Consider the following 55,405-nt stretch of genomic DNA (forward strand, 5'->3'; position numbering starts at 1 on the left):
GCGCAGGATCTCGCCGGGGCGCGCGCCGCCGTGCACGCCGTCCTCGACCACGGGGCGGCCGCCGACGAGGACCGCGCGGATCCCGTCCGGATACTGCTGGGGTGCTGCGAACGTAGCCCGGTCGGCGATCCGGGCGGGGTCGAACACGGCGATATCGGCGACCGCTCCGGGGCGCAGGACGCCGCGGCCGGCGAGCCCGGCCCGCTCGGCGGGGGCCGAGGTGCACTTGCGCACCGCCTCGGCCAGGTCGAGACCGCCGGGCCGCCGGACGTACTCGGCGAACAGCCGCGGGTAGCAGCCGTAGGAGCGGGGGTGCGGGACGCCGCGCCCGGTGGGGCCGTGCGGGTCGAGCGCCTGCCCGTCCGAGCCGATCACGGCCGCGGGGTGGGTGAGCGCGTCCAGCAGGTCGCGTTCGCTGCGGCCGCCGGCCACGATCTGCACGCCGTTGCCGTGCGCGGCCAGCAGGTCGAGCGCGACCCGCGACGGGTCGGTCCCGGCGGTGGTGGCGAGGTCGGCGACGGTCCGCCCGGTGACGTCCTCGGACCCGTCCGGCACGCGGCTGACCGTGATCACGTCCCAGGAGTTCGGCATGTCGCGCCACCCGGCCGTGACGCGGGCGCGGACGTCGCGCAGCGCGAGCCGGGCCCGCATCGGCTCCTCGCCGCCCTCCTGGGCCCAGGCGGGGAGCAGCTGCGCGAGCGGGGCGTTCCCGGCCAGGTAGGGGTAGACGTCGAAGGCGACGTCCGCCCCGGCGGCGCGGGCGTCGTCGATCAGCTCCAGCGCCCGCGCGACCGAGCCGTGGTTGCGCTTCCCGACCGCGGCCAGGTGGGAGATCTGGGTCCGGCAGCCGGTGGCCGTGGCGACGCGCAGGGCCTGGCGGACGGAGTCGAGCAGCCCGTCGGCGTAGTCGCGGACATGCCAGGCGAACAAGCGCCCGTGGGCGGCCGCGGTGCGGCCGAGCGCCTCCAGTTCGTCCTCGCGGGCGTAGCAGACCGGCGCGTACACCAGGCCGGTGGAGACGCCGGCGGCGCCCGCCGCGAGGGCGTCGCCGAGCAGGCCGCGCATCCGGTCGAGTTCGGCCGCGCCGGCGGGACGGTCGCCGAACCCGACCGCGGCCGCCCGCAGCGGGATGTGCGCGACGAGCGCGGCCACGTTCACCGAGGGCCGGGCGGCCTCCAGCGCGGCGAGGTACCCGGGCAGGTCGGACCAGTCCCAGCGGACGGCGGGGTCGGCGTCCAGGTATCCGGCGGCGGCGCGTAGCGCCGCACGGTCGGCGGCGACGGGGGTCACGCCGAGGCCGCAGTTGCCGACCACGACGGTGGTGACGCCCTGCCGGACGGCGCTGTGCGCCTGCGGCCCCGAGAGCAGCGTCAGGTCGGAGTGGGTGTGCACGTCGACGAACCCGGGGGTCACCACCTGCCCGGTCGCGTCGATGGTCCGCGCGGCGGGGCGGCCCGCCAGGTCGCCGATCGCCGCGACGTGCCGGCCCGTGACGGCGACGTCGGCGCGGCGCGGGGCGGCTCCGGTGCCGTCGAGGACGGTCCCGCCGGCGATGAGCAGGTCGATCACGGCGTGGCTGCCGTCCCGCGCAGCCGGAACGTGGCCTGCACTTCGACCGGGCTGCCGGTGGGCAGCGCGGCGACGCCGAGCGCGGCCCGGGCGTGCCGGCCCGCTGCGGCGCCGAGCACGTCGAGGAACAGTTCCGTGGCGGCGTCGGCCACGAGGTGCTGGTCGGTGAAGCCCGGTGCGGACGCCACCCACACCGTGACCGCCTCGACGTGCTCGACCGCGCCGAGGCCGCCCTCGTCGCCCAGTTCGTCCTGGACGGCGGTGAGGACGTTGCGGGCGCACTGCCAGGCGCACGACCGGGCCGCCTCGATCGGGACGTCCTCGCCCACCCGGCCCGCGGCGAGCAGCTTCCCGTCCCGGACGGCGACCTGCCCGGAGACGATCAGCGTCGGCCCGGCGCGCCGGGCGGCGGCGACCGGGGGACGCTCCCCGAGGGGCCCCGGTCCGTCGGGGGCGGCGGCGAGGCGGGCTGCGGCGTCGTGCATGGTGTCTCCTTGCTCGGGTGCGGGGCCGGGGCGGTGCGCCGGCGGGGTCATGCGGGGGCCAGGACGTCGGTGACTTCGGCGAAGTGGCAGGCGGTCGGGTGACCGATCCCGTCGCGCCGCACCAGGGGCGGCGCCTGCGTCGCGCAGACGTCCTGCGCCTTCCAGCAGCGGGTGCGGAACCGGCAGCCGGACGGCGGGTCGATCGGGCTCGGCACGTCCCCGGTCAGCACGATCCGCTCGCGCCGCCCGGCCGCGCCGGGGCCGGGCCGGGGGACGGCCGACAGCAGCGCCTGCGTGTAGGGGTGCGCGGGGTTCCGGAAGATCTCCTCGCGGGTGCCGGTCTCCACGACCGTCCCGAGGTACATCACGGCGATCTCGTGGGACACGTGCCGCACCACCGACAGGTCGTGCGAGATGAACAGGTACGCCACGCCCAGCTCGCGCTGCAGCTCGCGCAGCGTGTTGACGATCTGCGCCTGGATCGACACGTCCAGAGCGCTGACCGGCTCGTCCAGGACGAGCACCCGCGGGCCGAGCGCGAGCGCCCGGGCGATGCCGATGCGCTGCCGCTGCCCGCCGGAGAACTCGTGCGCGTACCGGCGGGCGTGCGCGGGCGCGAGCCGCACCATGTCGAGCAGTTCGGCGACCCGCGCCGGCCCGCCGTCGCCGTAGCGGCCCTGGACGCGCAGCGGTTCGGCGATGATGTCGTGCACGGTCATCCGCGGCGACAGGGACGCGTACGGGTCCTGGAACACCAGTTGCAGGTCGCGGCGGAGCGCGCGCAGCTCGGCGCCGCGGGCGTGGGTCACGTCCCGGCCGGCCACGACGATCTTTCCGGCGGTGGGCTCCAGCAGCCGGACCGCCATCCGGCCCGTCGTGGTCTTGCCGCAGCCGGACTCGCCGACCAGGCCGAGGGTGCGGCCCGCGTGCAACGTGAAGTCCACGCCGTCCACCGCGTGGACGCTGCCGGTCCGGCGGCGCAGCGGCCCCGACCGCACCGGGTAGTGCTTGGCCAGATCGGTGACGCGGAGGACCTCCTCGGGTTCGGTCATGCGGTCTTCTCCTCGGCCAGCTCGTGGTGGAAGTGGCAGGCGCTGGCGCGTCCCGGCCCGGTCGGGGCGAGCTCGGGCCGCTCCGTCCGGCACCGGTCCCGAGCCAGCGCGCAGCGCGGGGCGAACGGGCAGCCCGGGGCGGCCTCGCCCGGCGCGGGCGGTGTCCCGGGGATCGGTGTCAGCTCGTCGGCGTCGCCGTCCAGCCGGGGGAGGCTCTCCAGCAGCCCCCGGGTGTACGGGTGGCGGGGCGCGCCGAAGATCTCGGCGACCGGGCCGTGCTCGACCACCCGGCCCGCGTACATCACCACGACCCGGTCGGCCAGCTCGGCGACCACCCCCAGGTCATGGGTGATCAGCACGGTCGCCGCGCCGGTCTCCCGCCGGGTCAGCCGCAGCAGGTCGAGCACCTGGGCCTGGACGGTGACGTCCAGCGCGGTGGTCGGCTCGTCGGCGATGAGCAGGTCGGGGTCGTTGGCGATGGCCATCGCGATCATCGCGCGCTGCCGCATCCCGCCGGAGAACTCGTGCGGGTACTGCCGGAGCCGGCGCTCGGCGCCCGGCACCCCGACGAGGGTCAGCAGCTCGGCGGCGCGCTTGCGGGCGGCGGCCCGCGACATGCCGGGCCGGTGCAGCCGCAGCGCCTCGCGCAGCTGCGCGCCGATCGACATGACGGGGTTGAGCGCGGTCATCGGGTCCTGGAAGATCATCGCGATCCGGCCGCCGCGCAGCCGCCGCAGCTCGCGCGGGGGGAGCGTGCGCAGGTCGGTGCCGTCGAACACGACCCGTCCCGACACGACCCGGCCGGGCGGCTTGATCAGCCCGAGCGCCGACAGCGCGGTGACGCTCTTGCCCGAGCCCGACTCGCCGACGACGCCGAGCGTTTCGCCGGGCATGACGGCGTACCCGGCGCCGTCCACGGCGCGGACCGCGCCGTCGTCGGTGGCGAAGTCGACGACGAGGTCCTCGATCTCCAGCAGCGGCCCGTTCCCGGGCCGTTCCCGCGGCGGCGGAGCCGCCTTCCGGTGCGGCGCCTTCACCTGCCGCCTCCCTGTCCCGCCGGGGTGACGGCGTCGCGCAGCCCGTCCCCGACGAAGTTGACGGCGAGCACCGTCACCGCGATCGCGACGCCGGGCGGGATCCACAGCCAGGGCATCGTCTGGATCAGGGTCAGGTTCTGCGCCTCGTTCAGCATGTTCCCCCAGCTCGCCTGGGGCGGGCGGACACCCAGGCCGAGGAAGGAGGCGGTGGTCTCCAGCATGATCGCCTGGGCGACGGCCAGCGTGCCGGTCACGGTGACCGGCGGCAGCGCCGCGGGGACGATGTGCTTGCGGATCAGCCACCAGGCGTTCGCCCCGGCCGCCTCGGCGGCGTGGATGTACTCGCGGTCGCGCAGCGACAGCGTCACGCCGCGCACCACCCGGCCGGCGACCGGCCACTGGGTCAGGCCGATCGCGGCGATCAGCACGGTCATGCTCGGGCCGACGATGCCGGCGAGCACCAGGATCACCACGACGGTCGGGAACGACATCACGATGTCGGCCGCCCGCATGATCACGTGGTCGGCCCAGCCGCCGAACAGGCCGGAGACGGCGCCGAGCAGGGTCCCGACCGTGATCGCGGCGAGGGCGGCGGTCAGCCCGACCAGCAGCGACACCCGGCCCGCGTACAGCGTGCGGGCGAAGACGTCCCGGCCGGAGGAGTCGGTGCCGAACCAGTGCGCGCCGGACGGGCCCTGGCGGATCGCGTAGAGGTCCACGGTGTTCGGCGGATGCCCCGCGATCAGCGGTGCCAGCAGCGTCACCAGCACCACCGCGCCGAGGACCGCCGCGCCGGCGACGGCCAGCCGGTTGCGGCGGAACCGGCGCAGCGCGCGGGCCCGCGGCGACGCGGACGGGGCCTTTTTGATCGCCGGCGAGGTCGTGATCGTGGTCATCGCAGGCTCACTCTCGGATCGACGGCGGCGTACAGGACGTCCGCGACCAGGTTGCAGACCAGCACCAGCACCGCCACGTACAGCGCGAACCCGACGATCACCGGGTAGTCGTGCTGACCGATCGAGCTGACCGCGAGCTGCCCCATGCCGGGCCAGGCGAAGACCTGCTCGATCACCACCGCGCCGGCCAGCATCTGCGGGATCTGGTACATCACCACTGTGATCAGCGGGATCAGCGAGTTGCGCAGCGCGTGCCGCAGCACCACCCGGGCCGGGGACGCGCCCTTCGCCTCGGCCGTGCGCACGTACTCGGCGCCGAGCTCGTCCACCAGGCCGCCGCGCACGTACCGGGTGAACGGCCCGGCCGTGACGAACGCCAGGATCAGCCCCGGCAGTACCAGGTGCCGGAGCTGGTCGACGAGGCCGCCGCCGCCCGGCGTCGTCATCCCCGCGGACGGCAGCACGCCGAGCTGCAGCGAGAAGACGTAGATCCCGACGATGCCCAGGAAGAACGGCGGCACCGACACCGCGGCCAGGCCGAGCACGGTCGCCCCGTAGTCGACCGCGGTGTTGCGCCGCACCGCGGCGGCCACGCCGAGCGCGACCGACACCACCAGGGCGACCGCCAGCGCGGCGCCCATGAGCTGCAACGTCGGGCCGACCCGCTCGCCGAGCACCGCTCCGACGGGCCGGTGCCCGACGTAGGAGTACCCGAGGTCGCCGTGCAGCGCGCCCGACAGCCAGTGGCCGTACTGCACGAATATCGGCCGGTCCAGGCCCAGCTCGTGCCGCTTGGCCTCGATGAACGCCGCCCCGCCGCCGCGCATCTGCTCGGGGTCGACCATCATGCGCACCGGGTCGCCGGGGGCGAGCCGCACCAGCACGAAGATCCCGACACTGATCAGCAGGAACACCAGCACGTTCGCCAGCACCCGCCGGATGACGTAGGCCGCCATGCCTCACCTCCTCTCGTTCCCGTACCGCGCGGCCGGGGACGCGCGGTGCGTCCCCGGCCCGCGGTTCAGCCCAGCTTCCAGTTCGCGAAGTCCCAGAAGCCGATCTCGTTGGTCGGGATGCCGGCCGGTTCGAAGCCCGACAGCCGGGTCCGGTAGGCCCAGATCGTGTCCGGGTTGTACAGCCACAGATAGGGGGCCTTGGCGTTCTCCACCTTGGCCGCCTGCTGGAACAGGCTCCTGCGTTCGGCCGGGTCGGAGACCGTGGCGGCCTTCGCCAGCAGCTCGTCCAGTTCCGGGGCGCAGAAGTGGCCGACGTTGCCGCCGGTCGGGTAGCCCTGGTCGCAGGCGTCGATGGCCGCGACGGTGGACGGTTCGGTGGCGTAGTTGCCGCCGCCGAACAGCGCCAGGTCGAAGCTCTTCTTCTCGTAGGAGGACAGCAGCTCGTCCACCTGGACCTGCTTCAGCTCGACGTTCACGCCGACGGCCTTGAGCTGGCTCTGGATCACGGTCGCGGCGGTGTCGCGGTCCCGCTGGCCGGGCACCCACGACAGCGTGACCGGCTTGGCCGCGTCCCAGCCCGCCGCGGTGAGCAGGCTCTTGGCCTTGGCGGGGTCGTAGGCGTAGCCCGCGCCCGCGGGGGCCAGGTCGCCGTAGAAGCTGGAGTCCACGACCGTCCCGGCCCCGCCGAGCACCTTGTCCACCAAGCCCTTGCGGTCGACCGCGTGCAGCAGGGCCTGCCGGACCCGCACGTCCTTGAACCGGCCCTGGCTCTGGTTGATCGCGATCCGGTTGAAGCCGGGGCTCTTGGCCGTGACGACCTTGACGCCCTTCAGCTTCCGGACGGCCGCCAGGTCGGTCGGCGAGACCTGGGCCAGGTCCATCTCGCCGGTGCCGAGCTGCGCGGTGGCCACGTCGGAGGTGACCGGCTTGAGGAACACCTTCTTGACCGAGACGGGCTGCCGGTAGGCGGGGTTGGCGGCCAACTCGACGTACTGGTCGGTCTTGTACTGGACGAAGGTGAACGCGCCCGACGCGACGGTCGGTTTGGTGAAGAACGCGTTGTCGCCGAGGCCCTTCGCCGGCAGCTTGCCGAGCACGTGCTCGGGCAGGATCGGGAAGTTCCCGATGAGCCCGGGCAGCCCCGCGGCGGGACCGGACGTGGTGATCTTCACGGTGGTGTCGTCCGGCGCGGTGACGCCCTTGAGCGAGTCGGCCTTGCCGTCGGCGAGGTCCTTGGCGCCGACGACGGCGGCGAACTTGCCCGACTGCGCGCTGCCGGTCGCCGGGTTGGCCAGGGCGTTGTAAGTGAACACCACGTCCTTGGCGGTGAGGGGCTGCCCGTCGCTCCACTTCAGGCCGGGCTTCAGGGTGAACGTGACGCTCTTGGCGTCGCCGGCCACCTGCGGCGGCGCGGCGGCCATCCGCGGGCGCAGCGCGTACGCGGCGTCCGAGCCGTACAGCGAGTCGAAGATGAACGACATGACGAGCAGGTCGGGCCCATTGTTGGGGGCGAGCGGGCTGAACGTCTTCGGCTTCTGGTACAGGTACATGTTGAGCACGCCCGCGCTCCCGCCGCCGGACGCCCCCTGGGTGGGGTCGGAGCTGCAGGCGGCGAGCGCGCCGGCGGCGAGGGCGCCGCCCAGCGCCAGCGCCACACCGCGCCTGCCGATGCCGCCGGGTCTGCCGGAACGAATGGTCATACTGCCTCTTCTCGGCGGTGGCCGGGCCCCGCCCGGCCACGGTCCGCTCAGCGGACGCGGTTCACCAGGCTGCCGAGCCCGGTCACGCGGACCGTCATCTCGTCGCCTGCGGACAGGAATTCCCCCGTGGCCAAACCGACCCCGGCGGGCGTGCCGGTGTAGAGCACGTCGCCGGGCTCCAGCGTCATGAGCCGGGACGCGAACGCCACCAGCTCCGCGACATTGAAGATCATCTGACTGGTGTCGCCGTGCTGCCGGACCCGCCCGTTGACCTCCATGATCACTTCGAGCTGCTGCGGGTCGGGCACCTCGTCGGCGGTGACCAGGTGCGGTCCCAGCGCGGCGAACCCGTCCGGCCACTTGCCGTTCAGCCAGTCGAAGAACGCGACGGCCGGGTCGTCGGTGTCGCGCTCGTGCCCGTAATCCATCACCCGGGCGGACACGTCGTTGCCGATCGTGTAGCCCGCCACATGGTCCAGGGCGTCCTCCAGCGGGATGTCCTTGCCGCCGCGGCCGATCACCGCGACCAGTTCTGCCTCCCAGTCGACGCTCGGGCTGACCGTCGGGAGCGCGATCTCCGCGCCGGGGCCGCTGACGGCGGTGGCCGGCTTGAGGAACAGCCGCGGCGAGATCCGCGACTTGTCGAGCCGGTCGCCGCCGGTCTCGGTCACGTGCTCCTGGTAGTTGGCGGCGACCGCGAGCACCTTGCCCGGCCGCAGCAGCGGTGCCAGCAGCGTGACCTCGTCCAGCGCGTGCGTGCCCGCGGGGGAGGGCAGCGTGTCGAGCCCGCCGAGCACGGCGCCCAGATCGCCGGGGCCCAGGTCGGTGACGCGTCCGCCGCCGACGATCTCGCCGTGGCGGATCCCGCCGTCGCCCGGCAGGCGATAGGTGGCGAGTTTCATGGATCAGACCTCCGAGGGGTCGAGCGACACGGGTGTGCCGAGGGTGAGGGAACGGGTCGCGGCGTCGGTGACGCGCAGCGCCGCGAGCGCGTCGCCGGGCCCGACCTCGGGCGGGCGCCCGGTGACGATCGCGGCGTGCAGTGCGGTGAGCATCCGGCCGACCGTGCCGGGGCCGTGCCAGGCGGTGCGGGTTCCGGACGCGGTCCGGACCGTCGCGCCGGGGCGGGTGGCGTCGACGTCCATGACGCCGCCGGACCCGCTCACCCGGTAGCGGTGCAGCGCCATGCCGGGCGCGGCGGCGGTGCCGTGCAGCCGGCCGACGGTGATCGTGCTGGTCAGGCCGTGCTCGTGGTCGAGCAGGAGGAGGGTGGACCGGGCGGGGTCACGGCCGGGCAGGGCGTGCACGCGCTCGACGGCCTGGCCGGTGAGGGCCAGCACCACGTCCACCGGGTAGAGCCCGAAGTTGACCAGCTCGCCCTGCGGGCAGGGGTCGCCGCCGTCCACGAGGAAGTCGGCCTGGACGTTCCAGGGCAGGCCGATCCGGCCCGCGGCCAGGGCGCCCCGGGCGGCCTGGACGGCGGCGCCGAACCGGTGGTGGTGCGCGGGCATGCAGACCAGTCCGGTCTCCCGGGCGACGGCCGCGACCCGCTCGGCGTCCGCGACGTCCAGCGCCAGCGGCTTGTCGGCCAGCACGTGGCACCCGGCGCGCAGGGCCTCGACGATGCGGGCGGCGCGCTCTTCGGGCGGCGCGCACACGCTGACCACCTGGGCGCCGGTCTCGGCGATCGCGGTGGTGAGGTCGCCCGCCGCCGTCTCGACGACGGTGAAGCCGGGGTGCCCGCGGAAGGCGGGCAGGTACATGTCGCGCTGGTGGTCCTGGGTGCCGAGCCCGCCGGAACCCCAGGGCAGCGTCCGCAGTGCCCCGCTCACGCGGCCTCCTCCAGCACGTCGGCGACCCGTACCGGCCGCCCGTCGGCGATCGATCGTTCGGCGGCGACGCCCATCGCCACGGCCAGCAGGCCGTCGGCCCCCGTCACGGCGGGCGGCGCCCCGGTGAGGGCGTCCGCCCAGGCCGCGATCTGGGTGGCGAACCCGTCGGTGCCGCCGGGCGGCAGGAGCGCGGTGCCGGACTCGTCGGTGACCGTGCCGGCCTCGGCGTCCCAGGGCAGCGTGAGGATCCCGCCGGTCCCGGTGACCAGCACGTCGCGGCGGGCGTAGGACGTGGGGGCGTGGCCGCGGCTCATCTCGCACACCGCGACCGCGCCGCCCGCGAACCCGACCGTCATCTCCAGGTAGTCGTGGATGCCGAGTTCGGGCGCGGTCCGGCGGCGGCCGCGCGCGTACACCGTCTCGGGGGTGTCGCCGGTCCACCAGGTGACCAGGTCCAGCAGGTGGACGCCGTTGTGCAGGGCGTGCCCGCCGGAACGGGCCGGGTCGAGCATCCAGCCGCGCCAGTCGGGCCAGATCCAGCCGCCCAGGATGGACAGCCGGACCAGGTCCACCGCGCCGAGGTCACCGGAGCCGATCGCCTCCCGCACGGCCAGCGCGTAGTCGTAGTGGCGGTGGCTGTGCGCGGGCATCAGCACCCGGCCGGCCCGGGCGAACGCCGTGACGGCGCGCCGGGCTCCGGCCACATCGGTGGCGAGAGGCTTCTCGATCAGCAGATGGGCGCCCGCAGCGGCCACCTGGACGGCGATGTCGGCGTGGGTGTCGTTCGGCGTGCACACGACGCAACCGTCGGCACCGGTCTCCGCCAGGGCGGCGCCCAGGTCGGTGAACCAGGGCACGCCGCCGTTGGCGCGGGAGGCCGCGGCGGCCCGGCCGGGGTCGATGTCGACGACGCCGGCGAGCTCCAGCCGCGGCTCGGCGTGGATCGCCGCGGCGTGCTGCGCGGCGATGAAGCCGGTGCCGACGACCAGCACCCGGGCTGGCACGGAATGGGATTCCATGTCGATGGATCCTGATCCCGAGGTGATTCTTCTGTCAAGGGGTGATCGCATTTATCTTTGATGAGCCCCTGTTCAGGGCGATCTCGCGGCCATTGGGTGTTGACATGGAACGCCTTTCCATGAAAGATCCCATGCCGAAACAGGGCTGTAACAGAACGCCAATTCACTGGGGGCTTCTCCATGACCACCGCCGATCTGGCCGGGCAGACTTCCACCGGTGCGAAGCTGCTCGCCGCCGCGCGGACCGTGATCCCGGGCGGCGTCAACTCCGCCACGCGCCTGGTCGGCCCGCCGTACGCGATCGCGACCGCGGCGGGGGCGTACGTCACCGACGCCGACGGCCGGCGCTACCTCGACTACCATGCGGCGTTCGGCGCGATCCTGCTCGGCCACGCCGCGCCCGAGGTGGACGACGTGGTGCGCGCCGCCATCGGCGGCCTGGACCTGGTCGGCTGGGGGGTCACCGAACCCGAGGTCGAACTGGCCCGGCTGGTCACCGAGACGATCCCGTCCGCCGAGCAGATGATCTCGGCCATGTCGGGCAGCGAGGCCGTCGTGCAGGCGATCCGGCTCTCCCGCACGGTCACCGGCCGCCCGCTGATCGTCAAGTTCCAGGGCGGCTTCCACGGCTGGCACGACGCCGTCGCCCGCAACGTGATCTCCGCACCCGACCGGGCCTACGGCAACGACCCGCTGTCGCGTGGCATCCTGCCCGAGGCGCTCGACTCCACCCTGATCGCCGAGTTCAACGACCTGGACTCCGTCCGCGCCCTCTACGCGGCGCACCCGGACCGGATCGCCGCGGTGATCATGGAGCCGATCCCGCACAACGTCGGCGCCCTCGTCCCGGACCAGGAGTTCGTCGAGGGACTGCGCGCCCTCACCGCCGAGCAGGGCTCGCTGCTGATCTTCGACGAGGTCATCACCGGCTTCCGGCACGCCCTCGGCGGTTACCAGCAGGTCTGCGGCGTCATGCCCGACCTCACCACGTTCGGCAAGGCGATGGGCAACGGCTACCCGATCGCCGGGCTCGCCGGCCCCCGGCACCTGATGGAGCACTTCAGCTCCGCGGGCGGCGACGTCCTGCTGGCCGGGACCTTCAACGGCAACCCGGTCTCATCGGCCGCCGCGATCGCCACCATCCGGTACCTGCGCGACCATCCGGACTTCTACCAGCGCACCCACGCGCTCGGCGACCGCATGCGCGCCGGCCTCACCGCCGCCTGCGCCGAACTGGGCATCGAGGGCACCGCCGCGGGCTTCGGCGGTGTGTTCGCCCTCTACTTCGCCGCGGCCCCGATCCGCGGCTACCGCGACCTCATGCGCAACGCCGACGCCGCCTACGTCGCCTTCCACCGCCGGATGACCGACCGCGGCTTCCTGATGCTCCCGCTCGCCCTCAAGCGCAACCACATCTCCGCCGCCCACACCGAGGAGGACGTCGACCGCACGCTGGAGGCGGCCTGCGACGTCCTCCGCACGATCCGCGACGACGGCCTGCTGTCCTCCACCGGGTGACGCCCCCGGTCCTCAGCGTTCGCGGAGCCGGGCGGGATCCGAGAGCGGCAGGGACTCCAGGGGCCGGCCCGGCTGCAGGGCGTTCGGGTGGGCGGCGTTCCCGTGTCGTGGCCGGGCGGCGGCCTCGGGCCGGTCCGCGGCCGGCTCGTCATCGTCGTACAAGCCCTTGGTCTCCGCCTTGAGGATCCGGGCGGATTTGCCGAGGGAACGGGCGAGCTGTGGCAGTTTGGTGGAGCCGAACAGCAACAGCAGGACGAAGAGGACGATAAGGATCTCGGTGGTTCCGAAGTTCGCCATGATGCTCCTTGCCTTGGTGGGATCGGACCGGGGACGCTGACCTCGGGTCCGGCCGGGTTCAGTGCTGGAGGCGGTAGTCGGCGGGGTCCAGGCGGCGGGTGCGGCGGCGGTAGCCGGTCATGGAGCCGGGCCAGTTGTTGGTGTTGCGGTGGTCGGCGTCGAGGTACCAGCTGTCGCAGCCGCCCTGGTTCCAGACGGAGGTGCCGAGGCGGTGCTGGGCGGCGGCGTCGAAGCGGTCGTGCACGTCCTCCCGGACGTCCATCGAGGCGACGCCGCCCGCCAGCAGCCGGGCGGCCTGGACGACGTAGGCGATCTGGCTCTCCAGCATGTGGACGATGGAGCCGGAGCCGACGTTGGTGTTGGGGCCGTACATCAGGAAGAAGTTGGGGAACCCGGGGACGGCCAGGCCGAGGTAGGCGCGGGCGCCGTCCTTCCAGGCCGTGTCGAGGTCCTGGCCGTGCGAGCCGACGACGCGGATGGGGGCCACGAAGTCCTGGGACCGGAAGCCGGTGGCCCAGATGACGGTGTCGACGAGATGGTGCTCGCCATCGGAGGTGCGGACCCCGTCCGGCACGATCTCGGTGATGGGGCTGTCGACGACGCGGACGTTGGGCCGGTTCAGGGTCTCGTAGTACTCGCTGGAGGTCAGGATGCGCTTGCAGCCGGGCTCGTAGCGAGGCGTGAGCCGGTCGCGCAGCCGCCGGTCGCGCACCGAGCGGAGGGCGTACCGGCACAGGGTGCGGACGGGGGCCGACAGCAGGCGGCGCCCGCGCGGGGAGATCAGGGAGGGGTTGAGTACCAGCTCGAACCACAGGAAGATCCCGAGCCGCGACAGCCGCTGCACGACGGGCAGCCTGCGGTTGAGGGCGTGCCGCCAGCGCGGGTAGACGCGGTCGGGTTTGCGGCTGATCCAGTGCACCTCGAGCTGGAAGATGGTCAGGGACTTGGCGTCGGGTGTGATGAGGGGGACGAACTGGATGGCGCTGGCGCCGTTGCCGACCACCGCGATGCGGGCGCCCGCCAGATCGTGCCGGTGGTCCCAGCGGGCGGAGTGGAACATGGCGCCGGTGAAGCCGTCCATGCCGGGCAGCTTGGGCGTGGCGGGGTTGCTGAGCTGCCCGCACGCGGCCACCAGCAGGTCGAACTCGTGGCTGTCACCGGCACGGGTGCGCACCCGCCAGCGGTGGCGGGTGGTGTCGAACTCGGCCTCGGTGACCTCGGTGCCGAACCGGATGTGGGGCCGCAGCCCGTGCTCGGTGGCGCAGTGCCGCAGGTAGTCCAGGATCTCGGGCTGCTCGGCGAACCGGCGCGTCCAGTCGGGCTTGGGCTCGAAGGAGTAGGAGTACAGGTGCGAGGGGGCGTCGCAGGCGGCGCCCGGGTAGGTGTTGTCGCGCCATACGCCGCCCACGTCGTCGGCCCGTTCGAAGATCGTGATGTCGGTGAACCCGGCTCGTTTCAGGCCGATGGCCAGACCGATCCCGCTGAACCCGCTTCCGACGACGGCGATCGACAGGTTCTGTTGCCCCATGTGCGGCTCCCTCGTGTCGCGGCGGTGGCCCCGGGCCGGTCATGCGTCCCCGCGGACGGACGGGGGAGCAAATTACCGACATCCATGTCGGTTAGAGTGACGCCAACGGAGGAGGGAGTCAAGGCCATGAGTGAGACCGCGCCGAAGTCGCGGATGCGGGCACCGGCCCGCCGGGCGACGATCACCGCCGCGGCGCTGAAGATCTTCGCAGGCAAGGGCTACCACGCCACTTCGCTTGCCGAGATCGCGGCCGCGGCCGGGGTGGCGCGCACCGTGCTGTACGACCACTTCCCGTCCAAACGGGTGCTGCTGCTGGCGGTGATGCAGGAGCAGAACACGGCGCTGGTGGAGTACGTCGGGGCACGCATCACCGGATCGGGGGCGCCACATGACCGGATGCGGTCAACGATCGACGCCTATTTCGGCTTTGCTCAAAGTCGGCCTGAGGCGCGCAAGCTGCTGTTCGACCGTACCGACGAGGACGATCCGGAGATCCGCGTCGTCCGCCAGGGCATTCGTGAGTCCCGCGCCCAGGCGGTCACCGCGCTGCTGTCCGGCGACATGCGCTCGGTGGGGGTGGATCCGGACGAGCCGGTCGCCGAGGCGATGGTCGAACTGATCATTACCGGTTTGGACGGGGTGGCGCAGTGGTGGGACCGGCACCCCCAGGTGCCCAGGGCGGTGCTGGTGGAGGGGGCGATGCGGCTGCTGTGGACCGGGCTCGGCAACGCCGGGTAGCCCGGGCGTATATGGGCCGATTTGGACGGATATAGGCCGCCGGGGGTTGACGCCCCCGGCGGCCTTCCTCATAGTGGGTGCCCACCCCACTAACCGACATGAGTGTCGGTTAGGGACCCGTGAGGAGTGATCCGTGGACGACCAGACCCCACAGGAACACAGACCGACCGAGAACACCGGCGGGTTCGGCCGCCGATCGTTCGTCACCGGGGCGCTGGCAGCGGCCGGCGCGGCCGCAGTGGCCGGTACGGTCAGCTCGACCCCGGCCGCCGCGCAGACCCGGCGGATGCTCACCGGGCGGTACGCGCCCGGCCGGCGCGTCGCGGTCTTCGGCGGCGGGATGGGCGGCCTGACCGTCGCCCACGAGCTGGCGGAGCGCGGCTTCCAGGTCACCGTGTACGAGCGCAAGGCATGGGGCGGCAAGTGCCGCAGCATGCCGGTGCCGGGAACCGGGTCGGGCGGGCGCCAGGACCTGCCCGCCGAGCACGGCTTCCGCTTCTTCCCCGGCTTCTACCAGAACCTCCCGGACACGATGAAGCGCATCCCGCTGTCCGGCGGCGGGACCGCCTACGACAACTTCGTGGCCGGCAAGGAGGTCGCGGCGTTCTACAACGGCCGCAGGTACACCCTGCCCGCGGCCGGCAGCATCCTCGGGACGCTCAGCCCCGAGTCGCTCCTGGCCTTCCTGGGCACCGCCTTCGGGGTGTTCACCACCGTGCCCGCCGACGAGGTGGCGTTCTTCCTGCAGAAGATGATCACGTTCGTCTCCAGCGGGCCCCAACGGCGGCTCAAGCAGTGGGAGAACATGAGCTTCGCCCAGTTCGTGCGGGTGGAGGGCAAGTCCAAGGAATACAGCGAGATGCTGGTCGACATGTTCACCAGCACGCTGGTGGCGGCCAAGCCCGACAAGGCCAACGCCCACACCATGGGCCTGATGGCCGAGGCGTGGGTCTACAGCACCCTGGGCCTGGGCGGCTACGAGGAGCCCGACCGGCTGCTGAACGCCCCCACCAACGAGGCGCTGATCGACCCCTGGGTGGCCCGGCTGCGCGCCCTCGGCGTCCAGTTCGTCTCGGACGCCACGCTCACCCGCCTGTCGGTCGCCGGTGGACGGATCAGCGGCGCCCAGGTCAGCGGGGCGGGCGGCGTCGCCACCGCCGTCGAGGCCGACCACTACGTGCTGGCCGTCCCGGTCGAGCGCGCCGTCCCGCTGCTCAACGACGACATCCTGGCGATCGACCCCACCCTGAAGTCGCTGCGTGACCTGTCCGTCGACTGGATGAACGGCCTCATGATCTACCTGAAGCGGCCCATCAACCTGGCCAACGGGCACGTCGCCTACGCCGGGCAGCCCTGGGCGCTGACCTCGATCAACCAGGCCCAGTTCTGGAAGAAGAAGTTCGGCACCACCTACGGCAACGGCGAGGTCAACGACTGCCTGTCCGTCGACATCTCCGCCTGGGACCGGCCCGGCATCCTCTACAACAAGCCCGCCCGCGACTGCACCAAGGAACAGATCTTCAACGAGGTCATCGCCCAGATACGCAAGGCCGTCCCGTTCGGGGGGCTGCGGCTGACCGACTCCAACATCCACTCCTACTTCCTCGACCCCGCCATCACCGGCAACGGCACCCCCCAGGCCGCCAACGACGAGCCCCTGATGATCAACTCGCCCGGCTCCTGGTACAACCGGCCCGAGGCCGCCACCAAGGTGCCCAACCTGTACCTGGCCTCCGACTACGTCCGCGCCGGCATCAACCTGGCCACCATGGAGGGCGCCAACGAGGCGGGTCGCAAGGCCGCCAACGCGATCCTGGAGGCGTCCGGCGCCGGCGGCACCCCCGCCAAGCTGGTCGACCTCTGGCAGCCTGAGATCTTCAACGGTCTCTACGCCAACGACGATGCCCGCTTCGCCGCCGGGCAGCCCGCCCTTCTCGACGTCTGGGACCCCCACAAGCCCTGAGCACGGGCCGCTGTGTTCACCCCGTCTCCCTGAAAGGCCGCCGTTCGCGGTCGGCGGCCGGCGCCCGGACCGCCGGCCGCGAACGGCTGAAAGGCTTGGCATGCCGATTTCCGTCCATCTCTCCCACCTGGCCACGTCGCCATGACGAAGCAGGGGACACGGGCTCCGGCGGGCCGGCCAGGCCCGCCCGATCCGATCGACCAGGCCGTCGACGCGGCGCTCTCGCTGGCCGTCGGGCTGGCCCGGAACGATGTCGAGTGCACCCCCGACCAGGCCGAAGCCGTCGCCCGGGACGCGCTGGAACACATCGGCCGGCTGCGGCGGGCCGCCACGGCCGCAGGAGTCCTGACCGGTGCCGGTGAGGTCGGCGGTGACCCGTGCCAGTGCGGGGCACCCGATGACGTGCACCGGCGTGACCTCGTCCAGCTGCTGCTGAGCTCCCCGAGCGACCCGGACCGGCTGCGCCGGGCCGCCGTCCGGGCCGGCTGGGAGCTCCCCGGGACGCTCGCGGTCGTGGCCATGCACCGGCCGCAGGGGCCGGTCACGGTGCGGCGATTCCTGCCCGCGGACATCCTCACCGGTCTCCACCAGGGCCTGCCCTGCCTGATCTTTCCCGACCCGGAGGGCCCGGGCCGCCGGTCCGTGCTCCAGACGCTGCTCAGCGACGACCCGGGGGTCGTCGGCCCCACCGTCGGGGCCTCCCGCGCGGAGTCGTCCTGGCGGCTGGCCCGCCGAGGCCTGGAACTGCTGCCCGCCGACCTGCTGGCCCGGCACACCGCGGTGTACGTGATCGACCACGCGCGGGATCTGCTCCTGCTGCAGAACCGCGCGCTGTCCCGGGAACTGGCCGCCCGGAAGCTGGCGCCCCTCCAGCGGCTCCGTCCCGCCCGGCGCGCCTGCCTGGCCGAAACGCTGCTGGCCTACCTCGAGTGCGGCCGCAACGCCGTCTCCGTCGCCGCGCGGCTGCACGCCCACCCGCAGACGGTCCGCCACCGCATGCACCAGATCGCCGACCTTTTCGGACCCGCCATCGACGACCCCGCGCAGACCCTGGACTACCTGATCGCGCTGCGCACCCACCGGCTGCTGACCGCGGCCGGCCCGCGGCCCGGACCCGACCCGCACGACACGGCCCCACGGTGCCTCCGGAGCACCGAGGGCGAGACGGTGAAAGGCCACGACACATGAGTCATGAACGGCGCCTGCCGCACCCGGGCTGGATGACCCGGGGCTCCTGGAAGACCACCCTGCGGCTGGCCCCCGGGGACATCCGGGCGACGCCGGCACAGCTGTCGGCGTTCCGCTCGTTCGCCGGTGCCGGCGATCCGCCGGCCGACGCGGTGGTGGAGATGATGGCCCGGCTTCCGGGCGGGGCCGGCCGCCGCCTCTTCGAGCGGGCCCTGACGGAGGGGATCGACGCCCTCGACGACCCCCCGCGCGAACTGGTGGAGTTCTTCGCCGCGGTGGACGCCGTCCCCTACTGGGTGGACCCGGATCTGCTGGACCGCGGTGCCCGGGTGGTGGGCAGGACCGGGCTGCTGGGGCTGACGCTGGTGATGCCGTGCGCCTCCCTCTACGGGGGCTACCTCGCCTCCCGCGCCAACAAGACCCTCGTGCGCACCGGCTATCTCGACACCATGGCCACGCGCCGGCTGGCCGAGACCGCCGGCTGGTGGGTGGACGTCACCACGCCCGGCGGTCTCGACCGCTTCGCGGCCGGCCGCACGGGCACCCTGCGGGTACGCCTCATGCACGCCCAGGTACGCGCCGCCATGCACCGCCGGGACGACTGGGACCACGACGCCTGGGACGCGCCCGTCAACCAGGTCCAGCTCGCCGGCACCCTGCTGCTGTTCTCCCAGGTGATGCTGCTCGCCTCGCGTGCCCTGGGGCTCCAGTTCTCCGCCACCGACCAGGCCGCCGTCATGCACCTGTGGCGTTACGTCGGGTACCTGATGGGCATCGACCCCCGCCTGCTCCCGGCCACGACGGCCGACGCCTGGCGGCTGTACTGGCTGGAGGCCACCACCGAGTTCCTGCCCGACCAGGACTCCCGGCAACTGGCCCAGGCGCTGATGGACGCCGCCGCCCCGCTGCTGCTGACGCCGCGCTGGAAGGACTCCGACCCGGTCCGCCGCGCGCTGACCAACTACCTGTTCGCCTACAGCCGCCTGATCCTCGGCAGGCGCAACGCCGACTTCCTCGGCGCTCCCGACAGCAGGTTCTACCGGGCCGCGGTCATCGGCACCGCCGCCACCGTGTTCGTCGCGGAGAGCGCCCGCCGGCTGGTCCCCGGCGCCACCGGGCTGTCCGAACGCCTCGGCCACCGGCTGCGCACCGCCATGGTCCACCGCCTGATCGACGAGCAGCGCGGCGACCGCTCGCACAGCCGCTATGACACCCGGACCGAGGCGGCCCACTCCTGACGGCCCCCGGTCGCAACGTCGCGACCGGCCCGGCCTTCATACCGTGGGCGGCGTCGGCAGCAGCGCGGCGGCGTGGCCGACGACGGCGTCCAGATCATCGCCCAGGCCGCCGGCCAGCCACTGCTGGGCGAGTTCCACCATCGCGCCGGTGAACATCGCGGCCCCCACCCGCGCCAGCCGCGGGTCGGCGGCCGGGCGGATCCGGGTCTCCTGCAGGACGGCGTCCATCAACGCGGTCTGGGTGGCCTGCCGGCGCGCGGCCAGCACGGGGTTGGCGCGGGCCTCGGTGAACAGCACCCGGCCCCGGCGCGGATCGGCCGAGCTGAAGTCCAGCACGGTGTGGATGCCGGCCCGGGTCCGTTCCGCCAGGTCGTCACCGGCGGAGTCCAGGGCCGCCGGCAGGCGTTCGGCCAGCTCGGCCGCGACCTTGTCGTAGACCGCGCCGAGGAGCTGGTCGGTGTCGGCGAAGCTCTCGTAGAAGTAGCGGGCGTGCAGGTTGCCGGCCCGGCACACCGCCCGTACCGACACCCCGGCCTCGCCCTGCGTGCCGAACAGCTCGAACGCAGCCTCCACCAGCCGGGTGCGGCGTTCGCTGCGCCGGGCGGCCAGCGGCATGCCGGCCCACCGGGTCGGCGCGGTCTCCGCGGGGTTCGCCACCGTCCCACCCTATCCATCCGGACCCTGGCTACAGGTGTAGCCAGAAAAGGCGTATTCTGGCTACACCTGTAGCCAGAGTTGGGAGTCCGGCATGATCCCCCTGCCCCACCAGAAACTCGCCCGGCACCTCGCGGAACGGTTCGACCGCGCCTTCGACACACACGTGCGGTCGCGTTACTTCAGAGGGCTCGACTTCGCCGAGCCCGCAGGAGACCCCGGCTGGTTCGGTCCCGACAGCGCGGTGTGGCACGTGCACTCCCACATGCCGGTCCTGTCCTTCGGGCTGGCGTGCGCGGCCTACCTGGAAGGACTGGACCCCAGCATCCACTGGATGGGCGCCGACCACTCCCGGATCGCCGCCAAGGACGCCGACGGCAGGCCGACCGGCGAGATCGACCCGGAAGGGGCCGCCGTACGGTTCGGGCACTCCCTGTCGTTCTTCATCGGCACCGCCTACGGCACCACCGAAACAGCGGAACGCCTCGCCCGGACCGTGCGCGCCATGCACCACACCGTCAAGGGCACCCGCCCCGACGGCCTCGCCTACGACGCCGACGACCCCGACTGGCTGCGCTGGAACTACGCCACCGTGGTCTGGGGCCTGGCCACCGCACACGAGCGCTACCACCCCCGCCCGCTGCGCGGGACCGAACTGGACCGCTACTACCGCGAGTTCGTCCGGGTCGGCCACGCCCTCGGCGGCACCGACCTGCCGACCACCAAGGCCGACACCCTCGAATGCCTCCGGGAGTACCTGCCCCGCCTGGCGGTCACCCCCGGCAAGGCCGCGCGCACCGGCCCCAACCTCCGCGACACCCCCACCACCCTGCTCACCGGCCCGTTCATGGACTGGGCCATCCGCGACACCATGCCGGACTGGGCCGCCCGCATGGTCATGCACCGGCCGCCCAACCCCGTCGAACTGCGCGCGCGCCGCACCGTCCTCTGGCTGGCCCTCAACGCCACCCACACCATCTCGGGCCCGCTCCCGGAGTTCCGGCAGGCACAGGCCAGGGTCGCCGCCGGCACCAGCGGCGAACCCACCGCGCCCACGTACGAACCCGGCGCCGACCCGGTGCGCAGCCGCGAGGAGGCCGAGGCGATGGCCTGACCAGGGCCTGATCACGGCCTGACCAGGGCGAAGCGGGCTTCGTCGTCCGTGGTGTGCTCCGGCACGCCGCGGACGACGGCCGCGGCGGCTCCGTTCGTCCTTGCCGCGGTCACTTGCCGGCGGGCGTGGCGATCAGCTTGTTCCAGGTCCGCACGTCGGGCTCGGGGGTGCTGGGCAGGCCGTGCGCGGACTGGAACCGGTGCAGCTTGGCCTTGGTACGGGGGCCCAGGTAGCCGGTGATCGGCAGGTCGTCGTCGTAGCGCCACTTGTTGAGCGCCACCTGCAGGGCCCGGACGCAGTCGTTGCCGGTGCCGGCGTAGACGATGGAGCCCTTGCCGACGAGGAGGGCCCAGGTGGCGGTGCCCACCACGCCGTCGGGGCGATCGCTCAGCTCGGCCTGGAAGGCGTACACCGCCGCATGGGTCTTGGGGCCGAAGTGCGAGGGCACCGCCACCTTCTTGCCGTGGCAGTTGAGCAGCCACTGCAGGGTGCGGACCTCCTCGCTGATCTGCCCCCGCTTGAGGGTGGGCCAGGAGAGCCCGAGGGCCTGGGAGTAGGGGTCGGGGTCGGCCGAGGCGGGCCCGGCCAGCGCCACACCGCTCATCGTGATGCCCACAGTGGCCAGTGCGGTGACCGCCATCCGCGCGAGGTTCATTGCCGTCTCCCGTCAATGCTGCTGGTTACGTCTGCTTAGAGGAATCGGCGGCGACGAAGGTTGGCGGTCGAACAGGCACAATCCGGTCACCACTGGCGGCGAACTTTTCGCCGATCCACCCTCGGGCAGGCCGAGCGGCCGGGCAGGGCCGCCCCCGAGCCCCGGACCCCTTGCGCCCCGGGAAGTGGCGTGACATTTTGTCACCGACACCGGTGACAAAACGTCACCCATGCCGGTGCCGCAGCGGTTCCCCGCGCGGCCCACGGAAGGACTCTCCCGTGACCTATGCCGGAGAACGCACCATCCTGGACGCCGACAGCCACGTCATGGAGCTCCCCGACTTTCTCGACGAGTTCCTCGATCCCGACCAGCGCGACCGGTTGCGCCGCGACCGGATGGAGGCGTTCAGGCCCCTCCTGGAGGACGCGACGGCCCGCGCCGAGACCCGCCGGACCGACGGCTCGGCCGCCACGGCGGCCGAGGAGCGCCTGCTGCTGGACAAGGGCTGGCACGCCATGGGCGCGTTCGACCCGGCGGAGCGCAGCCGCGCCCTGGACCTGCTGGGATTCCAGGGGCAGCTCGTCTTCGCCACGTTCTCCTCCCTGCTGTTCGCGGGCAAGGACCTCGACCGCCTCTACGCCGGAAGCGCGGCCCAGAACAGGGCCGTGGCCGACTTCTGTAAGGGCGACGACCGCCTGCTGCCCGTCGCCTCCGTGCCCCTCACCGATCCCGAGCGGGCGACGGCGCTGGCCGAACAGGCCGTCGCCGCCGGGAGCGCCGCGATCCTGGTCCCCTCCACCCCCGCGGGCGACCGGTCGCCCACCCACCCCGACCTGCGCTCCTTCTGGAGCGTGCTCGACGAGGCCGGTGTCCCGTTCGTCCTGCACGTGGGCGGTGGCGGGCGTCTCCTCGACCCGGCCTTCCACAACAACGCCATGCCGGTCACCGACCACCTCGGCGGCGGTGAGAACATCCGTTCCAAGGACTTCCTGGCCGTCCACCACTCCCCGGAGCTCTTCCTGGGCGCGCTGATCCTCGACGGCCACTTCGACCGCTACCCGTCCCTGCGCGGCGGTTGCATCGAGCAGGGCGCCGGCTGGGTCGTCTCCTGGATGCACCACCTGGACTACGCCCACCGCGCGTTCCGCCGTACCGAGGAGCCGTTGCGCCGGTTGCGGGAACGCCCCTCCGACTATGTCCGCCGGCACCTGAAGTTCACCCCGTTCCCGGGCGAGCCCGTCGGCTGGATGATGGAGCAGGCCGGAGCGGAACTCTTCATGTTCTCCACCGACTACCCCCACCCCGAGGGCGGCCGCGACCCCATCGCCAAGTTCGAGGAGACCCTCGTCGGCCGCGACGACGCCGACCGGGCCCGGTTCTACGCGGGCAACATGACCGAGCTCCTCACCGGTACCGCACCCTGAGGTGACAAGATGTCACGATGGGGCGTGAGCATGCAGGAGCGGCCGGCGCCGAGCAGGCGGCCGACCTCGAATCACCGCGGCTGACCCGCACCGGCCGCAGGGAGGCGTTGATCGAGGTGGCCGCGCGGCTCGTGGCCACCGGCCCGGTGGAGGAGGTCTCGATCGAGGCCGTGGCCGAGGCGGCCGGGGTGAGCCGGCCGCTGATCTACAAGCACTTCGCCAACCGGGGCGCGCTGCTGACGGCGGTCTACCAGCGAGAGATCGTGCTCCTGCACACCCGGCTGGCGGGCGAGGTCGAACGGGCCGGAACGCTGGAGGCCATGTTCCGCGCGCTGGTACGCGGCGTGCTGCACGCCGAGGCGCAGCGCGGCGCCACCCTGGCCGCGCTGCGTGCCGGCGGCGGCTGGGACCCCGCGCTGCGCCGGGACCGGCGCGCCCGCGACCGCATCACCGTGCGCTACTTCACCGCCCGCGCCGTCGCCGAACTCGGCCTGGACGAAACACGGGCTCGTACCGCGGTGATCGTCGCGCTCGGCGCCATCGAGCCGGTCCTGGCGCACTGGCGGCACGACCCCGGCCCGCAACAGGCCGCCCAGTTGGAAGACGCCTATGTCGCCCTGGCCCTCGGCGGGCTGACGCGGCTGGCGGCGCAGCGCGCGCCGGACCCCGCGGCCGGCCCCTGACACCGGCCGTCCCTGCGGCCGTCCGGTTCAGCCTGCCGATCCCCGCTGTTTCTTCAGGAGCACCTGGGAGCGCAGGACCAACTGCATGTCGAAGCGCCAGCCGGGGTCCTGGATCCGGTCGCCGAACAGTTCCTCGAGTTTGCGCAGCCGGTAGCGGACGGTCTGGGGGTGCACGTGGAGGTGGGTGCTGAGCTCCGGCGCGGTGCCGCCGGTGGCCAGGGAGGCCAGCAGGGTCTCCAGCAACTGCCCGCGATCGCGGACCTCCAGCTTGGCGGTGTGGGCGTAGGCGCGCTGGATCATCAGGTTGGTGAGGTCCTCGTCGCTGAACAGCAGCAGGGTCGACAGGTGGTCGGTGCTGCGCGGCGGCGGGTCGGTGGGGATGATGCCGCGCCGGGCCAGAGCGAGGGTCTGGCGCGCCAGCCGCAGGGACAGCGCGGCCTGGGCCAGTGGGAGGGCCGGGCCGACTGCGTAGGCGAGGCCGTCCAGGGCCCGGTCGAGCATGTTCTGGCGGCCCGGGCCGTCGGCGTCGGGGACGAGGAGGAAGGGGTAGGGGTGTTCCAGATCCATCAGGACGTCGGGGCCGACCGAGGGCGCGATCGGGTGGACGTCCTGCCAGGACTCCTCCAGGGCGACGCAGGCGGCGTTGGCGGGCAGCCGCCACTGTGTTTCGACGGCCATGCGGTGGACGGCGGTGGGGGAGACATGACCGGGAGTGGTCAGCAGCTCCAGCAACTGCCGCCGGCGGTGCGCGGCCCTGCCCGTCGGGGCTCCCGGCTCGAAGTAGCCCTGGATGGAGTGCGCGGCGATCTCCTCGATGTAGGCGAACATGGCCTCGGCCAGAACGCACATGGTCTCCGCGGAGAAGCCGGCCTCCATCCCGGCGGCCGCGAAGTGTCGCCAGGCGGCACGGCCCCCGACCTGGTAGGCCTTCTGCAGCGCGCCCATGGTGCACCCCTCCGGGAGCCCGGCCCGGCTCAGCGAGCGCGGCACCTCGACGTCATGGGCGCTGGGAGCGGAAGGGTCGGCGATGCGGTCGACGAACCGGATCAGGCACTGCTCGGCGTCCTTCCGGACCTGGGCGCTGAACGTTCCACGCAGGGGCCGGTCGAATTCGGGCACGCACTGCCGGATTTCTTCCACGATCTCGTTCGCTATGCGCGGCAGCCGGGGGCGCAGGACCTCGGCGAGTTCGCAGGGAAGCCGCTGCAGGTGGGTGGGGTGGGCGAGGGTCTCAGTCATGGGCAGCCTTCCGACCGTCTGAGCCTGATGAAGCCGCTACCGGGTCTCGATCGCATGACTGCCCGGTGTTTTACATGGGTGGACGGAGGGGGATCCGTCCCGGTTTTATGTTGAGCAAGTGCCCAGCAATGCTGGGCACCTGCTTAGCATGAGGCGATGGCGCGGTCAAGGGCCGCTGCTGTGGGCCGCGCTACGATGCTCGGTGGGTGGGGTGTGAGTTATTCGAGGTCATGGAGGCAAGGGGATGGCGTCGTCTCGCAGGCTGGGCGCGCCGGATGCCAAGAACCGCTCCGTTCTGCTCGACGCGGCGGAGCAGCTTCTGCTGGAGGAGGGATACGCCGCGGTGAGTTCGCGGCGGGTCGCCGCCAAGGCCGGTCTCAAGCCCCAACTGGTGCACTACTACTTCCGCAACATGGACGAGTTGTTCCTGGCTGTTTTCCGGCGGCGTGCCGAGGAGGGGCTCAAGCACCAGGCCGCGGCGCTGGCGTCGCCGCAGCCGTTGTGGGCGTTGTGGGAGTTCAGCACCGAGACGGAGGCCAGTTCGCTGACGATGGAGTTCGTCGGTCTGGCCAACCAGCGCAAGGCGATCCGTGCGGAGATCGCCTACTACTCGGAGCGGTTCCGGCGTGGGCAGATCGAGGCCGTGTCCGGCCTCGTGCGGCGCTACAAGATTGATCCGAACGAACTCTCGCCGGGCGCCCTGGTCGTGCTCATGACGGGTATATCCCGGATGATCATGATGGAGAAGGCGCTGGGCATGTCCAGCGGCCACGCCGAGACCTTCGCGCTGGTCGAGCGGCATCTCGAGCGGCTCGAAGGCCCCCGGGAGCCCCGGCGTCCCCAGCCGGACTAGCGCTCCGGAGCGAACGTCGGCCGCCCGGCCGGTTTCGATGTTTTCTTGGATCCAGCACATCGCCCCTGGGTGGCGCTTGTAGTGCGATGACCTTTGGAAAACACCCCGAACACGGGGCTGGGCGGGGCGCGGCCCGCAACATTGGTCCCTTCTGTGACCTTGACCACACGATTTGGTCCATGCTAGGCATATGCCCAGCAATGTTGAGCAGGTGCCCAGCACTGGAGTCGGGTGGGTCGTGATCACCGTCCACCCCTCCTTGTCAGGTATGGCGGCGGCCGTGCCCACGCTCTGAGGAGGGCAATGATGAACGGCTTCGACGGGGCCGGCTGCACCGGTGGATTTCTCATCCCCGGCCAGGGGCACGGCCTGACCGGCGCCCGCCGCTCCACGTGCGACCCCGCCCGCATCCTGCGCGGGCCCGGCGCTCCTCAACGTGCGGAAACACCGCTCGGCCGAACGTAGAAGAGGCCGAGGCGGCCGCGACGCCGCCGATCCGAGCAGACCGGCCCGCGCACACGACGTGCGCGGGTCACGGCAGCCGGCGCAAGGCTCCGCTCCCTTCCGGAGAAAGAAGCCAGACATGCACCCCACCGCACCACCCCTCCGCCGCCCGCTCAGCGACCGGTTGCTCGTGCGCCGCGCGCACGGCGGCCTGGTCTCCATGGGCGCGCTGTTCGCCGTCGGCCTGGAGGCACTGCGTTTCACCCGGGAAGTACGAACGTGGTTCTGGGAGTTCGTCGACCAGTGCGCGTTCCTCATCCGGGTCACCACGTTGCCCGTCATCATGATCGCGTTGCCGCTCGGCGCCACCGTCGCGCTCCAGGTCGGCGATCTCGCGGGCCAGCTGGGCGCCCAGTCGGCCACCGGCGGCGCGGTGATCGTCGGCCTCGTCCGCGAGGTCGCCCCGATCGCGGCGGCACTGATCATCGCCGGAGCCGGGGGCTCGGCGATGACCTCCGACATGGGGGCCCGGCGGATCCGCGAGGAGCTGTCCGCCATGGAGGTGATGGCCGTCAACCCGGTGCACCGGCTGGTGACACCGCGGATGTGGGCGGCGAGCCTGGTCTCCACCATGCTCGCCTCGCTGGTCATCATGTCCGGTGCGGTCGGCGGGTTCTTCTTCAACGTGGTGCTGCAGGGCGTGACCCCGGGCGCCTACTTCGACGGCGCGCTCGGCCTGCTGCGCATCTCCGACCTCTTCGTCACCCTGCTCAAGGCCTGGCTGTTCGGAATGATCTCCGCGCTGGTGGCCTGCCACATGGGCATGAACTGCGCGCAGAGCCCGATCGGGGTGGGGCGCGCGGTGACCCGGGCGACGGTGGTCGCGTTCATGCTCATCTTCGCCTTCAACTACGTGATCACGACGATCTACTTCCTCGCCTTCCCGCCGGAGGTCTGATGGACATCAGCGTCCCCCACGCCACCTCGGCACGGGCCGGCCGGGTCTCCTCGGCGGCCGCGAGCCGCACCGCCGACCTGGCCGAGTGGCCGGTGTTCTTCCTCAAGGTCGTCTTCTACACGTTGCGCGACATCGTGCTGCGGCTGCGCTACATCAAGACCGTCGCCCAGCAGGTCAGCGACATCGTCATCGGCGTCGGCGCCACCGTCGTCGGCGGCGGCATGATCTTCGTCATCTTCATCATGTCGCTGTTCCTGGGCACCGAGGTCGGCCTGCAGGCCTACACCGGGCTGGAGGTCATCGGCGCCGAGTCGTTCATGGGCCTGATCGGCGCGTTCATCAACGTCCGCGAGACGACGCCGATCATCGCCGCGATCGCCCTGGCCGCCCAGTGCGGCTCGTCCTTCACCGCCGAACTCGGCGCGATGCGCATCAGCGAGGAGATCGACGCCCTGGAGGTCATGGGCATCAACTCCTTCACCTACCTGATCTGCACCCGGGTCGTGGGAGCGCTGATCGCGCTGGTGCCGCTGTACCTGATCGCGCTGTTCGCCAGCTTCTTCGCCACCCGGTTCATCTCCACCTCGTTCTTCAGCCTGGCACCGGGTGTCTACGACTACTACTTCTACCTGTACCTGCCGCCACGGGACCTGTTCTACAGCGCCGTGAAGGTCGGGGTGTTCGCCTTCGCCGTCATCACCATCCACTGCTACTACGGCTACTACGCCACCGGTGGACCGGCGGGGGTGGGCCGGGCCGCCGGCAAGGCGATCCGGCTGTCGATCATCACGATCGTCACGCTGAACCTGCTGCTGTCCTACGTGTTCTGGGGGCAGGGCGGAACGGTGAGGTTGGCCGGATGAACCAGGACCTTCCCCGCGGCCGCCGGATCGCGATCACTCTGGCCACCGCGCTGACGCTCGCCATGATCGCCTACCTGATGGTCGCCAAGCCGTTCGCCGACGACGGGATGCGGTTGACCGCCGACTTCGGCAACGCGGGCCAGGGGCTCACCACGGCCTCCCCGGTCAAGCTGCGCGGCGTCACGGTCGGCCGGATCAGCCGGATCGAACTCGCGCCGCGCGGCGGTGCCCGCCTGACGCTGCACCTGGACCGGGGCGTCCGGATCCCCGACACCGCGGTGGCGGCTCTGGAGCCCGAGTCGGTGTTCGGCCCCAAGTTCCTCAACATCATCCCGGGCCCGCACGAGGCCACCGGGCCCTTCCTCCGCGACGGCACCCACATCATGCGCACCTCCGACAGCCTCGACCTGACGTCGCTGCTCGGCGACGCCGACCGGGTCCTGGCCGCGGTCTCCGCAGAGGACGTCGCGGTGATCGTGGACGCGCTCGGCCAGGGACTGGGCGCCTCCGGCCCGAACCTCGCCGGCCTGCTCCGCAACACCGGCACCCTCGTGGACGTCGCCCACCGGCAGCGCGGCCCGACGGCGGCCCTCCTGTCCGACCTCGGGCGGCTCGCCCGGCTGCGCGGGATGGGTTCCGACCTGGCCGTCACCATCGACTCGTCCGCGGCCCTGCTCGACACCCTCACCGCCGGGCAGGGGCGCGGGCTGCGGACCGCGCGGGGCGTCTCGGAGGTCACGTCCCTGCTCGCGCACGGTCTCGGCTCGCACGAAGGCAACCTGAGGGCGGCCGGCCGGTCCTTCGAGGGCTCGGCCGCGTTCCTCAGCGCGCAACTGAACGTCGCCGGGCCGGGCGTCCGCGCGGTCATCGACATGCTGCCCGCCTACGGCCAGATGACTCGGACTCCGGGCCCGCAGAACCGGCGGCTGCTCGGGGCCAACCTTGTTTTGCCGACCGACCCGTGCCAGTTGCTGCTCGGCGTCGGAGACTGCCCCGCCACCCCCGGAGGCCGCTGAATGGCCAGATCACACTTCCAGAACGCCCAGGTGCGGCAGCGCCGGTCCTCGGTCGTCCAGCTGGTGGCGTTCCTCGCCCTCACGGGAGCGCTCACCTTCTTCATCACCGCCCAGATCGCCCGGCTCGGCTTCGGGGACACCTACCAGGTCGTCGCGGTGTTCACCGACGCCAGCGGGCTGCGCTCCGGCGACAAGGTCAAGATCGCCGGAGCGCCGGTCGGCCAGGTCGGCGAGATCCGGGTCCGCGGCGGCAAGGCCGAGGTCGAGCTGAAGATCGGCGCCGCGTACCGGGTGCCGCGCGACAGCGAGGCGGCGGTCCGCTGGCGCGACGCCATCGCCCAGCGGGTCGTCTACCTGGTTCCCGGCACCGACAGGGCGATGCTGAACGACGGCGACCGGGTGGCCCGCACCCGCTCGGTCGTCGACGTCACCGACCTGATCAGCCGGCTCGAACCGCTGACCCGAGGGCTGGAACCGGCCCAGGTCAACGACATCCTCGCCGCCATCTACACCGCCCTGGAGGGCAACGAGGCGGACGCGTCCCGGCTGCTGGCCAACATCGACGGCCTGTCGTCCACCATCGCCGGACGCCGGCAGACGCTCAAGTCGATGCTGGCGGACTTCTCCACCGTCACCGGCGTCCTCGCCCGGCGGGACAAGCAGATCGCCACCGCCACCGACGACCTGGCGACGCTGACCGAGGCGTTCGGCGACAACAGCGCCCTCGTCGACGCCGCGATCAGCGAGCTGGCCGCCACCCTGCGCACCACCGACCTGGTGGCCGGGAACAACGCCGCCGAACTGAACGAGCTGATCAGCCGGCTGACCGTCGTGACGTCCGGCACCCGCCGCAACCTGGCACCGCTGCAGGGAATCATGAACGGCATCGGGCCGAAGCTCCAGCACATGTACCAGATGTTCGACCGGGGCCAGTTCGTCACCGGGGCCGTCCCCTGCCTGACCCTGGCACCCGACCCCTGCCCCCGCGGCGAGATGCGGCTCAGCAAGGTGCCCGACCAGCGCACCCTCGATCGACTCGTGGTCGGGGGCAACTGATGGCGATGAAGTCCTTCCGAGACCGGAACCCCGTGGCGGTCGGGGTCGCCTCGCTGCTGACCATCGTGCTGACCCTGGTCGCGGTGTTCTTCGTCGGCAGCACGGGCCTGTTCCGGAACCGGTACACCATGACCGGCGTGTTCGCCGGGACGGGCGGGCTGCACTCGGGCAACGAGGTCCGCGTCGCCGGGATCAAGGTCGGCGAGGTCGTCGCAGTCGAACCCGACTTCGCCCGGGGCATCGTCCTCGTCACCTGGAAGGTCGACCACGACGTGGACCTGGGCGCCCAGAGCCGTGCGGAGATCTCCACCACGAACATCCTCGGCGGCCGCTACCTGCGGCTCAGCGGCCCGGTCACCCGCCCCTACGTGTCCGACCTGCCCGAGGACCGGCGCCGGATCCCGCAGGAGCGCACCCGGCTGCCCGTCACCGCCAACGACGTCGTGACCTCCGGCGCCACGACGCTCAAGCAACTGGACACCAAGCTGATCGGAGACGTCATCGACCAGGTCGGCGGGATCTCCCCGCAGACCCGGGAGCGCCTCACCCGGGCGCTGCACGACCTGGCCGCGCTGGCCGACACCCTCCAGGAGTCCGGGCCGCAGCTGCGCGAGCTGGTCGCCAGCAGCAACCGGCTGCTGACCCAGGTCCGGTCCAAGGACGCGCAGCTGGTCCGGCTCGCCCACGGCATCCAGGGTCTCCTGGACCAGCTGCGCGACCGCCAGGCCGAGCTGTCGGTCCTGCTGGGCAGCGGTGACAGCGCGGTCACCCGGATCTCCCGGCTCATCGACACCCAGCAGCAGGCCCTGGTCGACCTGATGGACGACCTGGGCGCCACCGTCGCCACGCTCACCCCGCAACTGGATGACATGAACACCATGCTCGCCTGGCTCGGTCCGGCGCTGAACAACTTCACCTCCATGAACTCCCACGGCCCGTGGCTCGACGCGGTCGGCACCCAGATCGGCCCGCTGGCGCCCGAGGACCTGGCCAAGCTGAGCGGCCAGTACGGAGGAGGACGATGAGGCCCCGACGCGCCGTCACGGCCGCCCTGCTCGGCCTCGGCCTGCTGCTCTCGGCCGGCGGGTGCTCCGTGCTCGGCACGCCCGGCGGCTACCGGGTGGTCGTGTACTTCACCAAGGCGCCGTCCCTGTACGAGAAGTCCCGGGTGAAGGTCATGGGAGCCGACTCGGGCGACGTGAAGGACGTCCGGATCGAGGGCCGGAAGGTCCGGGTGGAACTGCTGGTCGACGATCATGTGCCGCTTCCGGCCGACGTGCGCGCCACCATCGCCGCGGAGAGCGCGATCGGCGAGCGCAGCGTCATCCTGTACCCGCCCTGGAAACCGGGGATGAAGCGGGCCGCCCCCGGTGCGGTCGTACCGGTCGACCGCACCGAACCCCCCGTCGAGATCGACGAGGTGCTGAACTCCTTCACCGACCTGGCCGACTCCCTGGACCCCACCAAGGTGCGGGGGCTCCTGCACACCGGTGCCGAACTCCTCGACGGCCGCGGCAAGAGCGTCAACGACGCGCTGGCCACCACCACGGACCTCGCCAGCGGTCTCGCGGCCCAGGACGAGCAGATCACGGCGGCCGCGACCGGACTGCGCGACCTCGCGACCTCACTCAACAAGCATGACGCCGGCCTGCGCCGGCTCATCGACGCGTTCAGCGCGACCAGCGCGCAACTGGCGGACGAGCGGACCCGGCTGAAGAACCTGCTCGTCGGGCTGACGACGCTCATCCGCAAGGGCCAGGTGGTCGTCACCGCCTACCGCGAGACGCTACCCACCACGGTCTCCCAGGCGTCGTCGCTGGTCATGACCCTGAAGGCCAACAGCGCCGCGCTGTCGCAGGCCATGGTCGGTCTGGCGCGCTTCACCGACGCGATGGAGAACGCCTGGGACCGGAAGACCCACACGATCGCCGTCCGGGTCCAGCTGAACGCGACCCTGCGGATCTGGCTTCAGCCGATCTTCGACCAGATGGGCTGGGGCCGGGTGCCCTGCCTGGACAAGCCGATCGGCAACTGTCCGAAGACGATCGAGCGGAGGGGACGGCCGTGAGACGTGTCCTGGCGGTGCTGCTCGCCCTCACCGTGACGGCGGGCTGCTCCCTGCAGACCCTGGGCGCCCCCAAGGGCGGGCTGACCCTGTACGCGGTCTTCGACGACGTGCAGAACCTCGTGGTGGGGCACGGCGTCCAGATGCACGACGTCCATGTCGGCTCGGTGACCAATATCCGGCTCCAGGGGTACCGCGCGCGGGTGACGCTCTCCCTGGTCGACGACACGCGGGTGCCGGCCGGAACCAGCGCCACCATCGCCAAGACCAGCCTGCTCGGGGAGAACTACGTCCGGCTGACCCCGCCCTCCGGGCACGCGCCGTACACCGCCGCCGCGCTGACCAGCGGCGCCGAGATCACCCGGACGGGCCTCCAACCCGACCTGGAAGTGATCACCGCGCGCGTCGGGCCGGTGCTCGCCGCGCTCGGCGGGGAGAACCTGGACGACATCGTCGGCGGGCTCTCCTCCGGCCTCGGCGGATCGGGCCCGCAACTGCACCGGATCATCGAAGAGGCCGCGGAGATCTCCGACAGCTACGCCGCCGCCGGCAAGGACCTGCGCGACGTGATCGACGGGATGGGACGGCTCAGCACGTCCCTGGCCGCGGAGGCCCCCGACCTGGACCGGCTGCCCGGCTCCCTGGTGGAGATGACCGCCCGGGTCCGCAAGGACCGTGCCGAGCTGAAGAAGGCCCTGACCGGGCTGACCGACCTCGCCCGGTCGGCCAACTCCGTGATCCAGGAACGGCACGGTGCCCGGCTGCGGGCGATGCTGCTGCGGCTCGACGCGGTCCTCACCACGATGATCCGCGGCCGGGACCAGCTGAAGACCGTGACCAGGGACCTGCTCACCAAGCTCGTCGACACCCCGCGCATCACCCATGAGGGGCAGGCGCTCGCCTTCGTGTGGGTCGGCGGGTTCCTGCCGGGCCAGGCCGCGCCCCGGCCCGACTTCAACACGCAGATCCGGCAACTGCTGGCACCGAGATAGGAGGCCGTGATGAAGCCGCGCATCCTGCTGAACCTGGGCGTCTTCGCCGTCATCGCCACGGTCATGATCACCTGGGCGGTGCTGACCCTGCTGCCGATCCGCTTCGGCGAGAAGCCGTTCCGGGTCGAGGTGGAGTTCGCCTCCTCGCCCGGCCTGCGTTCCGGCCTCGAAGTCGACTACCTGGGTGTGCCGATCGGGCAGGTCGACACGATCCGGCTGCGGCCGGGCCGGGTGAACGTCTCGTTGCTCATCGACGCCGGGACCGAGGTCCCCGGGAACGTGATCGCCCAGGTCTTCCGCAAGTCCGCGGTCGGCGAACCCTACGTGGAGCTGAGCTCGCCGCCCTCGGCCGCCGCGGCACCGCGGCTCGCGGACGGGGACGTCATCCCGCTCGCGCGCACCACCTCCGCCGTGCAGTACCAGCGGTTGTTCGACAGCGCCGGGAAGATGCTGGGCGCGGTCGAGCCCGCCGACCTGAAGACGGTCACCCGGGAGCTGTCGGTCGGTCTCAACGGCCGGGGGCAGGACCTTCGCGACACCCTCGCCGACCTCGACCACGCCACCAAGACCATCGCCGATCAGGCGGGCGTGCTCGACGCCCTGGCGGTCCAGCTGACCGCCCTGGCGGGCACCCTCTCCGCCAAGGGCCCGCAGCTCGCCGCCGGAACGAACGACCTGGCGGCCTTCACCGCCACGCTCCGTGACTCCCGCAAGAGCATCGACGCCCTCCTCACCGACGCGCCCGGATTCCTCGACCAGACGAACGCGCTGCTGAAGGACTCCCGGCCCGGTCTGCGGTGCCTGTTCACCGCGCTGGGCACACCGGCGCCCTCCCTCTTCAACCAGCGCAACTCCCAGGCGGTCCACCACGCCATGAGCCAGATGCACGGGACGATTCCCGGGCTCCTCGACGATGTCGCCACCGTGCGGCCCGAAAGCACCTACATCCGGCTCAAGCTGCTCCTGACCGTCGGGGGACCGGTTCCGAACGCCCAGGAGTATCCCGAGCGGCTGCCCGGCGCCACCGTTCCGCCGCAGTACATCTGCCGCGACACCGCCGCCACCCGGAACGCCGAGCAGCCCGGCCAGGGGAACCGGAACCGCCCGGCCGGGAAGCCCGCCGGCACGGAGGTGGACCGGGTCTTCAAGACCATCGCGCCCACGCCCGCCGCGGCGGCGGAGGACGGGGACGATCGCTGGCTCCCGCTGCTGCCGCCGATCGCCGCCGCCCTGATCTTGCTCGGTACCGCCGCCCACACCGTCCGCAGGATGCGTAACCGGCCCCATCGGAGGAAGAACGCATGACCGCCAAGACCACTGGCAAGCCGTCCCCGTCCGACACCGCGCGGGAGGACGCGGAGCAGCCCGCCGACACCGGTTCGGTCGCCGCCGATTCCGAGCAGGAGGCGCGGGATACGGGGGTCGAGGACGCCGGGCAGGAGGTGGCAGCCGAGGAGGCGGTGCCGGAGGAGGCGGTGTCCGAAGACGCGGAATCCGAGGACACGGAGCCCAAGGACACGGAATCCAAGGACGCGAAGCCCGAGGACACGAAGCCCAAGGACACGGAATCCGAGGACGCGGTGTCCGAGAAGGCGGTGCCCGCCGCGGGCGGGCGGATGCGCAGGCCGAACCTGCCGACCGGGACGTCGCGGCGGCTGGCGGTGGCGGCTCTCGCCCTGGTGTTCGCCACCGCCGTGGTCACGGCGGTGATCCAGTGGCGTGAGTCCGACCGGCTCGCCACCCGGGACCAGACCGAGCAGCAGGTGCGTGACCGGTCCGCCGAGTTCGGCCGGGCCCTGCTGGCCTACAACCACACCGACCTGCCCGGAGCGCGGGCCCGCATCCGTGGCCTGACGTCCGCCGACTTCGGGCGCACCTACGAGACGGCCTTCGACGGGCTCGCCGAAGTCATCACCAAGTACCGGGCGAACGCCACCGCCACCGTCCGCGACACCTACCTCAACGCCTTCGACGGGCAGAACGCCAAGACCCTCGTCGTCCTGGACAGCGAGGTCCGCAGCACCATGGGCGTGCGCCGGGTGCTGGGCACCAAGCTCCTCCTGGAGTTGGTGCTGGAGCGGGGAGCCTGGCGGGTCGACGGCCTGACGACTCTGCCCGCCGACGACGAAACCCTGACCAAGCCCGACGGGACCGTCGAGAAGCCGCAGCAGAACGGGGTCGTGGCGCCCAGCCCGCAGCCGTCCCCCTGACGGGCCGGCAGGCGCGGACCACCCACGCCGAGGGCGCAAGATCCACGCTCCCTGCGGCGTGTTATCGTGGCGCTTGCATTACGAATGTTGCTCTCGAAAAATGAGAGGAAGCCTCTCAATGGGGGATATCGAGGCTCACCAGCGGGAAGCGGGCACGGGCGCGGACGGCCACGCGGAGCCGCGTACCCACATCGTCAGCGAGCTCGGCATGGCGGTCCGGCTCGTGGGCGACGAACTGCACGGCAGCGCTCCCGTGGTCCCCGAGATGTACGTGCCGGGGACCGGTTTCGTGCGGACGTCGATCCTCGCCACCTGGGCCGACGTGCTCGCGGGCATGCTCATCGGCGGGCTCCTGGCCCCCCGCGTCCCGGTGACGCTCGAACTGGCCGTCGACCTGTACGGAGAGCCCCCCGCCTGCGCGAGCCTGCACGGGGTGGGGCGGATCATCAAGGCGGGGCGGTCGGTCGCGGTCGCCAGCGTCGACTTCACCACCGACGGCGGCGAGCCCGTCGCCATGGGGACGGCGTCGTTCATGGCCGCCCCCGACGTCACGCTCACCCTGCCTCCCCTCGCCACCACCCTCGCCGGGAGGCACGCCGGCGGCCCGCTGACGGCCCCCTTCGCCGAGCGGGCCGGATGCGAGCGCCGCGAGCCGGGTGTCGCGGTGCTCGCCAGATCCGACGACGCGCTCAACGCCTCGCACACGATCCAGGGCGGCCTCATCGCGCTCGCCGCGGAGGAGGCGGTGCTCTCGCGGGCGCCGGGGACCACCCTGGCGTCGCTCGCGATGCGGTACCTGCGGCCGGCGCGCGTCGGCCCGCTCGTGGCCACGGCGGCCGTGCACGGCGATCTCGCCCGGGTCGACGTGCGCGACGCCGGCAGCGACGGCCGCCTCACCGTCTCCGCGACGACGCGGACCTTCCCGCCCCGGGGCTGAACCGGGTTCCGCCCGGCGGGCCGGGGCGGGCGCGGTGTCAGCCGAGGACGAGCGGCAGGGTCTCCCAGCCGCGGACGGTCGAGGTCTGCGCCATCCTGGCGTTGTCCCAGTCCACGTCCCATCGGGGGAAGCGGCGCAGGATCTCCTCCACCGCCACCCGGCCCTCCAGCCGGGCCAGCGCCGCACCCAGGCAGAAGTGGACGCCGTGGCCGAAGGTGAGCTGCTGGCCGATGCGGCGGTGGATGTCGAACCGGTCCGGGTCGGGGTGGCGGCGCTCGTCGCGGTTGGCGGAGGCCACCAGGAAGAGGACGGCGCTGCCCGCGGGCACGGTCCGGCCGTGGAACTCGGTGTCCGCGGTGACGTAGCGGGCGATGGACGGGCCGGTCGGCTCGAACCGCAGGAGTTCCTCGATCGTGTTGGGGATCAGCGACGGGTCGTCCACGAGTTCCTGGCGCTGGTCGGGGTGGTCGGACAGGACGGCCCCGGCCCAGCCGATGAGCCGGCCCGTCGTCTCGTTGCCGGCGCCCGCGACGACCGTGATGTAGGTGACGACCTCGTCCCGGGTGAGCGTGCGCCGCGTGCCGTTCTCGTCCTCGAACTCGGCGTTCATCAGGTCGGTCATCAGGTCGTCGGAGGGGTTCTCGCGGCGCCAGTCGAGGTAGTCGACGAGCGTCTCGTTGTTGGGGATCGCGCCGTCCGTGAAGTCCATCTGCCCGCTGCCCTCGGTGCGCAGGTTCTCGTCGGTCGCGTCGCGGATGGCCGCCTGGTCGGCCTCGGGGATGCCGAGGAGCATGCCGATCACGCGCATCGGCATTTCGGCGCCGACGGCGGCGACGAGGTCGAAGCGGTCCGTGCCCACCAGCGGGTCGAGGGTGCGCGCGCAGAAGTCCCGCACCTGCGGTTCCAGTTCGCTGATCTTGCGCGGGGTGAAGATGCGGGCGAGCAGCCGGCGGTGGATGTCGTGGACCCGGGGGTCTTCGAAGATGACCGTGCCCGAGGGAATCTCGATATCCGATTTGATCAGCTCGAGGATGTTGCCGCGGGCCGAGGAGAACGTCTTCCAGTCCGGCAGGCTCTGCTCGACGTCGGCATGCCGGCTCACCGCGTAGAAGTCGTACTTCTCGTTGTAGTACAGCGGCGCCTCCTCCCTGAGCCGGCGGTACACCGGATACGGGTCCCGCATGAATCTGAAATCGTAGGGATCCCAGTAGACAGAGTCATCCGTGCTCACTCGCGTTCCTCCGCGTCTCGCGTCGGCGCTGCATTGACGGGGCGTTTGATTTCTTGCATGCTCACGCGAATCGATCAGCTGGCCACCGCCATTTACGGAAGGATTTTCCGGACCGTGCTGAGCGGTCGCACAGCGTCGATATGAAAAGGTTTGTACCACCCGGATTTCGGCTGGTCAAGAGGTGCGGTCCGCGGGCGTCCCGGGCGTCGAGTCCCGCCTCGCCTCCGCTGCCGAGCACTCGATCAGCGTGAGTTGGATCGCATGATCGGGGTCGTACCAGCAGGCCACGCTACGATGGCCAGCGAATCCAGGTGGCAGTCGTCCTAGATTGTGGAGGCAATGGCATGGCGTCGTCTCGCAGGTTGGGTGCGCCGGACGCCAAGAATCGAGCCGTCCTGCTGGACGCGACGGAGCGGCTTCTGCTGGAGGAGGGGTACGCCGCGGTGAGTTCGCGGCGCGTCGCCGCCGCGGCCGGCCTCAAGCCCCAGCTCGTGCACTATTACTTCCGCAGTATGGACGAGTTGTTCATGGCTGTTTTGCAGCGCCGCTCCGAGGAGGCGCTCCGATATCAGGCCGAGGCGCTGGCGTCGCCGCAGCCATTGTGGGCGTTGTGGGAGTTCAGCACCGAGCTGGAGCCCAGTTCGCTGACGATGGAACTCGTGGGCCTGGCCAGCCAGCGCAAGACGATCCGCGCGGAGATCGCGCGGTATGCCGACCAGTTCCGCCGCGACCAGCTCGAGGTCGTGTCCGATCTGGTGCGGCGCTACGAGGTCGATACGGACGAGTTCTCGGCCGGCGCGCTGGTGGTGATCATGACGGGCGTCTCGCGGATCATCATGATGGAGAAGGCGCTGGGCATGTCCACCGGTCACGACGACGCCCTCGCGCTCGTCGAACGGCACATCGAGCGCCTCGAAGGCCCGCGCGACGTCAGCCTCCGGCCGAGCTGACGCCCGGGAGTCCCGGCGAGCTCTGGTCGCCGGGGGCTTCGGTACCGGCCCGGGTTCCACCCGCTGGAGTTCAGGACTCCGTCCGGCCGCCGTGGCGGGGGCGTGTGCCGCCGGCGCTCCGAACCTGGTGGCGACTTTTCGTTGCGTAAGACGAGCGCCCGCGTAATCATGTGATGGATGTCTATATGTCGAAGTGTTGATGCCCGGTCGTGGGCTGTTCGGAGCGCCAGATGAGACTCGCCCTGCATATCAACGACTACTCGGGTCTCGGTGCGCCGCACCAGATGGCTCCGGCGCTGGCCCGGATCGCGAGAACGGCCGAGGACGCGGGGTTCGCCCGGCTCAGCCTGACCGACCACCTGTGGCAGATCAGCATGCTCGGCGAGGAGTACGAGCCGATGCTGGAGTCGTACACGACCCTGGGCTACCTGGCCGGGCAGACGCGGTCGATCGAGTTGCAGACCCTGGTCACCGCCGCGACCTACCGCCCGCCCGGGCTGCTCGCCAAGATCGTGACGACGCTGGACGTCCTCTCCGAGGGCCGCGCCTGGCTCGGCATCGGCGCCGGCTGGAACGACGAGGAGGCGACCGGGCTCGGGCTGCCGTTCGGCCCGCTCGGCGAGCGGTACGCCCGGCTGGAGGAGACCATCAAGATCTGCCGCCAGATGTGGAGCGACAGCCGCGACTCCTTCGTCGGCGAGCACTACCAGCTGGCGAGCACCCTCAACTCGCCGCAGCCGCCGACCCGCCCCGGCCCGCGGATCCTCGTCGGTGGCGGCGGTGAGCGGGTGACGCTGCGGCTGGCCGCCAAGTACGCCGACGCGTTCAACGTCTTCGGTGGCCCGGACGCCGGGCAGAAGCTGACCCGGCTGCGGGAGCACTGCGCGGAGATCGGCCGCGACGCGGACGCCATCGAGAAGACCGCCGTCCTCCCGTACGCCGGCGACGGCGCGGGAGGCGTGGACGGCCTGCTGGAGGAGCTGCGGCGGCTGCACGAGCTGGGCTTCACGACGGTCTACAGCTCCGTTCCCGACGTCGCCACGATCACGCCGCTGGAGACGATCGGCGCGAAGGTGATCCCGGAGATCTCCGGCTGGTGACCGCACACCCATCCGACCAACACGACGCACGCAATCGCATCCAGAGAGGAAACGGGATGAACGTCGACGACATGATCCTGGTCAGCATCGACGACCACGTGATCGAGCCCCGCGACATGTTCGAGAGGCACGTCCCCGAGAAGTACCGGGACCAGGCGCCGAAGTCCATCATGGACGAGAACGGCTACGAGAAGTGGTGGTTCCAGGGCATCCCCAGCGTCTCCAGCAGCCTCAACGCCGTCGTGGGCTGGCCGAACGAGGAGTGGGGGATGAACCCCTCCACCTTCGCCGAGATGCGGCCGGGCAGCTACGACATCCACGAGCGCGTGCGGGACATGAACCGCAACGGGATCCTCGCCTCGATGTGCTTCCCGTCGTTCGCCGGCTTCAGCGCGCGGTTCTTCCAGGAGGCGCAGGACAAGGACCTGGCGCTCATCATGCTGAAGGCCTACAACGACTGGCACATCGACGAGTGGGCGGCGACCTACCCCGGCCGCTTCATCCCCCTCGCGCTCGGGCCCGTCTGGCACCCGGAGGAGCTCGCCGCGGAGGTGCGGCGGGTGGCGGCCAAGGGCGTCCGTGCCATCACCATGCCGGAACTGCCCCACATCCAGGGCCTGCCGAGCTACCACGACCTGGAGTACTGGGGCCCGTTCTTCCAGGCCGCCTCCGAAACCGGAGTCGTCATGTGCCTGCACATCGGGCAGGGCTTCGGCGCGATCAACGGTGCCCCCGGCGCCCCGATCGACAACATGATCATCCTGGCGACCCAGGTGTCCACGTTCGCGGCCCAGGACCTGCTGTGGGGCGGGGCGATGACCAAGTACCCCGACCTGAAGATCGCCTGGTCGGAGGCGGGGATCGGATGGATCCCGTTCTACCTGGACCGGTGCGACCGGCACTACACCAACCAGCGCTGGCTGGGACACGACTTCGGCGGCAAGCTGCCCAGCGACATCTTCCGGGAGCACTCGCTGGCCTGCTACGTCACCGACCCCACGGCGCTCAAGGTGCGGCACGACATCGGTGTCGAGATCATCGCGTGGGAGTGCGACTACCCGCACTCGGACTCGATCTGGCCGAACGCACCCGAGTTCGTGCACGCGGAGATGCAGGGCGCGGGCGTGCCCGACAACGAGATCAACATGATCACGTACGAGAACACCTGCCGCTTCTTCGGCTGGGACGCCTTCAAGCACATCCCGAAGGAGCAGGCCACCGTCGGCGCGCTGCGCGCGCTGTCGCCGGACGTCGACACGACCATCCGCTCCAAGCACGAGTGGCGGCAGATGTACGACCTGGCGCACTCCTCCTGAGCGGAACCGAGCAGCGGATTCGTCCGCCACGTCGGCGCGCGGCCTCCGGGCCGCGCGCCGACGCGCGTTCAGGACGAGAAGGAGTAGCCGCCGTTGAGGGGGTAGGTCTGCCCGGTCACCCAGCCCGCCTGCGGCCCGGAGAGGAAGGCCACCAGCGCGGCCACCTCGTCCGGCCGGCCGGTGCGCCGGATGACGTACCGGCCCAGGTTCCGGGTCAGGGCGGGGTCGTCGGGGTCCATCCCCTCCGGGGTGATCGTCCCCAGGGACACGCAGTTGACGGTGATGCCGTGCCGGCCGACCTCCCGGGCGATCGCCCGGCTGAACCCCGCGGCGCCCGCCTTGGCCGCCGAGTAGGCCGCCATCGTCGGCTCTCCGATCCGGCCGGCGTCGGAGATGATGGTCACGACGCGGCCCCAGGAGCGGTCGACCATGCCGGGCAGGAACGCCCGGACCGCGTGCATCACCCCGTACAGGTTGACGCGGAGGAAGCCCTCCCAGTCGTCGGGCGCCGTCTCGATGAAGGAGGCGAAGTCCTCCCGCCCCAGGGACGTCGTCCGGCCGGCGTTGCCCGCGTTGTTGATCAGGATGTCGACCGGGCCGACCGCCTGGGCGGCCCGCCGCACCGCGGACCAGTCCGTGACGTCGAAGAGCGCCGGCTCCGCGCGGCCGCCGGCCATGGTGATCTCGGCGGCCACGGCGTCGGCCCGGTCGCCAGCGAGGTCGTTGATGACCACCTCGGCGCCCTGGCGGGCCAGTTCGAGTGCGATGACGCGCCCCATGCCCTGCCCGGCCCCGGTCACCAGGGCGCGCCGGCCGGTGTGCGTGCGCTCATCCGTCATGCGGACCTCCTTCGCCGGCGCGGTCCAGTGTGTCGGCCACGCAACGATCAATCAATACGAAATTTCTATATCTGTCAATCTATTGTGTATGATCTCCACCGGAACATCGGCACAGGTAGGCGAAGGGGATAGGGCAGATGAGCGAACTCGGTCTCGTCCGGCCCGACATGCAAGGCATCGTCGGCCAGCCCTACGGGCGGCAGGTCTCGTATCCGATCAGCGCGTCCGACATCCGCAAATGGGCGCTGGCGGTGTACTTCCCGCAGACACCACCATCGCGGTACGCCGACCCCCGCGCCGCCGCGGCCGGCCGGCTCGTCGCTCCGCTGGACTTCAACCCGTTCGCCTGGGGGGCCGCCGAGGAGACGGGCACCGGGCGCGAGATCGAGATCGGGCCCGAATACCGCAGCTCCGGCGCCATGGAGCACTACCTCGGTGTCACCCCGCCGGAGCTCCGGCGGGCGCTCAACGGCGGGGTGTCGGCCACCTACACCGGGGTGCCCATGCGGCCCGGCGACGTCATCACTGCGGAGTCCGCCATCGCCGGCTACTCCGAACGGGAGGGGCGGCTCGGCGCCATGTTGCTGACCGACATCGCCACGACCTGGACCAACCAGGACGGCGACGAGGTCAGGACCCGCCGCATGACGCTCATCCGCTACTGAGCCCGACGACCGACCAGGAGGACCCGATGACCTACGCCGCTGCGCCCGGCGCGTCCACGCGGACGCCGGAGTTCGAGGTGAACGCCCCCGTCCCGCCGTTCGTACGGCCGGCCGGCCTGGAGGCGTGGAACCGCTACGCCGCCGTGAACGACGAGTTCGTCGGCATCCACATGGACGACGAGGCCGGGCAGGCCGCCGGCTACCCGGGCGCCATCGGGATGGGCAACCTGGTCTGGGGCTGGCTGCACTGCATGGTCGAGGACTGGCTCGGCGACCGGGGCCGGCTGGAGCACCTGGAGTGCCGGTTCCGCGTTCCGGCCCTCAAGGGCGACGAGATCACCTGCGGCGGCGTCGTCAGCGGCCGCGAGGTCCGGGCGGACGGCACGACCGTGCTGGAACTGGACCTGTGGGCGGAGAAGCAGACGGGGGAACGGCTCACGTCGGCGAAGGGCCGGGTCGAGCTCTCGGGGTGAACCCTCTCCGGACGGAACGGCCCGCCCGGCGCACCCGGCGCGCATGACGCCAGCCCCCCGGCGCCGGAGGTGGACGTCGGGGGGCTGGTGGTCGTGGCGCTCAGGCGGCGGCGAAAGGATCGCCTGAGAGCTCCTCGGTGCTGAAGAAGAGGGGCGCCCCGAAGGTGTCCTCGACGTCGGTGACGATCAGTTCCTCGTTGACCCGGGTGGTCCGGACGTCGTTCTTGTTCAGCCAGGCCTCGGCCGAGTTGAGGTCGGTCACCTTGAAGTGCAGGCTGTAGATCATGTTGCCCCACTTCTCGACGTGCCGGCCGAGGTCGGAGGCGGGGTCCAGCGGCTCGGCGAGCTGCAGGAGGCAGTCACCGAGCTGCAGGATCGCGGACTTCGCCCGCAGGCCGTCGTCCGTGCCGGTCCTGACCGGTATCGCCTGCATGGTGTCGACGTAGGTTTCGACGGCGGGTTCGAGCTCCCGGACGCCCAGGGTGACGTGGGAGAAGCGCTCGATGGTGAGCGGGTGGGACCGCCACATCTGCACCAGCGACGACCACGTCTCCTCGTTCCGCGGGTCGTTGGGCATGTCGTGGTGGCACAGCTCCACCATCAGGCCGGCGGTGTCCCGCGGGCTCGGGAAGAAGTAACCCGTCTCCGGGTCGAGCTTCTCGATCTTCCCGCCGCCGGGCTTGCCGATGTAGACCCCGCGTTCCAGCAGCCGGTCGGCCAGCCCGACGAGGTCGTCGACCTTGTACCCGACCGAGTGCAGATGCTGCCCGAACTTCGTGTAGAACTTCCCGACGGGGAGGTCGGGGTTGGCCGGCATCTTCGGCGCCATGGTCTCGATGCACAGGTCGCCGATCATCAGGAGGGTCGCGTAGCGGTCCTCCCAGGGCAGGTAGTTCGGCTCGTCGACGCCCATGTACACGAAGCCGCCCAGGACGTCCTCGTAGAACTTGCGCAGCCGCTGCGCGTCGTCGGACATGTGGACGACGTGGATCATCTGCCCGATGCCGTGGTCCCCGGTCCGCTTGACCTGTTGCTTCATATGGTTCTCCTCACAGCTCGCCGGAATCGCGGACGTACCACTGGAGTGCCGGTGGGTTGTCCGCCAGGTCCATGGCGGGGGACAACTGCATCTGGCCGGACGTGGCGGCCTCCGTCAGGCTGGCCTCCGCCGCGGCCACCTCGACCTCGCCGAGGTCGTAGAAGGTGAGGAACCGGGGCGGTCGGCCGGAGTCGGCCGGGTCCACGAGCCGGTAGCGGATCACCTTCTCGATCGTCGGGATCGCCGCTCGCACGTCCGGGATGTGCACCTTCTCGTACCACTCCACGAACTCCGCGGTGCGATCCGGCACCGGGCTGGCCCAGGCCAGCAGCGCTGCTCTGACCACTGTCGTTCTCCTCCTCCTGCTTCGGTTAACTCGTCACTGCCGCGGCCGTCGCCTGGTGGGGGCGAACGTCCCGCGCCCCCGCCCGCGCATGGCCCAGGGCCTGTGTCACCGCCGCCCGCACCGCGGTCTCGTCCTCCGGGAGCACGCGGTCCACGACGCCGAGGCGGAGCAGTTCGTCCGGGGTCATCCGCAGGGACCGGGTGAGCTCGGGCACCCGGGCGGGGTCGCGGTAGAGGATCGCGGCTCCCGCCTCGGGGCCGATCACGGAGAACACCGCGCCCTCCAGGAGGAACAGCCGGTCGGTGTGCGCCAGCGCCACGGAACCGCCGCTGCCGCCCTCCCCGACGACCACGCAGACGCTGGGCGTGGGTAGTTCGGCGAGGGCGAGCAGGGTGCGCGCGATCTCGCCGGCGACGCCGCCCGCCTCCGACTCGGGACGCGGGTCGGCGCCGGGCGTGTCGACGATCGTGAGCACCGGCAGCCGCAGCCGGCCCGCGAGCCGGACCGCCCGCTGCGCCAGCCGGTAGGCGCCGGGACCCGGCGCTCCCGGCTGGGAGATCCCGGCGAACCGGTCCATCGCGACGACGACCACCTGCCGGCCGTCGATGGCGGCCAGCCCGGCCCGCACGGCCGGGTCGGCTCCGCCGAGGTCCACCCACGCGTCGGTGAGCCACGCCGCCCACTCCAGGCCGGAGGGCCGTTCCGGATCGCGGGCGCGCAGCAGGTGCTCGTAGGGGGCCTGGCCCGGGGGAGCGGTGCCGGGTCTCGCCGGGCGTCCCGGGGGCGGGACGAGCGGACCGGCGTCGGCGGCGCCCACGGCCGCGGCGAGCCAGTGCCAGCGGTGCCCGGGATCGACGATCGCGTCGATCAGCCCGTGCCGGAGCGCCGACTCCGCGGTGTGCGACGTCGGGGGCGGGTAGGCGCCGGTGACCTCGGCGACGACCCGGGGGCCGCCGAACCCGATCGTCGCCCCCGGCTCGGCGGCGCGCAGGTCGGCCACGGAGACGAAGGACGCCAGGACGCCGCCGGTGGTCGGCGACCGCAGGTACGCGGCCGACCGCAGCCCCGCCGCGGCGTGCCGTGCGGCGGCCGCCACGGTGCGCGGCATCTGCAGGAGGGACACCATTCCCTCCTGCAGCCGGGCGCCCCCGGTCGAGACCGTCTGCACCACGGGCGCGCCCGCCCGGACGGCGCGGTCGAAGGCGCGGACGACGCGCTCGCCGGCGACGGCGCCCATCGTCCCGCCCGCCCGGCCGAAGTCGCAGTCGATCCACACGGCGGGTCGCCCGCCGAGCTCGATCAGCGCCGTCCGGACCGACTCCTGCGCCGAGGCCGGGGCGGTGTACCCGGGAAAGCCCAGCGGGTCGGCCGAGCGGAGCCCGTCGTCCCACGCCCGCACGACGCGGACGCCGGCCCCGGCCGGGGCGAGCGGCTCAATCGCCATAGGTGTAGAAGCCCCGCCCGGTCTTGCGCCCCAGCCACCCCAGCCGGACGTACTGCTTGAGCAGCGGCGGCGGGAAGTAGCGCGGGTCCTTGTACTCCTCGTACATCGACGCGGCCATGTCGTGGACGATGTCCAGGCCGATCAGGTCGCTGAGCCGGAACGGCCCCATCTTGTGGTTGAAGCCCAGCGTGATCACCGAGTCGATCGACTCCATGTCGGCCACGCCCCGCTCGAAGGCGCGGATCGCGTCGAGCAGGTAGGGCACGATGAGCAGGTTGCCGACGAAGCCGGGCACGTCGTTGATGACGACGGGCGCCTTGCCGAGCCGGGTCGCCAGCTCCGTCACCGTGTTGACGCACTCCTGCTCGGTGACCGGGGTCCTGATCACCTCGACCAGGCGCATGGCGGGCACCGGGTTGAAGAAGTGCAGCCCGACGACCTGCTCCGGGCGGGACGTCGCCGCGGCGAGGACGACCAGCGGGATGGTCGAGGTGTTCGACGCGATGAGCGTGTCCGGCCCGACCAGCCGGTCGATCTCGCCGAGCAGCCGCCGCTTGAGCTCGACGTCCTCGTACACGGCCTCCACCACGAGGTCCGCCTGGGCGATCTCGGCCAGGTCGGTCGTCAGGGTGGAGCAGGTGCGCGCCTGCTCGGCCTGCTCGGCGGTGATCTTGCCACGGGCGGCACTGGCCGCCAGGCCGGCGGCGATGCGCCGGTGGGCGGCGTCGATGCCGGCCTGGTCCGCTTCGATGCCGATGGCTTCGAGGCCGTTCTGGGCGGCGAGCTGGACGATGCCGCCGCCCATCGTCCCGCAGCCGACGACGGCGATTTTCTTGATGTTCATGTCCGGAACTCCTCGGCGAGGGGAAAGGGCATGCCACGGGGACGGCGGCCGGACGGGAGCCCGGCCCGGTCCACGGGGTTCACGCGACGGTGTTCAGGCGACTTCGATGACGACGGCTCCGCCCTGCCCGCCGCCGGCGCACATGGTCGCGAGGCCGATGCCACCGCCGCGCCGGCGCAGCTCGTGGGCGAGCGTCGTCAGCATGCGCGCCCCGGTCGCGGCGATCGGGTGGCCGAGGCTGCATCCGCTGCCGTGCACGTTGACCCGGTCCTCGTCGAGCTTCAGCACCTGGCAGGTCGCCACCGGGACGGAGGCGAACGCCTCGTTGATCTCCCAGAGGTCGATGTCGGCCGTCGTCAGGCCGGCCCGCTCGAGGACCTTGGTCGCGGCGTCGATCGCGCCGACGCCGGTGAACTTCGGCTCGACGCCGACCGCCGCCCAGGCGCGCACGGTCGCGAGAGTCCGGAGGCCCTCCGCCCGGGCCAGGTCGTCGGCGACGACGGCGAGCGCGGCCGCGCCGTCGTTGGACCCGCTGGCGTTGCCCGCGGTGATCGAGAACCCCTCGATGTCCGGGCGCAGCGGCGGGAGCGCGGCCATCTTCTCGGCGGAGGTGGTGGCCCGCGGGTGCTCGTCGGCTGCGAACTCGACCACGGAGCCGTCCCGCCGGGTCACCTTGATGGGCACGATCTCGTCGGCGAACACGCCCGCCTCGGTCGCGGCGACCGCCCGCTGGTGCGAGCGCAGGGCCCACGCGTCCATCTGCTCGCGGGTGAGCCCGTACTTCTGGGCGACGTTCCAGCCGACGGTCATGGCCGTCTCGTCGGTGGCGTCGTCGGTGTAGGGGAACGTCGGGGCGATGCGCCGCTCGGTGGCGTCGCCCAGCGGGATCCGCCAGTCGAGGGCCGGCATGAGGGAGGACGACTGCACGCCGCCGGCCACGATGGCACGGTCCATGCCCGCCCGGATGTTCGCCGCGGCCGTCCCGACGGCGGTGAGGCTGCTGGCGCAGTGCCGGTTCATCGACACGCCGGGCACCCGGGTCATGCCCGCGGCGACCGCGGCGTGCCGGGCAAGGTCGCCGCCGCCGTACATCGACTCGCCGAAGATGACGTCGTCGAACCGTTCGGGCGCGATGCCGGACCGGCGGACGGCCTCCCGGAGGACGTGGGTGGCCAGATCCTCGGCGGGGGTCTCGGTGAGGGTGCCCTTGCGCGCGGTTCCGATCGGGGTGCGGACCGCGCTGACGATCACGGCTTCGGGCACAGGACCACCTCACTGTCTCGAAGGTAGGGATGGTGCGCCCGGCGCGAATTCGCCCGGCGACGGTTCGACAGTAGCTTATGTTTTTATACTCGTAAATATGTCGAATCAATCTCCGGGGTGTTGCCCAGGGTGAGCCTGGACACATCGACGGTTCCATCATCGCGGTGGGGCAGAATGGGGTTCTGTACGAGGGGAGCGCTTCTTCGACCTTCCGGGAGACGATGTGGCCGGCCGACCGGTGGACGGGGAACAAGCGGCCTCTTCGCGTTCCCGCCCGGCGACCAGCGTCGACGTCGCCCGGCTCGCCGGAGTCTCCCGGGCCACGGTGAGCCACGTCCTCAACGACCAGGTCGAGCGGTTCAGCGCGGACACGGTCGAGCGGGTGCGCCGGGCCGCGGCCGAACTCGGCTACGTCCCCTCGGCGGCGGGCCGCGCCCTGGTCATGGGGCGCAGCGACTTCATCATCCTGGTCGTGCCGCACACCACCTTCATCCGGCTCCAGGACGTCATCGAGGTCCTCTCGACCGACATCGAGGACCTCGGCTTCACCGTGGTCGTGCACTTCGTGTCCCGGACGAAGGGCACGACGTCGGCCCGGCTGCAGCACATGATCGAGACACTGCGCCCGGCCGGGGTCGTCGACCTGGGCGGGCTGTCGGCCGCCGACCTCGCCGCCGTGGAACGGGCCGGCTGCCCGGTCCTGCCGCAGGCGGCCCCGCTCGGCTTCAACACCTGGATCGGGCGCCTGCAGGCCCGGCACCTGCATTCCCGCGGGTACACCAGGCTCGCCTACGCGTTCCTGTCCGACGAGCGGGACGACCCGTACGGGCAGGGGCGCGCCGACGCCGTCGCCGAGTTCTGCGCGGACGAGGGCCTCGCCCCGCCCGCGCACATCCACGTCTCCATCGACCCCGAAGGCGCGCGACGGGCCCTGGAATGGCTCCTCGTGCTGTGCGGCCGGCCGGTGGCGGTCGCCTGCTACAACGACGAGGTCGCCCTCGCCCTGGTGTTCGCCGCGAAGGGCGGCGGGCTGTCCGTACCGGACGACGTTGCGGTGATCGGCGTCGAGCGCGCCGCCGTCGGGCAGGTGGTCTCGCCCCGGCTGACCACCGTCGCGAGCAACGTCCCCGCGGCCCTGCGGCACATCCGGCACTCCCTCGTGCGGACCTACGGCAGCCCGGCGGTCCTGGACGAGATCTCCGATCCGGGCGAGGCCTTCACCGTGGTGATCGGCGAGACGACCTAGCGCGACACGGGGTTCGGCCGCCGGCGTCCCTCACCTATATGGCGTGGTAGGAAGGCGAATCGTCCCCGTTGACACGTGTCACCACCCTTCATAAAGTGGGCGCGCCGACAGGGGATGTCCCGCGGGGAACCCTCCCGGGGGACACGCTGGCAAGGAGGCAGGCCGATGTCGTTGAACGGGCGTGTCGACGTGGTGGTCATCGGATTCGGGGTGGCCGGCGCCGCGGCGGCCCTGGCGGCGGCCGCCGCCGACGCGCGGGTGCTGGTCCTGGACCAGGGCGTTCCGGCGGAGCGCAGGCTCCTGGCCTCCCGTGCCGCCCGGTCCCGTGACGCGCTGCGGACCGGCCTGCGGGCCGCGGCGCTCGCCGCCGGGGTCGAGGTGCGAGCGCAGTTCCGCGTGCACGAACTGGTGGTGGACGCCGGGCAGGTGAGCGGCGTCGGTTACGCGACGCTGCCGCCCCGGGGAATCGCCGCCGCGGGCCACCGGTGGCTGCAGCGGGCGGGCGACCGGGCGCCGGCGGGCATCGCGCCCGTCCTCACCCGGGCCGCCGACGCGGTGTGGCAGTCGGTCCTCGTCGTCGGCGAGGTCGGCTGCTCCTCGGTCGTCCTCGCCCTGGACCCGCGGCACTGGGAGTTCGTCGGGCCCGCCATGTGGACCGCGGCGCGTACGGGGCTCGGCGGCGGAGTGCCGGCGGCGCCGGCATGGCCCCGCCCGCTGCGCGCGGTCCCCGCCACGGAGACCGGCGCCGGGCCGACCCCGGAACTGGCCGTCCGCACCTGGTGCGCCGCGCGCGAGACACCCGCCTTCACCGCCGCGGGCCAGACCGAACTGCGCGTCGACGAGACGACCGGAGCCGTCCTGGTGGGCGACGACCAGCCCGTGCCGGGGCTCTACTCGGCCGTCCAGCCGCACCGTGCCGGGGCCGATTCCGAGCCCGGCGCCGTGCTGGCGGCCGGCAAGCGGGCCGGGCTCGGCGCGCTCGCCATGGCGCGGCACGCCCGGGTTGCGCTCCGCTCGGTCGGCTGACGGAGCGAGTGACCGGGCGAGTGACCCAGGCGGGTCACCGGCCGCGGAACTGCGGCATCCTGCTCTCGCGGAAGGCCGCGATGCCCTCGTGCAGGTCGGCGGTCGTCATCGTGACCGGCTGTGCGAGCGCCTCCCACTGGATCGAGGCCTCCAGCCCGGCGGCCGACTGCTCCAGACCCGTCTTGGTCAGCCGCAGCGCGATCGGGCCGGCCTCGGCGATCCGGGAGGCGACCGCGAGGGAGTGGTCGAGCGCGTCGTCGGCGACGCCGGTCACCAGCCCCCAGTCCAGTGCCTGTTCCGGCAGCACCTCGCGGCCGGTGTAGAGCATGTCGCGGGCCCGGGTGACCCCGATCGCCTCGGGCAGCAGCCAGGTCGCCCCCATCCCGCCGTGGGTCCCGCGGTAGATGAACGGGGTGCTGAACCGCGCGTTGCGGCCGGCGAACCGCAGGTCGCAGGCCAGCATCAGGCAGACGCCGGCCCCGACCGTCGGCCCGTTGACCGCGGCGATGACGGGGAACGAGAGGGCGCGCGGGCGCAGCCAGCTCCGGTAGAACGGCAGCATCCGCTCCCGCAGCCGGTCGATGGTGACGTCCTCGGCCGAGCCCTGGTCGAGCCAGGAGAGGTCGGCGCCGGAGCAGAAGGAACTGCCCGCGCCGGTCACCACGAGCACCCGGGTCTCCCGGTCGGCCGCCACCTCGTCGATGGCCCGGTTCCAGGCCTGGGTCATCTCCTCGGTCATCGCGTTGCGGACGGCCGGCCGGTTCAGGGTCACCAGACGGATGCCCGTCCCGGGCTCCGAGAGCACCACCGCGTCGCTGGAGTCGGCCGCCATGCACTGATCCCTTCTCTCGTCAGGCCGGAAACCCTACGGCAGACGGGGGCGGCGGGCCGGGAGTTCCTACCAGGTGAGGAGAGTGACGTCGGTGTCGCCCGAGGCGGCGGCCGCGACCGGGGCCTGCGCCGGGCGCTTGGCGCCGCGGTCGGCGGTGCTCTCGCCGACCAGGCGCGGCCCGGGCGCCAGGGCCCACAGCTCGTTGATCACCTCGCGCAGCACGTCCCGGCGCAGTGAGTAGAAGTAGTTGCGGCCCCGCTTGTGCACCTCGATCAGCCCGGCCTGGGTGAGGATCTTGGTGTGGTAGGAAATGGTGGGCTTGGAGACGGGCAGCGTGTCCTCGAGGATGCTGCAGGCGAACTCCTCCTGCTGCGCCACCTGCTGGACGATGTTCCACCGGATCGGGTCGGCCAGCGCCTTGAAGACCTCTGTCGCGGCGACAGGTTCCTGGGACATGTGCCTTCCTCTGCTCTCCGCCACGTTTCCAGTATTCGGCAACTATGAACTTAGCCGAACGGAAAGCATACGACTTCTCCCTTCGACGTGAGACGGCGCACAGACATTGATCGGCGACTGTCCGCATCTCCGCCCACTCCGGCACGGGCGCCAGCAGTTCGAGCCGTCCTGCTCCGGTGGGATTTCGAGCACCGCACCACCATGATGCACATATTTCGATATATTGACAAGTATTCTGATCTGGTGTTCAGTGGGAGTGCCCCGAGCAGGGCGGGCCGGCCCGTGCCCCCACGGTCCCGGCGTTCGCCGCTCGGCACCCCACGACGATGCGAGAGGAAGTCCCGAATGGAGCTGGAGCTCTCGTCGGACCAGAAGCTCTTCCAGACCTCGGCCAGAGGGCTCCTCGACAAGGAGTACTCCCTCGACCGCATCCGCGACATGCGGGATGGCGAGCCCCGTTGGAACCGCGAGTGGTGGGGCAAGGGAGCCGAACTGGGCTGGGCCGCGGCCCTGGTGCCGGAGGAACTCGGTGGCGGGAGCGTCTCCGGCGCGGGGGTGCGCGACCTGGTCCTGCTCGCCGAGGAACTGGGCGCCGGCGTGGCCCCGGGGCCGCTGCTGCCGGTGAACGTCGTGGTGGCCGGCCTCGTCGAGGCGCACGGCACCGGCCCCGACCACACCGCCGAGATCGAGGCGCTGGTCGCAGGGGAGAGCGTGGCGAGCTGGGCGGTCTACGAGCCCGGCCAGGAGTGGTCGCCGCTGGCGCCCCGGGTCACGGCGACCCCGGCGGGCGACGGGTTCGTGCTCGACGGAGTCAAGGACCGGGTCCAGGACGCCGGGCAGGCGGATCTGCTGCTGGTGACGGCCGCGACCCCGGAGGGTGTCGCGCAGTTCCTGGTGCCCACCTCGGCTGGGGGTGTGACGGTCTCCCCGCAGTGGTCGCTGGACCTGTCCCGGTCCTTCGGTGAGGTCCGCTTCGACGGCGTCCAGGTCGGCGCCGGCACCCTGGTGGGCGCGCCGGGCGAACTCCAGGTCCTGGAACGGCAGTTCCAGATCGCCGTCCTCATCCAGTGTGCCGAGGTCTGCGCGGTGCTGGACCGGGCCTTCGCGCTCACCCTGCAGTGGACCTTCGACCGGTACTCCTTCGGCCGGCCGCTGGCGTCCTACCAGGCGCTCAAGCACCGGATCGCCGACATGCGGACCTGGCTGGAGGCCTGCCACGCCACCACCCAGGCGGCCGCCGCGGCCGTTCAGGACCGCACGCCGAACGCCGCCGAACTGATCAGCGTGGCCAAGTCGTACGTGGGGGACCGGTCGCTGGTGATCCTCCAGGACTGCGTGCAACTGCACGGCGGTATCGGGGTCACCTGGGAGCACGACCTGCATCTCTTCCTGCGGCGCGCCACCTTGGACCAGGCCCTGTACGGGACCCCGCAGGACCACCGCCTCCGCCTCGCCGACCTCGCCTCCCTCTGAACACGCCGAAGGGCTGAACCGCGATGACCGAGAGCACGATGGAGAGTGTCGAGTCCTTCCGCCTGCGCGCCCGGGCGTGGCTGGCGGAGAACATGCCGCGGCAGGCCGGGGACGAGCCGCCCCCGCTGGCCGAGGACGACGAGCCCGAGTGGCAGCGCGCCCGCGAACTGCAGCAGATGCTGTACGCCGGCGGTTTCGCCGGCATCTGCTTCCCGCAGGAGTACGGCGGGCTCGGCCTGACGCTCGCCCACCAGCAGGCGTTCACCGAGGAGAGCGACGGCTACGAGATGCCGCTGCTGCTGAACACGCCGACGTTCAGCATCTGCGCCGCCACGCTGCTCGACACGGGCTCGGAGGAGCAGAAGCGCGACCGGATCGGCGGGGCGATCCGGGGCGAGGAGATCCTCTGCCAGTTCCTGTCCGAGCCCAGCGGCGGCTCCGACCTCGCCGGTCTGATCACCCGGGCCGATCGCGACGGCGACAACTGGATCCTCAACGGGGCGAAGACCTGGAGCACCTCCGCGTACGCGGCGGACTGGGGGTTGTGCCTGGCCCGTACCAACTGGGATGTCTCCAAGCACCGCGGGCTGACGATGTTCCTGGTCCCGACGAAGGCGCCCGGTGTCACGATGAACCGCATCCGGATGGTGAACGGGGTCCGGGAGTTCTGCGAGGAGTTCTTCGACGACGTGGTGCTGCCGGCGTCGGCCGTCGTCGGCGAGGTCGACGACGGCTGGACCGTGGCGTCCCGGCAGCTGTTCCACGAGCGCACCGCCGTGGGCGGCGGCTCCCCCTACGTCAGCGGTCGGGGCCACCCCCGGACCCTGCCCAAGGTGACCCCGCTCGACGTCGTGCGGGCCTCGGGCCGGGCGGGCGACCCGCGGGTCCGCGAGCTGGTCGGCGAGTACCTGGCCCTGCACCGGGTGCACGGGCAGACGGTCGACCGGGTCACCCGGGCGATCGGCAGCGGCGCCCTCTCCCCGGCGGCCGCGTCGATGCTGCGCCTGCTGCACGCCGAGGCCGGCCAACTGAGCGACGACGTCGCCTTCAAGGTCGCTGGGGCGGGTGTCGCGACCGGTGCCGGCGCCGAGCAGGGCATGGGCGGCCGGGCGGGCGTCGGCTACCTCATGCGGCAGAGCGGGAGCCTGGGCGGCGGCAGCACCGAAATGTCGCGCAACCTCATCAGCGAGCGGCTGCTCGGCATGCCCCGCGAGGCGGCCCCGGACCGCGACGTCCCCTTCAAGCAGGTCAAGCGCGGCCGCTGACCTGACCGCGACAACGGGTGCTGGAGCTTCGATGAACCTCGCGATGATCCTCGACATGGTCGCCGACGGCATGGCCGACCGGGTCCTGGTCGGGGACCGCACCACCGGCCTCACCGGCGCGGGCCTGCGCGCCCGGGCGCTGGCCGGCGCCGACCATCTCGCCGCCGCCGGCGCCCGCCGGCTGGTCTACCTGGGCCCGAACGACCGGGCGTTCCCGGTGGCGCTGTTCGCCGCTGCCCTCGCGGGCGTGCCGTTCCTGCCCCTCAACTACCGGCTGGGACAGGATCAGCTCGCCGAGATCATGAGCCGTCAGGAGTCGCCGCTCGTGGTGACCGACACCCCCGAGCGGGTGCCCGGCCTGCCGACCCTCGGGCTGGCGGAGTTCCTGGCGCTGCCGGCGGTCTCCACCGGGTCGGCCGCGGCGACGACGACCGACCCCGAGTCCATCGCCGTGCTGCTGATGACGAGCGGGACCACCGCGGCGCCCAAGAGTGCGGTGTTGCGGCATCAGAACCTCACCGCGTACCTGTTCGGTTCGGTGGAGTTCGCTTCCGTCGCGGAGGAGGATGCGACGCTGGTCAGCGTCCCGCCGTATCACATCGCGGCGGTCGCCAACGCGCTGTCGAACCTCTACAGCGGGCGCCGGATCGTCTACCTGCACCGGTTCACCCCCGGAGCGTGGCTGGACACCGTGGAGCGCCAGCAGGTCACCCACGCCATGGTGGTGCCCACGATGCTCGCCCGGATCGTGGCCGAACTGCGCACCCGGGGCACGGCGGGACCCGGCTCCCTGAAGTCCCTGTCCTACGGGGGAGCGAAGGTCGCCGCCGAGGTCGTCGAGGAGGCACTCCGGTTGTTCCCGGGCACCGGGTTCGTCAACGCCTACGGGTTGACGGAGACCGCCTCCTCGATCGCCGTGCTCGGCCCCGACGACCACCGGACGGCCGCCGCCGGCACCGACCCGGCGGTGCGGGCGCGGCTCGGCTCCGTGGGGCGCGCGCTGCCGTCGGTCGAGATCGAGGTGCAGGACGAGCAAGGCCACCCGTGCCCCGCCGGCGTCGTCGGTGACATCGTGGTGCGCGGCCCGCAGGTGGCGGGGGAGTACCTGGAGGCCGGCAGCATGGTGCGTGCGGACGGTTGGTTTCCGACCCGCGATCGTGGCTATCTCGACGAGGAGGGGTACCTGTTCGTGCGCGGCCGGGCCGACGACACGATCATCCGTGGTGGGGAGAACATTGCGCCCGCCGAGATCGAGGACGTGCTCGCCGGCCACCCCGCCGTCCTGGAATGCGTCGTGGCCGGCGTACCCGACCTCGAGTGGGGCCAGCGGATCGGCGCGTTCGTCATCGTCCGCCCCGGGGCCGAGGTCGACGCCGAGGAGCTGCGGACCTGGGTGCGCGAGCGGCTGCGCGGCTCCA

The 55,405-nt window shown here is 72.0% G+C and carries 53 protein-coding genes (2 of these 53 only partly in view); 29 read left to right on the forward strand and 24 right to left on the reverse strand.

The window, feature by feature from the left end; all coding sequences use genetic code 11:
• The 10 genes from DPM19_RS01960 to DPM19_RS02005 all read right to left on the reverse strand — a co-directional run.
• Window positions 1-1,569: the 5' portion of an N-acyl-D-amino-acid deacylase family protein gene (locus DPM19_RS01960; RefSeq protein ID WP_111863002.1), read on the reverse strand. It extends 9 nt beyond the left edge of the window; the window shows 1,569 of its 1,578 coding nt (coding positions 1-1,569); the start codon lies at window positions 1,567-1,569; its stop codon lies beyond the left edge, outside the window.
• On the reverse strand, window positions 1,566-2,054 hold the full coding sequence (locus DPM19_RS01965; RefSeq protein WP_111863003.1) for a RidA family protein: 489 nt from the start codon (window positions 2,052-2,054) through the stop codon (window positions 1,566-1,568). Before DPM19_RS01965 ends, DPM19_RS01960 begins: the two co-directional genes overlap by 4 nt.
• A gap of 47 nt (window positions 2,055-2,101) precedes the next feature.
• On the reverse strand, window positions 2,102-3,106 hold the full coding sequence (locus tag DPM19_RS01970) for an ABC transporter ATP-binding protein (RefSeq protein ID WP_111863004.1): 1,005 nt from the start codon (window positions 3,104-3,106) through the stop codon (window positions 2,102-2,104).
• The gene (locus tag DPM19_RS01975) at window positions 3,103-4,143 is read right to left on the reverse strand and encodes an ABC transporter ATP-binding protein (RefSeq protein WP_233509742.1); all 1,041 of its coding nucleotides are present in this window, start codon (window positions 4,141-4,143) and stop codon (window positions 3,103-3,105) included. The genes DPM19_RS01970 and DPM19_RS01975 overlap by 4 nt, the downstream gene beginning before the upstream one ends.
• Window positions 4,140-5,039, reverse strand: coding sequence for an ABC transporter permease (locus DPM19_RS01980; RefSeq protein ID WP_111863005.1), 900 nt, complete (start codon window positions 5,037-5,039; stop codon window positions 4,140-4,142). The genes DPM19_RS01975 and DPM19_RS01980 overlap by 4 nt, the downstream gene beginning before the upstream one ends.
• Window positions 5,036-5,995, reverse strand: a complete 960-nt coding sequence (locus tag DPM19_RS01985) for an ABC transporter permease (protein WP_111863006.1) — start codon at window positions 5,993-5,995, stop codon at window positions 5,036-5,038. The genes DPM19_RS01980 and DPM19_RS01985 overlap by 4 nt, the downstream gene beginning before the upstream one ends.
• A gap of 65 nt (window positions 5,996-6,060) precedes the next feature.
• Window positions 6,061-7,695, reverse strand: coding sequence for an ABC transporter substrate-binding protein (locus DPM19_RS01990; RefSeq protein WP_111863007.1), 1,635 nt, complete (start codon window positions 7,693-7,695; stop codon window positions 6,061-6,063).
• Window positions 7,696-7,742: 47 nt separating this feature from the next.
• Window positions 7,743-8,597: a fumarylacetoacetate hydrolase family protein gene (locus DPM19_RS01995; protein WP_111863008.1), complete on the reverse strand. Its 855-nt coding sequence runs from the start codon at window positions 8,595-8,597 to the stop codon at window positions 7,743-7,745.
• 3 nt (window positions 8,598-8,600) lie between these two features.
• Window positions 8,601-9,527 (reverse strand): Gfo/Idh/MocA family protein, encoded by a 927-nt coding sequence (locus DPM19_RS02000; protein ID WP_111863009.1) that lies wholly within the window; start codon window positions 9,525-9,527, stop codon window positions 8,601-8,603.
• Window positions 9,524-10,546, reverse strand: a complete 1,023-nt coding sequence (locus DPM19_RS02005; RefSeq protein ID WP_158566676.1) for a Gfo/Idh/MocA family protein — start codon at window positions 10,544-10,546, stop codon at window positions 9,524-9,526. The genes DPM19_RS02000 and DPM19_RS02005 overlap by 4 nt, the downstream gene beginning before the upstream one ends.
• Before the next feature lie 180 nt (window positions 10,547-10,726).
• Between DPM19_RS02005 and DPM19_RS02010 the strand changes: the two genes are divergently transcribed.
• Window positions 10,727-12,064: an aspartate aminotransferase family protein gene (locus tag DPM19_RS02010; RefSeq protein ID WP_111863011.1), complete on the forward strand. Its 1,338-nt coding sequence runs from the start codon at window positions 10,727-10,729 to the stop codon at window positions 12,062-12,064.
• A gap of 12 nt (window positions 12,065-12,076) precedes the next feature.
• Here the strand turns inward: DPM19_RS02010 and DPM19_RS02015 are convergent, their stop codons facing one another.
• Window positions 12,077-12,361, reverse strand: a complete 285-nt coding sequence (locus tag DPM19_RS02015) for a twin-arginine translocase TatA/TatE family subunit (RefSeq protein WP_111863012.1) — start codon at window positions 12,359-12,361, stop codon at window positions 12,077-12,079.
• A 58-nt stretch (window positions 12,362-12,419) separates the two neighbouring features.
• Window positions 12,420-13,889, reverse strand: coding sequence for a flavin-containing monooxygenase (locus DPM19_RS02020; protein ID WP_111863013.1), 1,470 nt, complete (start codon window positions 13,887-13,889; stop codon window positions 12,420-12,422).
• Window positions 13,890-14,015: 126 nt separating this feature from the next.
• Between DPM19_RS02020 and DPM19_RS02025 the strand changes: the two genes are divergently transcribed.
• From DPM19_RS02025 to DPM19_RS02040, 4 genes are all read left to right on the forward strand, one after another.
• Complete coding sequence (locus DPM19_RS02025) at window positions 14,016-14,627, forward strand: TetR/AcrR family transcriptional regulator (RefSeq protein ID WP_111863014.1); 612 nt, start codon at window positions 14,016-14,018, stop codon at window positions 14,625-14,627.
• Window positions 14,628-14,760: 133 nt separating this feature from the next.
• Window positions 14,761-16,590: a hydroxysqualene dehydroxylase gene (locus DPM19_RS02030; protein WP_111863015.1), complete on the forward strand. Its 1,830-nt coding sequence runs from the start codon at window positions 14,761-14,763 to the stop codon at window positions 16,588-16,590.
• A 141-nt stretch (window positions 16,591-16,731) separates the two neighbouring features.
• On the forward strand, window positions 16,732-17,778 hold the full coding sequence (locus tag DPM19_RS02035) for a PucR family transcriptional regulator (RefSeq protein ID WP_111863016.1): 1,047 nt from the start codon (window positions 16,732-16,734) through the stop codon (window positions 17,776-17,778).
• On the forward strand, window positions 17,775-19,016 hold the full coding sequence (locus tag DPM19_RS02040) for an oxygenase MpaB family protein (RefSeq protein ID WP_111863017.1): 1,242 nt from the start codon (window positions 17,775-17,777) through the stop codon (window positions 19,014-19,016). Before DPM19_RS02035 ends, DPM19_RS02040 begins: the two co-directional genes overlap by 4 nt.
• Before the next feature lie 36 nt (window positions 19,017-19,052).
• Here DPM19_RS02040 and DPM19_RS02045 read toward each other — a convergent pair whose 3' ends face one another.
• Entirely contained in the window at window positions 19,053-19,673 is a 621-nt protein-coding gene (locus DPM19_RS02045; protein ID WP_233509743.1) for a TetR/AcrR family transcriptional regulator, read from the reverse strand.
• 91 nt (window positions 19,674-19,764) lie between these two features.
• Here DPM19_RS02045 and DPM19_RS02050 point away from each other — a divergent pair, with 91 nt between their 5' ends.
• Window positions 19,765-20,784, forward strand: a complete 1,020-nt coding sequence (locus DPM19_RS02050; RefSeq protein WP_111863018.1) for an oxygenase MpaB family protein — start codon at window positions 19,765-19,767, stop codon at window positions 20,782-20,784.
• A gap of 109 nt (window positions 20,785-20,893) precedes the next feature.
• On the opposite strand, the gene DPM19_RS02055 is transcribed toward DPM19_RS02050, so the two are convergent.
• Window positions 20,894-21,439 carry a peptidoglycan-binding domain-containing protein gene (locus tag DPM19_RS02055; protein ID WP_111863019.1) on the reverse strand — a complete coding sequence of 182 codons (546 nt, stop codon included), beginning with the start codon at window positions 21,437-21,439 and terminating at the stop codon, window positions 20,894-20,896.
• A 278-nt stretch (window positions 21,440-21,717) separates the two neighbouring features.
• On the opposite strand from DPM19_RS02055, the gene DPM19_RS02060 reads away from it, so the two are divergent.
• Entirely contained in the window at window positions 21,718-22,863 is a 1,146-nt protein-coding gene (locus DPM19_RS02060; protein ID WP_111863020.1) for an amidohydrolase family protein, read from the forward strand.
• A 17-nt stretch (window positions 22,864-22,880) separates the two neighbouring features.
• Entirely contained in the window at window positions 22,881-23,546 is a 666-nt protein-coding gene (locus DPM19_RS02065; protein WP_111863021.1) for a TetR/AcrR family transcriptional regulator, read from the forward strand.
• A 27-nt stretch (window positions 23,547-23,573) separates the two neighbouring features.
• Here DPM19_RS02065 and DPM19_RS02070 read toward each other — a convergent pair whose 3' ends face one another.
• Window positions 23,574-24,785, reverse strand: coding sequence for a PucR family transcriptional regulator (locus tag DPM19_RS02070; RefSeq protein ID WP_111863022.1), 1,212 nt, complete (start codon window positions 24,783-24,785; stop codon window positions 23,574-23,576).
• A gap of 244 nt (window positions 24,786-25,029) precedes the next feature.
• Between DPM19_RS02070 and DPM19_RS02075 the strand changes: the two genes are divergently transcribed.
• The 11 genes from DPM19_RS02075 to DPM19_RS02125 all read left to right on the forward strand — a co-directional run bounded on the left by DPM19_RS02075 (window position 25,030) and on the right by DPM19_RS02125 (window position 36,179).
• Window positions 25,030-25,638, forward strand: a complete 609-nt coding sequence (locus DPM19_RS02075; protein WP_111863023.1) for a TetR/AcrR family transcriptional regulator — start codon at window positions 25,030-25,032, stop codon at window positions 25,636-25,638.
• A 583-nt stretch (window positions 25,639-26,221) separates the two neighbouring features.
• A complete protein-coding gene (locus DPM19_RS02080; RefSeq protein WP_111863024.1) occupies window positions 26,222-27,040 on the forward strand; it encodes an MlaE family ABC transporter permease in 819 nt (272 codons plus the stop codon).
• Complete coding sequence (locus tag DPM19_RS02085; RefSeq protein WP_111863025.1) at window positions 27,040-27,903, forward strand: ABC transporter permease; 864 nt, start codon at window positions 27,040-27,042, stop codon at window positions 27,901-27,903. The genes DPM19_RS02080 and DPM19_RS02085 overlap by 1 nt, the downstream gene beginning before the upstream one ends.
• A complete protein-coding gene (locus DPM19_RS02090) occupies window positions 27,900-28,919 on the forward strand; it encodes an MlaD family protein (RefSeq protein ID WP_111863026.1) in 1,020 nt (339 codons plus the stop codon). The genes DPM19_RS02085 and DPM19_RS02090 overlap by 4 nt, the downstream gene beginning before the upstream one ends.
• Window positions 28,920-29,975 (forward strand): MCE family protein, encoded by a 1,056-nt coding sequence (locus tag DPM19_RS02095; protein ID WP_111863027.1) that lies wholly within the window; start codon window positions 28,920-28,922, stop codon window positions 29,973-29,975.
• 5 nt (window positions 29,976-29,980) lie between these two features.
• Window positions 29,981-31,000, forward strand: a complete 1,020-nt coding sequence (locus DPM19_RS02100; protein ID WP_158566677.1) for an MCE family protein — start codon at window positions 29,981-29,983, stop codon at window positions 30,998-31,000.
• Window positions 30,997-32,043: an MCE family protein gene (locus tag DPM19_RS02105; protein ID WP_111863029.1), complete on the forward strand. Its 1,047-nt coding sequence runs from the start codon at window positions 30,997-30,999 to the stop codon at window positions 32,041-32,043. Before DPM19_RS02100 ends, DPM19_RS02105 begins: the two co-directional genes overlap by 4 nt.
• On the forward strand, window positions 32,040-33,032 hold the full coding sequence (locus DPM19_RS02110) for an MCE family protein (protein ID WP_158566678.1): 993 nt from the start codon (window positions 32,040-32,042) through the stop codon (window positions 33,030-33,032). The genes DPM19_RS02105 and DPM19_RS02110 overlap by 4 nt, the downstream gene beginning before the upstream one ends.
• A gap of 9 nt (window positions 33,033-33,041) precedes the next feature.
• Complete coding sequence (locus DPM19_RS02115) at window positions 33,042-34,337, forward strand: MCE family protein (RefSeq protein WP_111863031.1); 1,296 nt, start codon at window positions 33,042-33,044, stop codon at window positions 34,335-34,337.
• On the forward strand, window positions 34,334-35,242 hold the full coding sequence (locus DPM19_RS35115) for a hypothetical protein (RefSeq protein WP_111863032.1): 909 nt from the start codon (window positions 34,334-34,336) through the stop codon (window positions 35,240-35,242). The genes DPM19_RS02115 and DPM19_RS35115 overlap by 4 nt, the downstream gene beginning before the upstream one ends.
• 118 nt (window positions 35,243-35,360) lie before the next feature.
• A complete protein-coding gene (locus DPM19_RS02125; protein ID WP_111863033.1) occupies window positions 35,361-36,179 on the forward strand; it encodes a PaaI family thioesterase in 819 nt (272 codons plus the stop codon).
• A gap of 37 nt (window positions 36,180-36,216) precedes the next feature.
• Here the strand turns inward: DPM19_RS02125 and DPM19_RS02130 are convergent, their stop codons facing one another.
• Entirely contained in the window at window positions 36,217-37,362 is a 1,146-nt protein-coding gene (locus tag DPM19_RS02130; RefSeq protein WP_111863034.1) for a cytochrome P450, read from the reverse strand.
• 392 nt (window positions 37,363-37,754) lie between these two features.
• Here DPM19_RS02130 and DPM19_RS02135 point away from each other — a divergent pair, with 392 nt between their 5' ends.
• From DPM19_RS02135 to DPM19_RS02145, 3 genes are all read left to right on the forward strand, one after another.
• The gene (locus tag DPM19_RS02135; protein ID WP_111863035.1) at window positions 37,755-38,360 is read left to right on the forward strand and encodes a TetR/AcrR family transcriptional regulator; all 606 of its coding nucleotides are present in this window, start codon (window positions 37,755-37,757) and stop codon (window positions 38,358-38,360) included.
• 230 nt (window positions 38,361-38,590) lie between these two features.
• A complete protein-coding gene (locus DPM19_RS02140; protein ID WP_111863036.1) occupies window positions 38,591-39,460 on the forward strand; it encodes an LLM class F420-dependent oxidoreductase in 870 nt (289 codons plus the stop codon).
• A gap of 56 nt (window positions 39,461-39,516) precedes the next feature.
• The gene (locus DPM19_RS02145) at window positions 39,517-40,776 is read left to right on the forward strand and encodes an amidohydrolase family protein (RefSeq protein WP_111863037.1); all 1,260 of its coding nucleotides are present in this window, start codon (window positions 39,517-39,519) and stop codon (window positions 40,774-40,776) included.
• Window positions 40,777-40,844: 68 nt separating this feature from the next.
• Here the strand turns inward: DPM19_RS02145 and DPM19_RS02150 are convergent, their stop codons facing one another.
• The gene (locus DPM19_RS02150) at window positions 40,845-41,615 is read right to left on the reverse strand and encodes an SDR family NAD(P)-dependent oxidoreductase (RefSeq protein WP_111863038.1); all 771 of its coding nucleotides are present in this window, start codon (window positions 41,613-41,615) and stop codon (window positions 40,845-40,847) included.
• A 137-nt stretch (window positions 41,616-41,752) separates the two neighbouring features.
• Between DPM19_RS02150 and DPM19_RS02155 the strand changes: the two genes are divergently transcribed.
• Together DPM19_RS02155 and DPM19_RS02160 are read left to right on the forward strand one after the other, a co-directional pair.
• Complete coding sequence (locus tag DPM19_RS02155) at window positions 41,753-42,280, forward strand: FAS1-like dehydratase domain-containing protein (RefSeq protein WP_199484783.1); 528 nt, start codon at window positions 41,753-41,755, stop codon at window positions 42,278-42,280.
• A gap of 26 nt (window positions 42,281-42,306) precedes the next feature.
• On the forward strand, window positions 42,307-42,753 hold the full coding sequence (locus DPM19_RS02160; RefSeq protein WP_111863039.1) for a MaoC/PaaZ C-terminal domain-containing protein: 447 nt from the start codon (window positions 42,307-42,309) through the stop codon (window positions 42,751-42,753).
• Between the two features lie 100 nt (window positions 42,754-42,853).
• On the opposite strand, the gene DPM19_RS02165 is transcribed toward DPM19_RS02160, so the two are convergent.
• From DPM19_RS02165 to DPM19_RS02185, 5 genes are all read right to left on the reverse strand, one after another.
• Window positions 42,854-43,792, reverse strand: a complete 939-nt coding sequence (locus DPM19_RS02165) for a VOC family protein (RefSeq protein WP_111863041.1) — start codon at window positions 43,790-43,792, stop codon at window positions 42,854-42,856.
• Between the two features lie 10 nt (window positions 43,793-43,802).
• Window positions 43,803-44,138, reverse strand: a complete 336-nt coding sequence (locus tag DPM19_RS02170; RefSeq protein WP_111863042.1) for a hypothetical protein — start codon at window positions 44,136-44,138, stop codon at window positions 43,803-43,805.
• Window positions 44,139-44,163: 25 nt separating this feature from the next.
• Window positions 44,164-45,582, reverse strand: coding sequence for a carboxyl transferase domain-containing protein (locus DPM19_RS02175; protein ID WP_111863044.1), 1,419 nt, complete (start codon window positions 45,580-45,582; stop codon window positions 44,164-44,166).
• A complete protein-coding gene (locus DPM19_RS02180; RefSeq protein ID WP_111863045.1) occupies window positions 45,572-46,426 on the reverse strand; it encodes a 3-hydroxyacyl-CoA dehydrogenase family protein in 855 nt (284 codons plus the stop codon). The genes DPM19_RS02175 and DPM19_RS02180 overlap by 11 nt, the downstream gene beginning before the upstream one ends.
• A 93-nt stretch (window positions 46,427-46,519) precedes the next feature.
• Window positions 46,520-47,689: a thiolase family protein gene (locus tag DPM19_RS02185; RefSeq protein WP_111863046.1), complete on the reverse strand. Its 1,170-nt coding sequence runs from the start codon at window positions 47,687-47,689 to the stop codon at window positions 46,520-46,522.
• A gap of 223 nt (window positions 47,690-47,912) precedes the next feature.
• Here DPM19_RS02185 and DPM19_RS02190 point away from each other — a divergent pair, with 223 nt between their 5' ends.
• Window positions 47,913-48,935 carry a LacI family DNA-binding transcriptional regulator gene (locus DPM19_RS02190; protein WP_111863047.1) on the forward strand — a complete coding sequence of 341 codons (1,023 nt, stop codon included), beginning with the start codon at window positions 47,913-47,915 and terminating at the stop codon, window positions 48,933-48,935.
• A 165-nt stretch (window positions 48,936-49,100) separates the two neighbouring features.
• Window positions 49,101-49,961 carry a hypothetical protein gene (locus DPM19_RS35595; RefSeq protein ID WP_111863049.1) on the forward strand — a complete coding sequence of 287 codons (861 nt, stop codon included), beginning with the start codon at window positions 49,101-49,103 and terminating at the stop codon, window positions 49,959-49,961.
• 34 nt (window positions 49,962-49,995) lie between these two features.
• Here DPM19_RS35595 and DPM19_RS02200 read toward each other — a convergent pair whose 3' ends face one another.
• Window positions 49,996-50,793 (reverse strand): enoyl-CoA hydratase/isomerase family protein, encoded by a 798-nt coding sequence (locus DPM19_RS02200; RefSeq protein WP_111863050.1) that lies wholly within the window; start codon window positions 50,791-50,793, stop codon window positions 49,996-49,998.
• 66 nt (window positions 50,794-50,859) lie between these two features.
• Window positions 50,860-51,249: an ArsR/SmtB family transcription factor gene (locus tag DPM19_RS02205; protein WP_111863051.1), complete on the reverse strand. Its 390-nt coding sequence runs from the start codon at window positions 51,247-51,249 to the stop codon at window positions 50,860-50,862.
• 345 nt (window positions 51,250-51,594) lie between these two features.
• Here DPM19_RS02205 and DPM19_RS02210 point away from each other — a divergent pair, with 345 nt between their 5' ends.
• The 3 genes in view from DPM19_RS02210 to DPM19_RS02220 are tightly spaced (at most 31 nt apart) and all read left to right on the forward strand, a layout consistent with a single transcriptional unit that may run on beyond the window.
• Window positions 51,595-52,722, forward strand: coding sequence for an acyl-CoA dehydrogenase family protein (locus DPM19_RS02210; protein WP_111863052.1), 1,128 nt, complete (start codon window positions 51,595-51,597; stop codon window positions 52,720-52,722).
• A 23-nt stretch (window positions 52,723-52,745) separates the two neighbouring features.
• Window positions 52,746-53,987: an acyl-CoA dehydrogenase family protein gene (locus tag DPM19_RS02215; protein WP_111863053.1), complete on the forward strand. Its 1,242-nt coding sequence runs from the start codon at window positions 52,746-52,748 to the stop codon at window positions 53,985-53,987.
• Between the two features lie 31 nt (window positions 53,988-54,018).
• A protein-coding gene (locus DPM19_RS02220) for a class I adenylate-forming enzyme family protein (RefSeq protein ID WP_111863054.1) crosses the window boundary here: on the forward strand, window positions 54,019-55,405 show its 5' portion. Its footprint extends 125 nt past the window's final position; 1,387 of the gene's 1,512 nt are visible here — the first part of the coding sequence; the start codon lies at window positions 54,019-54,021; its stop codon lies beyond the right edge, outside the window.

The organism is Actinomadura craniellae (genome assembly GCF_003289645.1).
GTDB lineage: Bacteria > Actinomycetota > Actinomycetes > Streptosporangiales > Streptosporangiaceae > Actinomadura_D > Actinomadura_D craniellae.

Excerpts from the sequence above, each read along its gene's own strand:
- DPM19_RS01965 (WP_111863003.1), bottom strand. The coding sequence starts at position 2,054 with ATGCACGACGCCGCAGCCCGCCTCGCCGCCGCCCCCGACGGACCGGGG.
- DPM19_RS01970 (WP_111863004.1), bottom strand. The coding sequence starts at position 3,106 with ATGACCGAACCCGAGGAGGTCCTCCGCGTCACCGATCTGGCCAAGCAC.
- DPM19_RS01980 (WP_111863005.1), bottom strand. The coding sequence starts at position 5,039 with ATGACCACGATCACGACCTCGCCGGCGATCAAAAAGGCCCCGTCCGCG.
- DPM19_RS01985 (WP_111863006.1), bottom strand. The coding sequence starts at position 5,995 with ATGGCGGCCTACGTCATCCGGCGGGTGCTGGCGAACGTGCTGGTGTTC.
- DPM19_RS01990 (WP_111863007.1), bottom strand. The coding sequence starts at position 7,695 with ATGACCATTCGTTCCGGCAGACCCGGCGGCATCGGCAGGCGCGGTGTG.
- DPM19_RS01995 (WP_111863008.1), bottom strand. The coding sequence starts at position 8,597 with ATGAAACTCGCCACCTATCGCCTGCCGGGCGACGGCGGGATCCGCCAC.
- DPM19_RS02005 (WP_158566676.1), bottom strand. The coding sequence starts at position 10,546 with ATGGAATCCCATTCCGTGCCAGCCCGGGTGCTGGTCGTCGGCACCGGC.
- DPM19_RS02010 (WP_111863011.1), top strand. The coding sequence starts at position 10,727 with ATGACCACCGCCGATCTGGCCGGGCAGACTTCCACCGGTGCGAAGCTG.
- DPM19_RS02015 (WP_111863012.1), bottom strand. The coding sequence starts at position 12,361 with ATGGCGAACTTCGGAACCACCGAGATCCTTATCGTCCTCTTCGTCCTG.
- DPM19_RS02020 (WP_111863013.1), bottom strand. The coding sequence starts at position 13,889 with ATGGGGCAACAGAACCTGTCGATCGCCGTCGTCGGAAGCGGGTTCAGC.
- DPM19_RS02025 (WP_111863014.1), top strand. The coding sequence starts at position 14,016 with ATGAGTGAGACCGCGCCGAAGTCGCGGATGCGGGCACCGGCCCGCCGG.
- DPM19_RS02035 (WP_111863016.1), top strand. The coding sequence starts at position 16,732 with ATGACGAAGCAGGGGACACGGGCTCCGGCGGGCCGGCCAGGCCCGCCC.
- DPM19_RS02040 (WP_111863017.1), top strand. The coding sequence starts at position 17,775 with ATGAGTCATGAACGGCGCCTGCCGCACCCGGGCTGGATGACCCGGGGC.
- DPM19_RS02050 (WP_111863018.1), top strand. The coding sequence starts at position 19,765 with ATGATCCCCCTGCCCCACCAGAAACTCGCCCGGCACCTCGCGGAACGG.
- DPM19_RS02055 (WP_111863019.1), bottom strand. The coding sequence starts at position 21,439 with ATGAACCTCGCGCGGATGGCGGTCACCGCACTGGCCACTGTGGGCATC.
- DPM19_RS02065 (WP_111863021.1), top strand. The coding sequence starts at position 22,881 with ATGGGGCGTGAGCATGCAGGAGCGGCCGGCGCCGAGCAGGCGGCCGAC.
- DPM19_RS02070 (WP_111863022.1), bottom strand. The coding sequence starts at position 24,785 with ATGACTGAGACCCTCGCCCACCCCACCCACCTGCAGCGGCTTCCCTGC.
- DPM19_RS02075 (WP_111863023.1), top strand. The coding sequence starts at position 25,030 with ATGGCGTCGTCTCGCAGGCTGGGCGCGCCGGATGCCAAGAACCGCTCC.
- DPM19_RS02080 (WP_111863024.1), top strand. The coding sequence starts at position 26,222 with ATGCACCCCACCGCACCACCCCTCCGCCGCCCGCTCAGCGACCGGTTG.
- DPM19_RS02085 (WP_111863025.1), top strand. The coding sequence starts at position 27,040 with ATGGACATCAGCGTCCCCCACGCCACCTCGGCACGGGCCGGCCGGGTC.
- DPM19_RS02090 (WP_111863026.1), top strand. The coding sequence starts at position 27,900 with ATGAACCAGGACCTTCCCCGCGGCCGCCGGATCGCGATCACTCTGGCC.
- DPM19_RS02095 (WP_111863027.1), top strand. The coding sequence starts at position 28,920 with ATGGCCAGATCACACTTCCAGAACGCCCAGGTGCGGCAGCGCCGGTCC.
- DPM19_RS02100 (WP_158566677.1), top strand. The coding sequence starts at position 29,981 with ATGAAGTCCTTCCGAGACCGGAACCCCGTGGCGGTCGGGGTCGCCTCG.
- DPM19_RS02105 (WP_111863029.1), top strand. The coding sequence starts at position 30,997 with ATGAGGCCCCGACGCGCCGTCACGGCCGCCCTGCTCGGCCTCGGCCTG.
- DPM19_RS02115 (WP_111863031.1), top strand. The coding sequence starts at position 33,042 with ATGAAGCCGCGCATCCTGCTGAACCTGGGCGTCTTCGCCGTCATCGCC.
- DPM19_RS35115 (WP_111863032.1), top strand. The coding sequence starts at position 34,334 with ATGACCGCCAAGACCACTGGCAAGCCGTCCCCGTCCGACACCGCGCGG.
- DPM19_RS02125 (WP_111863033.1), top strand. The coding sequence starts at position 35,361 with ATGGGGGATATCGAGGCTCACCAGCGGGAAGCGGGCACGGGCGCGGAC.
- DPM19_RS02130 (WP_111863034.1), bottom strand. The coding sequence starts at position 37,362 with ATGCGGGACCCGTATCCGGTGTACCGCCGGCTCAGGGAGGAGGCGCCG.
- DPM19_RS02135 (WP_111863035.1), top strand. The coding sequence starts at position 37,755 with ATGGCGTCGTCTCGCAGGTTGGGTGCGCCGGACGCCAAGAATCGAGCC.
- DPM19_RS02140 (WP_111863036.1), top strand. The coding sequence starts at position 38,591 with ATGAGACTCGCCCTGCATATCAACGACTACTCGGGTCTCGGTGCGCCG.
- DPM19_RS02145 (WP_111863037.1), top strand. The coding sequence starts at position 39,517 with ATGAACGTCGACGACATGATCCTGGTCAGCATCGACGACCACGTGATC.
- DPM19_RS02150 (WP_111863038.1), bottom strand. The coding sequence starts at position 41,615 with ATGACGGATGAGCGCACGCACACCGGCCGGCGCGCCCTGGTGACCGGG.
- DPM19_RS02155 (WP_199484783.1), top strand. The coding sequence starts at position 41,753 with ATGAGCGAACTCGGTCTCGTCCGGCCCGACATGCAAGGCATCGTCGGC.
- DPM19_RS02160 (WP_111863039.1), top strand. The coding sequence starts at position 42,307 with ATGACCTACGCCGCTGCGCCCGGCGCGTCCACGCGGACGCCGGAGTTC.
- DPM19_RS02165 (WP_111863041.1), bottom strand. The coding sequence starts at position 43,792 with ATGAAGCAACAGGTCAAGCGGACCGGGGACCACGGCATCGGGCAGATG.
- DPM19_RS02175 (WP_111863044.1), bottom strand. The coding sequence starts at position 45,582 with ATGGCGATTGAGCCGCTCGCCCCGGCCGGGGCCGGCGTCCGCGTCGTG.
- DPM19_RS02180 (WP_111863045.1), bottom strand. The coding sequence starts at position 46,426 with ATGAACATCAAGAAAATCGCCGTCGTCGGCTGCGGGACGATGGGCGGC.
- DPM19_RS35595 (WP_111863049.1), top strand. The coding sequence starts at position 49,101 with ATGTCGTTGAACGGGCGTGTCGACGTGGTGGTCATCGGATTCGGGGTG.
- DPM19_RS02200 (WP_111863050.1), bottom strand. The coding sequence starts at position 50,793 with ATGGCGGCCGACTCCAGCGACGCGGTGGTGCTCTCGGAGCCCGGGACG.
- DPM19_RS02205 (WP_111863051.1), bottom strand. The coding sequence starts at position 51,249 with ATGTCCCAGGAACCTGTCGCCGCGACAGAGGTCTTCAAGGCGCTGGCC.
- DPM19_RS02210 (WP_111863052.1), top strand. The coding sequence starts at position 51,595 with ATGGAGCTGGAGCTCTCGTCGGACCAGAAGCTCTTCCAGACCTCGGCC.
- DPM19_RS02215 (WP_111863053.1), top strand. The coding sequence starts at position 52,746 with ATGACCGAGAGCACGATGGAGAGTGTCGAGTCCTTCCGCCTGCGCGCC.